57 protein-coding genes (1 of these 57 running past the window's edge) are annotated in these 56,048 nt (G+C 60.9%); 31 read left to right on the top strand and 26 right to left on the bottom strand.

Translation table 11 applies throughout. From position 1 onward, the window contains the following. Window positions 1–217, bottom strand: partial view of an NnrU family protein gene (locus QO231_RS18585; protein WP_316779863.1) — the 5' end (the start) only. It extends 338 nt beyond the left edge of the window; 217 of the gene's 555 nt are visible here — the first part of the coding sequence; its start codon is at window positions 215–217; its stop codon lies off the left edge, out of view. 6 nt (window positions 218–223) lie between these two features. Next, on the bottom strand, window positions 224–1,081 hold the full coding sequence (locus QO231_RS18580) for an HpcH/HpaI aldolase/citrate lyase family protein (RefSeq protein ID WP_316779860.1): 858 nt from the start codon (window positions 1,079–1,081) through the stop codon (window positions 224–226). Between the two features lie 237 nt (window positions 1,082–1,318). Between QO231_RS18580 and QO231_RS18575 the strand changes: the two genes are divergently transcribed. After that, a complete protein-coding gene (locus QO231_RS18575; protein ID WP_316780081.1) occupies window positions 1,319–1,633 on the top strand; it encodes a hypothetical protein in 315 nt (104 codons plus the stop codon). A 6-nt stretch (window positions 1,634–1,639) separates the two neighbouring features. On the opposite strand, the gene QO231_RS18570 is transcribed toward QO231_RS18575, so the two are convergent. Further along, window positions 1,640–2,395 (bottom strand): sulfite exporter TauE/SafE family protein, encoded by a 756-nt coding sequence (locus tag QO231_RS18570; RefSeq protein ID WP_316779858.1) that lies wholly within the window; start codon window positions 2,393–2,395, stop codon window positions 1,640–1,642. Between the two features lie 158 nt (window positions 2,396–2,553). Between QO231_RS18570 and mdh the strand changes: the two genes are divergently transcribed. The 10 genes from mdh to lpdA all read left to right on the top strand — a co-directional run bounded on the left by mdh (window position 2,554) and on the right by lpdA (window position 15,050). After that, entirely contained in the window at window positions 2,554–3,516 is a 963-nt protein-coding gene (gene mdh / locus QO231_RS18565) for a malate dehydrogenase (RefSeq protein ID WP_316779857.1), read from the top strand. A 265-nt stretch (window positions 3,517–3,781) separates the two neighbouring features. Continuing rightward, window positions 3,782–4,531 (top strand): PEP-CTERM sorting domain-containing protein, encoded by a 750-nt coding sequence (locus QO231_RS18560; protein ID WP_316779856.1) that lies wholly within the window; start codon window positions 3,782–3,784, stop codon window positions 4,529–4,531. Window positions 4,532–4,833: 302 nt separating this feature from the next. After that, window positions 4,834–6,027, top strand: a complete 1,194-nt coding sequence (gene sucC, locus QO231_RS18555) for an ADP-forming succinate--CoA ligase subunit beta (RefSeq protein WP_316779855.1) — start codon at window positions 4,834–4,836, stop codon at window positions 6,025–6,027. Window positions 6,028–6,029: 2 nt separating this feature from the next. Then, window positions 6,030–6,587, top strand: a complete 558-nt coding sequence (locus tag QO231_RS18550; RefSeq protein WP_316779853.1) for a hypothetical protein — start codon at window positions 6,030–6,032, stop codon at window positions 6,585–6,587. Window positions 6,588–6,598: 11 nt separating this feature from the next. Further along, a complete protein-coding gene (sucD, locus tag QO231_RS18545; RefSeq protein ID WP_316779850.1) occupies window positions 6,599–7,480 on the top strand; it encodes a succinate--CoA ligase subunit alpha in 882 nt (293 codons plus the stop codon). A 401-nt stretch (window positions 7,481–7,881) separates the two neighbouring features. After that, entirely contained in the window at window positions 7,882–8,424 is a 543-nt protein-coding gene (locus QO231_RS18540; RefSeq protein WP_316779848.1) for a DUF805 domain-containing protein, read from the top strand. Next, window positions 8,421–11,378 (top strand): 2-oxoglutarate dehydrogenase E1 component, encoded by a 2,958-nt coding sequence (locus tag QO231_RS18535; RefSeq protein WP_316779845.1) that lies wholly within the window; start codon window positions 8,421–8,423, stop codon window positions 11,376–11,378. Before QO231_RS18540 ends, QO231_RS18535 begins: the two co-directional genes overlap by 4 nt. A gap of 3 nt (window positions 11,379–11,381) precedes the next feature. Further along, the gene (gene odhB / locus QO231_RS18530) at window positions 11,382–12,887 is read left to right on the top strand and encodes a 2-oxoglutarate dehydrogenase complex dihydrolipoyllysine-residue succinyltransferase (protein ID WP_316779843.1); all 1,506 of its coding nucleotides are present in this window, start codon (window positions 11,382–11,384) and stop codon (window positions 12,885–12,887) included. Between the two features lie 294 nt (window positions 12,888–13,181). Continuing rightward, entirely contained in the window at window positions 13,182–13,571 is a 390-nt protein-coding gene (locus tag QO231_RS18525; RefSeq protein ID WP_316779840.1) for an MAPEG family protein, read from the top strand. Between the two features lie 90 nt (window positions 13,572–13,661). Then, complete coding sequence (gene lpdA / locus QO231_RS18520; protein WP_316779838.1) at window positions 13,662–15,050, top strand: dihydrolipoyl dehydrogenase; 1,389 nt, start codon at window positions 13,662–13,664, stop codon at window positions 15,048–15,050. 214 nt (window positions 15,051–15,264) lie between these two features. Here lpdA and QO231_RS18515 read toward each other — a convergent pair whose 3' ends face one another. From QO231_RS18515 to QO231_RS18500, 4 genes are read right to left on the bottom strand one after another with little or no spacing between them, the layout of a single operon-like run. Then, window positions 15,265–15,867 carry a pyridoxamine 5'-phosphate oxidase family protein gene (locus QO231_RS18515; RefSeq protein ID WP_316779835.1) on the bottom strand — a complete coding sequence of 201 codons (603 nt, stop codon included), beginning with the start codon at window positions 15,865–15,867 and terminating at the stop codon, window positions 15,265–15,267. Further along, complete coding sequence (locus tag QO231_RS18510; RefSeq protein WP_316779833.1) at window positions 15,854–16,594, bottom strand: lysophospholipid acyltransferase family protein; 741 nt, start codon at window positions 16,592–16,594, stop codon at window positions 15,854–15,856. The genes QO231_RS18515 and QO231_RS18510 overlap by 14 nt, the downstream gene beginning before the upstream one ends. Continuing rightward, a complete protein-coding gene (locus tag QO231_RS18505) occupies window positions 16,594–17,493 on the bottom strand; it encodes a cell division protein FtsX (protein WP_316779832.1) in 900 nt (299 codons plus the stop codon). Before QO231_RS18505 ends, QO231_RS18510 begins: the two co-directional genes overlap by 1 nt. Beyond that, window positions 17,490–18,167, bottom strand: coding sequence for a cell division ATP-binding protein FtsE (locus tag QO231_RS18500; protein WP_316779829.1), 678 nt, complete (start codon window positions 18,165–18,167; stop codon window positions 17,490–17,492). Before QO231_RS18500 ends, QO231_RS18505 begins: the two co-directional genes overlap by 4 nt. Before the next feature lie 186 nt (window positions 18,168–18,353). Here QO231_RS18500 and QO231_RS18495 point away from each other — a divergent pair, with 186 nt between their 5' ends. Further along, the gene (locus QO231_RS18495; protein ID WP_316779826.1) at window positions 18,354–19,094 is read left to right on the top strand and encodes a zinc-ribbon domain-containing protein; all 741 of its coding nucleotides are present in this window, start codon (window positions 18,354–18,356) and stop codon (window positions 19,092–19,094) included. On the opposite strand, the gene QO231_RS18490 is transcribed toward QO231_RS18495, so the two are convergent. From QO231_RS18490 to argH, 5 genes are all read right to left on the bottom strand, one after another. Next, on the bottom strand, window positions 19,077–21,626 hold the full coding sequence (locus QO231_RS18490; RefSeq protein ID WP_316779823.1) for a TIGR02302 family protein: 2,550 nt from the start codon (window positions 21,624–21,626) through the stop codon (window positions 19,077–19,079). The genes QO231_RS18495 and QO231_RS18490 overlap by 18 nt on opposite strands. A gap of 34 nt (window positions 21,627–21,660) precedes the next feature. Beyond that, the gene (gene lysA, locus QO231_RS18485) at window positions 21,661–22,926 is read right to left on the bottom strand and encodes a diaminopimelate decarboxylase (RefSeq protein ID WP_316779819.1); all 1,266 of its coding nucleotides are present in this window, start codon (window positions 22,924–22,926) and stop codon (window positions 21,661–21,663) included. 40 nt (window positions 22,927–22,966) lie between these two features. Beyond that, complete coding sequence (locus QO231_RS18480; RefSeq protein ID WP_316780078.1) at window positions 22,967–23,284, bottom strand: DUF2834 domain-containing protein; 318 nt, start codon at window positions 23,282–23,284, stop codon at window positions 22,967–22,969. A gap of 268 nt (window positions 23,285–23,552) precedes the next feature. Next, window positions 23,553–23,783, bottom strand: coding sequence for a hypothetical protein (locus QO231_RS18475; RefSeq protein ID WP_316779816.1), 231 nt, complete (start codon window positions 23,781–23,783; stop codon window positions 23,553–23,555). Window positions 23,784–23,998: 215 nt separating this feature from the next. Then, window positions 23,999–25,387 carry an argininosuccinate lyase gene (gene argH, locus QO231_RS18470; RefSeq protein WP_316779814.1) on the bottom strand — a complete coding sequence of 463 codons (1,389 nt, stop codon included), beginning with the start codon at window positions 25,385–25,387 and terminating at the stop codon, window positions 23,999–24,001. Window positions 25,388–25,412: 25 nt separating this feature from the next. On the opposite strand from argH, the gene QO231_RS18465 reads away from it, so the two are divergent. From QO231_RS18465 to QO231_RS18455, 3 genes are all read left to right on the top strand, one after another. Then, entirely contained in the window at window positions 25,413–25,982 is a 570-nt protein-coding gene (locus QO231_RS18465) for a TlpA family protein disulfide reductase (protein ID WP_316779812.1), read from the top strand. A 63-nt stretch (window positions 25,983–26,045) separates the two neighbouring features. Next, a complete protein-coding gene (locus tag QO231_RS18460; protein ID WP_316779809.1) occupies window positions 26,046–26,432 on the top strand; it encodes a hypothetical protein in 387 nt (128 codons plus the stop codon). Then, window positions 26,429–27,400, top strand: coding sequence for a sterol desaturase family protein (locus QO231_RS18455; protein WP_316779806.1), 972 nt, complete (start codon window positions 26,429–26,431; stop codon window positions 27,398–27,400). The genes QO231_RS18460 and QO231_RS18455 overlap by 4 nt, the downstream gene beginning before the upstream one ends. 10 nt (window positions 27,401–27,410) lie before the next feature. Here the strand turns inward: QO231_RS18455 and QO231_RS18450 are convergent, their stop codons facing one another. Continuing rightward, window positions 27,411–27,995 carry a DNA-3-methyladenine glycosylase I gene (locus QO231_RS18450; protein WP_316779804.1) on the bottom strand — a complete coding sequence of 195 codons (585 nt, stop codon included), beginning with the start codon at window positions 27,993–27,995 and terminating at the stop codon, window positions 27,411–27,413. Window positions 27,996–28,142: 147 nt separating this feature from the next. On the opposite strand from QO231_RS18450, the gene QO231_RS18445 reads away from it, so the two are divergent. The 4 genes from QO231_RS18445 (at window position 28,143) to QO231_RS18430 (ending at window position 32,406) form a co-directional block, all read left to right on the top strand. Continuing rightward, window positions 28,143–28,985 (top strand): EAL domain-containing protein, encoded by an 843-nt coding sequence (locus tag QO231_RS18445; RefSeq protein ID WP_316779801.1) that lies wholly within the window; start codon window positions 28,143–28,145, stop codon window positions 28,983–28,985. A gap of 171 nt (window positions 28,986–29,156) precedes the next feature. After that, complete coding sequence (locus tag QO231_RS18440) at window positions 29,157–30,332, top strand: acetyl-CoA C-acetyltransferase (protein WP_316779798.1); 1,176 nt, start codon at window positions 29,157–29,159, stop codon at window positions 30,330–30,332. A gap of 106 nt (window positions 30,333–30,438) precedes the next feature. Continuing rightward, window positions 30,439–31,161 (top strand): acetoacetyl-CoA reductase, encoded by a 723-nt coding sequence (gene phbB / locus QO231_RS18435; protein WP_316779796.1) that lies wholly within the window; start codon window positions 30,439–30,441, stop codon window positions 31,159–31,161. A gap of 297 nt (window positions 31,162–31,458) precedes the next feature. Next, entirely contained in the window at window positions 31,459–32,406 is a 948-nt protein-coding gene (locus QO231_RS18430) for a transcriptional regulator GcvA (RefSeq protein ID WP_316779795.1), read from the top strand. Between the two features lie 97 nt (window positions 32,407–32,503). On the opposite strand, the gene QO231_RS18425 is transcribed toward QO231_RS18430, so the two are convergent. The 3 genes from QO231_RS18425 to QO231_RS18415 all read right to left on the bottom strand — a co-directional run bounded on the left by QO231_RS18425 (window position 32,504) and on the right by QO231_RS18415 (window position 33,775). After that, on the bottom strand, window positions 32,504–32,668 hold the full coding sequence (locus QO231_RS18425) for a YdcH family protein (protein WP_316779793.1): 165 nt from the start codon (window positions 32,666–32,668) through the stop codon (window positions 32,504–32,506). A 121-nt stretch (window positions 32,669–32,789) separates the two neighbouring features. Beyond that, window positions 32,790–33,563, bottom strand: a complete 774-nt coding sequence (locus QO231_RS18420) for a tRNA1(Val) (adenine(37)-N6)-methyltransferase (RefSeq protein WP_316779791.1) — start codon at window positions 33,561–33,563, stop codon at window positions 32,790–32,792. Beyond that, window positions 33,560–33,775 (bottom strand): putative signal transducing protein, encoded by a 216-nt coding sequence (locus tag QO231_RS18415; RefSeq protein ID WP_316779789.1) that lies wholly within the window; start codon window positions 33,773–33,775, stop codon window positions 33,560–33,562. Before QO231_RS18415 ends, QO231_RS18420 begins: the two co-directional genes overlap by 4 nt. Window positions 33,776–33,831: 56 nt before the next feature. Between QO231_RS18415 and QO231_RS18410 the strand changes: the two genes are divergently transcribed. After that, window positions 33,832–34,830 (top strand): polyprenyl synthetase family protein, encoded by a 999-nt coding sequence (locus tag QO231_RS18410; protein ID WP_316779786.1) that lies wholly within the window; start codon window positions 33,832–33,834, stop codon window positions 34,828–34,830. Here the strand turns inward: QO231_RS18410 and QO231_RS18405 are convergent. The 6 genes from QO231_RS18405 to soxR form a co-directional block, all read right to left on the bottom strand. Further along, entirely contained in the window at window positions 34,806–35,675 is an 870-nt protein-coding gene (locus QO231_RS18405) for a 4-(cytidine 5'-diphospho)-2-C-methyl-D-erythritol kinase (RefSeq protein ID WP_316779784.1), read from the bottom strand. The genes QO231_RS18410 and QO231_RS18405 overlap by 25 nt on opposite strands. Beyond that, the gene (locus QO231_RS18400; RefSeq protein ID WP_316780077.1) at window positions 35,662–37,341 is read right to left on the bottom strand and encodes a tetratricopeptide repeat protein; all 1,680 of its coding nucleotides are present in this window, start codon (window positions 37,339–37,341) and stop codon (window positions 35,662–35,664) included. Before QO231_RS18400 ends, QO231_RS18405 begins: the two co-directional genes overlap by 14 nt. 196 nt (window positions 37,342–37,537) lie before the next feature. Beyond that, entirely contained in the window at window positions 37,538–39,187 is a 1,650-nt protein-coding gene (locus QO231_RS18395; RefSeq protein WP_316779782.1) for an electron transfer flavoprotein-ubiquinone oxidoreductase, read from the bottom strand. 182 nt (window positions 39,188–39,369) lie between these two features. Continuing rightward, the gene (locus tag QO231_RS18390) at window positions 39,370–41,667 is read right to left on the bottom strand and encodes a xanthine dehydrogenase family protein molybdopterin-binding subunit (RefSeq protein ID WP_316779780.1); all 2,298 of its coding nucleotides are present in this window, start codon (window positions 41,665–41,667) and stop codon (window positions 39,370–39,372) included. A gap of 3 nt (window positions 41,668–41,670) precedes the next feature. Then, a complete protein-coding gene (locus tag QO231_RS18385) occupies window positions 41,671–42,123 on the bottom strand; it encodes a (2Fe-2S)-binding protein (RefSeq protein ID WP_316779778.1) in 453 nt (150 codons plus the stop codon). A gap of 173 nt (window positions 42,124–42,296) precedes the next feature. After that, window positions 42,297–42,758: a redox-sensitive transcriptional activator SoxR gene (soxR, locus tag QO231_RS18380; protein WP_316779776.1), complete on the bottom strand. Its 462-nt coding sequence runs from the start codon at window positions 42,756–42,758 to the stop codon at window positions 42,297–42,299. An 83-nt stretch (window positions 42,759–42,841) separates the two neighbouring features. Between soxR and QO231_RS18375 the strand changes: the two genes are divergently transcribed. The 3 genes from QO231_RS18375 (at window position 42,842) to QO231_RS18365 (ending at window position 44,953) form a co-directional block, all read left to right on the top strand. After that, on the top strand, window positions 42,842–43,222 hold the full coding sequence (locus tag QO231_RS18375) for a VOC family protein (protein ID WP_316779774.1): 381 nt from the start codon (window positions 42,842–42,844) through the stop codon (window positions 43,220–43,222). A 223-nt stretch (window positions 43,223–43,445) separates the two neighbouring features. After that, window positions 43,446–43,916 (top strand): transcription elongation factor GreA, encoded by a 471-nt coding sequence (gene greA, locus QO231_RS18370; RefSeq protein WP_316779773.1) that lies wholly within the window; start codon window positions 43,446–43,448, stop codon window positions 43,914–43,916. Between the two features lie 11 nt (window positions 43,917–43,927). Further along, window positions 43,928–44,953, top strand: a complete 1,026-nt coding sequence (locus tag QO231_RS18365; RefSeq protein WP_316779771.1) for a hypothetical protein — start codon at window positions 43,928–43,930, stop codon at window positions 44,951–44,953. A gap of 48 nt (window positions 44,954–45,001) precedes the next feature. Here the strand turns inward: QO231_RS18365 and QO231_RS18360 are convergent, their stop codons facing one another. Then, window positions 45,002–45,352, bottom strand: a complete 351-nt coding sequence (locus tag QO231_RS18360; RefSeq protein ID WP_316779769.1) for a phage holin family protein — start codon at window positions 45,350–45,352, stop codon at window positions 45,002–45,004. Window position 45,353: 1 nt separating this feature from the next. Next, window positions 45,354–45,683, bottom strand: coding sequence for a DUF883 family protein (locus QO231_RS18355; protein WP_316779767.1), 330 nt, complete (start codon window positions 45,681–45,683; stop codon window positions 45,354–45,356). A gap of 307 nt (window positions 45,684–45,990) precedes the next feature. Between QO231_RS18355 and QO231_RS18350 the strand changes: the two genes are divergently transcribed. The 3 genes from QO231_RS18350 to QO231_RS18340 all read left to right on the top strand — a co-directional run bounded on the left by QO231_RS18350 (window position 45,991) and on the right by QO231_RS18340 (window position 48,944). After that, window positions 45,991–47,541, top strand: coding sequence for a phospholipase D family protein (locus QO231_RS18350; protein ID WP_316779765.1), 1,551 nt, complete (start codon window positions 45,991–45,993; stop codon window positions 47,539–47,541). Between the two features lie 90 nt (window positions 47,542–47,631). Then, window positions 47,632–48,192 carry a DUF4202 domain-containing protein gene (locus tag QO231_RS18345; RefSeq protein WP_316779762.1) on the top strand — a complete coding sequence of 187 codons (561 nt, stop codon included), beginning with the start codon at window positions 47,632–47,634 and terminating at the stop codon, window positions 48,190–48,192. Beyond that, window positions 48,189–48,944, top strand: coding sequence for a CbiX/SirB N-terminal domain-containing protein (locus QO231_RS18340; RefSeq protein WP_316779760.1), 756 nt, complete (start codon window positions 48,189–48,191; stop codon window positions 48,942–48,944). The genes QO231_RS18345 and QO231_RS18340 overlap by 4 nt, the downstream gene beginning before the upstream one ends. Window positions 48,945–49,133: 189 nt before the next feature. Here the strand turns inward: QO231_RS18340 and QO231_RS18335 are convergent, their stop codons facing one another. Both QO231_RS18335 and pheS read right to left on the bottom strand, forming a co-directional pair. Beyond that, the gene (locus QO231_RS18335; RefSeq protein ID WP_316779757.1) at window positions 49,134–49,514 is read right to left on the bottom strand and encodes a c-type cytochrome; all 381 of its coding nucleotides are present in this window, start codon (window positions 49,512–49,514) and stop codon (window positions 49,134–49,136) included. 189 nt (window positions 49,515–49,703) lie between these two features. Then, window positions 49,704–50,777, bottom strand: coding sequence for a phenylalanine--tRNA ligase subunit alpha (gene pheS, locus QO231_RS18330; protein WP_316779755.1), 1,074 nt, complete (start codon window positions 50,775–50,777; stop codon window positions 49,704–49,706). A 120-nt stretch (window positions 50,778–50,897) separates the two neighbouring features. Here pheS and QO231_RS18325 point away from each other — a divergent pair, with 120 nt between their 5' ends. The 5 genes from QO231_RS18325 (at window position 50,898) to QO231_RS18305 (ending at window position 55,929) form a co-directional block, all read left to right on the top strand. After that, window positions 50,898–52,037 (top strand): serine hydrolase domain-containing protein, encoded by a 1,140-nt coding sequence (locus QO231_RS18325; RefSeq protein ID WP_316779753.1) that lies wholly within the window; start codon window positions 50,898–50,900, stop codon window positions 52,035–52,037. Between the two features lie 21 nt (window positions 52,038–52,058). After that, a complete protein-coding gene (locus tag QO231_RS18320) occupies window positions 52,059–53,237 on the top strand; it encodes a YbfB/YjiJ family MFS transporter (protein ID WP_316779751.1) in 1,179 nt (392 codons plus the stop codon). Between the two features lie 118 nt (window positions 53,238–53,355). Continuing rightward, window positions 53,356–54,369 (top strand): ABC transporter substrate-binding protein, encoded by a 1,014-nt coding sequence (locus QO231_RS18315; RefSeq protein ID WP_316779749.1) that lies wholly within the window; start codon window positions 53,356–53,358, stop codon window positions 54,367–54,369. Between the two features lie 5 nt (window positions 54,370–54,374). After that, entirely contained in the window at window positions 54,375–55,142 is a 768-nt protein-coding gene (locus QO231_RS18310; RefSeq protein ID WP_316779747.1) for an ABC transporter ATP-binding protein, read from the top strand. After that, entirely contained in the window at window positions 55,135–55,929 is a 795-nt protein-coding gene (locus QO231_RS18305) for an ABC transporter permease (RefSeq protein ID WP_316779743.1), read from the top strand. Before QO231_RS18310 ends, QO231_RS18305 begins: the two co-directional genes overlap by 8 nt. Window positions 55,930–56,048: the final 119 nt, after the last annotated feature.

Below are 56,048 nucleotides of genomic sequence, written 5' to 3'. Positions count from 1 at the left end.
TATTGATGTGGATCATGAAGGTCGGCGGCGCCCAGACCGCGACATAAGGCGTCGCGCGAAAGCCCAGAACCATGAACACAATCGACGCCACGAGCACCAAAGCGACCGCACCTCGGCCGCCATTGCCCATGGCCGCCCGCTGTTCCGGCAGCACACGTTTGAACAGATGTGCGGCCCACCACAGTGCCACACCCAGAATTAGAAGTACCCAGCCCATATCGGACTACCCCGCTTGCAAAGCCACTATCATCTCTGCTTTTGCCAGCAATTCACGGGCGGTGGCAACGTGCAGATTTTCTACGATGCGGCCATCGACCACCGCAACCCCCTGTCCGCTGGCCTCGGTTTCCTCAAATGCTGCGATCTGCCGGCGGGCGAGCTCGATCTCGTCCGGTGAGGGCGCAAAGGCGCGATTGGTGATCTCGACCTGTGCTGGATGGATCAGGGATTTGCCGTCAAAGCCCATGTCGCGTCCCTGATTGCATTCAATTTCCAGCCCGGCATCATCCTTGAAGGCGTTGTAGACGCCGTCGATCACGATCACACCCTCGGCCTTGGCGGCCAGCAGGCACAGGCCCAAGCCCGTGATCAAGGGTTCACGGTCGGCGCGGAAGCGGGTGTTCAGGTCCTTGGCCAGATCATTGGTGCCGAGAACGAAGCCCTCTACAAGCGGATGAGCGGCAATCGCATGGGCGTTCAACATGCCCTGCGGTGTCTCCATCATCGCCCAGACGCGACTGTCGCCGGTGATCGCGGCAAGCGCATCAACATCGTCCGGACTGCCGACCTTGGGCAACAGGATGGCGTCGCATTCCATGTCGCGCGCGGCAATCGCATCGTCACGCCCCCATTCGGTGTCCAGCCCGTTGATCCTGACCAGACGGACCCGGTTTCCAAAACCCCCGACGGCGAGCGCATCCGCGAGAAGGGTCCGCGCATTCGCCTTTTCCGCAGGTGTCACCGCGTCCTCAAGATCGAAGATGATCGCGTCGACCGGAAGCGTCTTTGCCTTTTCCAGCGCCCGCGACTTGGATGCAGGGATGTACAAAACGGAACGGTAGGGGCGCGCGCTGGATGGCATGAGTCTCTCCACAGGTCACAATGTTGCGCGGAAAGGGGCATTTTTGGTTGGAAAATTCAAGCTGAAATCGCCGCGATGCAGCAATTTGTCTTTGTCCATGCGTACCAATCGGGCCCCGCACGCAGAGTTAACCACTTTTCAGCACTCAAGAAGGCAGGATTGGTCATGGCAGCAAGCCGCTGTCTGAACCGGCCCGGATCAGCCTCGGGTGCATCGAAACAGAAAGGTAGACCCATGATGAAGGCAGCGTTGAACATGACCATCGGGTTGGGCCTGATGGTATTGGCGGCACAGGATGTCGCCGCTCAGCAAGCCCGCAATTGCGCGCCGCGTGACGCCGTGGTCGAACGCCTGGCAAGCAATTATGGCGAAACGCGTCAGAGTATCGGCCTGGGATCGCAGGGGGCCGTGGTCGAGACATTTGCGTCTGACGATACCGGAAGCTGGACGATCACAGTGACGATGCCCAATGGCATGACCTGCCTCGTGGCATCCGGTCAGTCGTTCGAAGAACTCGCCGAAGTGTTGCCGCCCGAGGGCAACGACGCCTGAGTGCGATCAGGTCAGCGCATCCCAGATCAGCCTGCTGCCGGTAATCGCAAGCAGAACATAGGTTATCCCGAAGAACACGGTGTCGGAGACAATCCGATGCGCCCGCACCCCTAGCCAGGCGCCAAGTATGGCAAAGGGCGCAAGCAGAAGATCGGCGAACGCCGTCTGTGCGGTGAACATGCCAAGAAACGCATAGGGCACAAACTTGGCAATATTGATGACCCAGAAGAGCAGCACGTTGGTGGCCTGATACTGGTGCTTGGTCAGCCCTTGCGACAATAGATAGACGGCGGCGGGCGGACCGCCTGCATGGCTCACAAAGCTGGTAAATCCGGTGACCAAGCCGGCAAACAACCCCAAGGGCGTTGACGCCTTGCGGCTGGAGACGCGGATCAGACCGTTGCGCCGTGCAAATCGCCAAACCACAAAGCCGATTGAAATCGCGCCGATCAAGAACCGCAGTACGTCGGCATCCGCACTCCTGAACAGCAACGCGCCGAGCGCGACACCGGGCAATCCGCCGAGGATCAGAACCCGCGCATCGGACCAGTTCCACTTTCCCCAATACGACTTGAGTGCGGTCAGATCGATCAGCATCAGCAATGGCAACATGATGGCAAGTGCCTGGCCCGGTTCAAGGATCAGGGCGAGAATCGAAGCCGATGCAAAGGCCGCGCCCGAGCCGAACCCACCCTTGGAGATGCCCGCGAACAGAACCGCCGGTGCCGCAAGCGCAAAAAAACCGATGCTCAACTCCAGCAAGGCGCTGCCCCGTAACCCATTCCCCTAATTGGTCTTTACCGCAATGCTGGCACCTCTGCCAGCGGTGACGTGCCGCCACGCCGCACCGCAGAACACTTGCGCGACGCCGCCTAACGCACTACGCAACGCGCAAATTTCATCGGATCGGAGAGAAATCCATGGCCAGACCCAAGATCGCGCTCATCGGAGCAGGTCAGATCGGCGGCACGCTCGCCCACCTCGCAGCTCTGAAAGAACTCGGCGACGTCGTCCTGTTCGATATCGCTGAAGGCACACCAGAGGGCAAAGCACTCGACATCGCGGAATCCGGCCCGTCAGAAGGCTTTGATGCGTCGCTCTCGGGCACCCAGTCCTACGCCGATATCGCCGGTGCGGACGTCTGCATCGTCACTGCCGGTGTTCCTCGCAAGCCGGGGATGAGCCGCGACGATCTGCTGGGGATCAACCTCAAGGTCATGAAGTCGGTCGGCGAAGGCATCCGCGATCACGCACCCAATGCGTTCGTGATCTGCATCACCAATCCGCTTGACGCGATGGTCTGGGCGCTGCGTGAATTCTCGGGCCTGCCGCATGAAAAAGTATGTGGCATGGCGGGCGTTCTGGACAGTGCGCGTTTCCGTCATTTCCTTGCGACCGAGTTTGGCGTCTCGATGAAGGACGTCACTGCCTTCGTTCTGGGTGGCCACGGCGATACCATGGTGCCCCTGTCGCGCTATTCGACCGTTGCCGGCATTCCGCTGCCCGATCTGGTCGCGATGGGTTGGACCACGCAGGAAACGCTGGACGGTATCATTCAGCGCACCCGTGATGGCGGTGCCGAAATCGTCGGCTTGCTGAAAACCGGCAGCGCATTCTATGCACCGGCCACCTCCGCGATTGAAATGGCCGAAGCCTATCTGAAAGATCAGAAACGGGTTCTGCCCTGTGCCGCCTATGTGGATGGCGCCCTGGGTTTGAAAGGCATGTATGTCGGCGTGCCTACCGTCATCGGTGCCGGCGGGATCGAAAAGGTCATCGACATCAAGATGACCAAGGATGAGCAGGCGATGTTTGACAGTTCTGTCAAGGCGGTCAAAGGCTTGGTCGAAGCTTGCAAAGGCATCGACAGCTCACTCGCGTAACCTGATCATACAAAAGAAACGTTTTGACGCCGGGCAGCATCAATTGCTGTCCGGATTTTTGTGGATTGTTGATGGCGACGCCACAAGATTCAACTTGACGCATATTCAGCCAATATGTCGTTGACACCAAGACCATTGATTCTGGCTTCATTTCCTAATAAAGTATTAACAGAAGACGGAGTCTTCTCAGAATCCGCACAGCTTTCTTCCCGCCGAGTTGTGCGATCTTGTTGTACTAGTAAGCGTATTTAAAGAGAGTGGAATCATGATCAAGAAATTTGCAACCGTAGCAGTCGCTGCGACCCTGTTGGGAACCGGCGCGAGTGCCGCCACCTTGGATTGGAGAGCCTTTGATCAATCCCAAGTTGCCTCAGCTACTAGCTATCGCGACGCCCGCGATACCGACCATGTCGTCGCCTTTGAAGACTTCGAAAGCTATACACCTGTACCGGATGGCGGAGGCCCTGGCGATGTGACGCCGCTGACCAGCACAAGTGTCGGTGACTTCACCACAACCCCTGGCGGTCGATGCGGCCGTTCCTGTGATACGCCCGACGATCAGAGCCTGATCCGCAACACCTCGAATTATGGCCGCTACAATACCACTTTCGGTGGTTCGAACTGGCTTGACAGCAACGACAACAGCGCCATCAATCTGGCGGCTGCCGGTGGCTCGATGTTTGACAGCATCAGCTTTTTTCTGACCGATGTCGATGACGTCGGACGGGTCGCGTTTGAGATCAATGTCGCGGGCGAGATGTTTGACGTGGCCGAGGACATCCTGCGTTCCAGCCGGCAAGGCGATGGCGATCTGTTCCTGGTCAGGATCGGTCTTGATCGTCTCGTGAGTTCGGTGGATCTGTCCCTGTTCCTTGATTCCGGTGACGGCTTTGGTATCGATGATGTTCGTCTGGGCTCCAGCGTGGCGCCAATCCCGGTTCCGGCTTCGCTCCCCCTGCTCGCGGGTGGTTTGGGCCTGATGGGCTGGATCGCGCGCCGCCGCCGCAAGTCTTAGCGTCCCAAGCCTGACCGGTAGATCAACGCAGGTTGCGATTGCTCTGCCTCAAAGAACGAACAAAATCAAACGTCACCCCTTTCGGGTGGCGTTTCCTTTTTTGTCAGAACGAATCGCACGATCACACTTTCAGACGAACATCGGGCCGGTCTTCCTACTCGTTGTGATCACACTTTTTGAACGTGTGATCACAAATGTCGCTTTTTTCACGAAAACCCACGCCCTGCGTCAAAAAAGCGTTTAACTCCATAGGTGCAGGGTGGCAAACCCGTGGTAATCGCAGCAAGACGGGACAGTTTTCGATGAACATTCACGAATATCAGGCCAAGGCATTGCTACGCAGTTACGGAGCGCCGGTCTCTGACGGGCGTGTCGTCCTGCGCGCGGAAGAGGCAAAGACCGCTGCTGGCGAGATGGATGGCCCCCTGTGGGTGGTCAAGGCCCAGATTCACGCCGGCGGGCGCGGAAAGGGCAACTTCAAAGAGCTGGACGCCGGGGACAAGGGCGGTGTGCGCCTTACCAAATCGGTGGAAGAGGCCGCGTTGGAGGCCAAGAGAATGCTCGGTCGGACACTGGTCACCCATCAGACCGGCCCGGCAGGCAAACAGGTCAATCGCATCTACATCGAAGACGGCAGCGGCATCGAAACAGAGATGTATCTGGCATTGCTCGTCGATCGGCAGACAAGCCGGATCAGTTTTGTCTGCTCGACCGAGGGCGGCATGGATATCGAAGAGGTCGCCGCCAGCACACCCGAGAAAATCCTGTCATTCTCGGTCGACCCGGCTACCGGCTACCAGGCATTCCACGGGCGCCGGATTGCCTTCATGCTCGGCCTCACAGGCAAGCAGATAAAGCAATGCGTACGGCTGATGGGCACGCTTTATCGCATGTTCATCGAAAAAGACATGGAGATGCTCGAAATCAACCCGCTGATCGTAACCGATGGTGGTGATCTGAAATGCCTCGACGCCAAGATGGGCTTTGACGGCAACGCGGTCTACCGGCACGCCGACATCGCCGAACTGCGCGACACCTCCGAGGAAGACCCCAAGGAGTTGGAAGCCAGCAAGTTCGACCTGAACTACATCTCGCTGGATGGCGAGATCGGCTGCATGGTCAACGGGGCCGGTCTGGCAATGGCGACAATGGATATCATCAAGCTCTACGGCGCGGAACCCGCCAATTTCCTCGACGTGGGCGGCGGCGCGACCAAGGAAAAGGTCACCGAGGCGTTCAAGATCATTACCAGCGACCCACAAGTCAAAGGTATCCTGGTCAACATCTTTGGTGGCATCATGCGCTGCGACGTCATCGCCGAAGGCGTCGTTGCCGCGGTAAAGGAAGTCGGCCTCACCGTGCCGCTGGTGGTGCGGCTGGAAGGGACGAATGTCGAGAAGGGCAATGAGATCATCAACACCTCGGGGCTTGACGTGATCGCCGCCGACAACCTGAAGGACGGCGCGGAAAAGATCGTGAAAGCGGTGAAGGGGTAGATATGCGCAGACCTCGCTCAACGAGCAGTTGGTCCAAACTCAAGTATCGCTTGAGCTCAAGTTTCGGCGTCGCTTGCTGCGCGCTGCTACTGTCGGGACTTGGCCCCCAAGCACACGCTGCTGATGAGAGCGATCTGACCTTGGCAAAGAATCTGATGAATACGTGCCAAGCTCATTTTGGTGACCGCAGGGCTGCGGCCAGCGCGTTCCGTTCGATGGAAACGCGCACTGTAAATCACAATGCAAATTTTCGGACCGCCACCGGGCATGACGGTCGAGTCATGGTTTCGTCAGGTACCGTTCGCAACTGGATCGGCTGCATCGTCGTGGTGAACGGAATGAGCCGGTCGGAGGCAACACGCTTGGCCAACCCGTGGATCAAGAAAATTGCCGGAGAGCCCGGCAAGCCAAGAAATGGGGCACAGGTCTGGCTCGGTGCCTTCGGTGGCAAACTTGCACGAGTAGAGATCGGAAAAGTCCGAAATCCGGTGATTAAAGGGATGAGCATATCCTTTGAAGTCCACAAGCGGTCCAAGCCCGGCAGCATGGTACAGAAGTAAGGAATACAGCAATGGCAGTCCTCATCGACGAAAACACCAAAGTCATCTGTCAGGGTCTGACCGGCTCACAGGGGACGTTTCACACGGATCAGGCCATTGCATATGGCACCAGGATGGTCGGCGGGGTGACGCCGGGCAAGGGTGGGATGGAGCATATGGACCTGCCGGTCTTCAACTCGGTCCACGAAGCCAAGGCCGTGACCGGGGCCGATGCCACGGTGATCTACGTGCCGCCGCCCTTTGCTGCGGATTCGATCCTCGAAGCGATCGATGCCGAGATGGAGGTTATTGTCGCGATCACCGAAGGCATCCCGGTTCTGGACATGATGCGCGTGAAACGGGCGCTCGAAGGGTCGCAAAGCCGGCTGATCGGGCCGAACTGCCCCGGTGTCATCACGCCGGGAGCCTGCAAGATCGGGATCATGCCGGGTCATATCCACAAGCGCGGCTCCTGCGGCGTGGTCTCCCGCTCGGGCACGCTGACCTATGAGGCGGTGAAGCAGACCACCGATGTGGGGCTGGGCCAGTCGACCTGCGTCGGCATCGGCGGCGATCCGATCAAGGGCACCGAGCATATCGACGTGCTGGAATGGTTCCTTGCGGATGACGAGACGACCAGCATCATCATGATCGGCGAAATTGGTGGCTCTGCCGAGGAAGAGGCGGCGCAGTTCCTCGCCGACGAGAAGAAGAAAGGCCGCTGGAAACCGACCGCCGGTTTCATCGCAGGCCGCACCGCCCCTCCGGGCCGCCGCATGGGCCATGCCGGCGCTATCGTCGCTGGCGGCAAAGGCGGGGCCGAAGACAAGATCGAAGCGATGAAATCTGCTGGCATCGTCGTCGCCGAAAGCCCTGCGTCGCTGGGCGAGGCGGTTCTGGAAGCGATAGGCTGATCCGATGCGGTGCAGGTTTTTAGCAATTGGACTTCTCTGGGCAGCCGCGCTTCCCGGATGTGGCCCGACGGAACCGATCCCGACATTTTCAGCACCCGTTCCCGGGCCGGTGACACCCATACCGGGTTATATCGGCGATATCCTGCGGACGCAGGACGTGCTGATCTTCCATACCCCCAGTGAGGGCGGCAAGCCACTCTATGTGATCCGGAATGCAACCGACGCCCTGATCCGGCAGAACGCGGAAGCAATCTGCCGCTTGAATGGAGAGCCAACAGCTTCAATACGGATGGCAGAATCGGCTTTGAAGTCGGGCAAGGAAAAGCCGCGTATGGTCGGGGTGAAGTGCATATGAGGACCGCCTTGACGCGCGACACGGCGCAAGACCGGAGAAGGCATCGATGACCTTTACGACGGCGGTAAAGACATGCCTGGGAAAGTACGTGACCTTCTCGGGCCGCGCCCCGCGCGCGGAATACTGGTGGTTCTTTCTGTTCATCTTGCTCGTCAGCTTCATCGCGTCGCTGATCGACTGGACGTTTTTCACATCGGTGGTCAGCGTGAGCGGCGACGCAGGGAGTGCAACGATGGCGCATTCGTCTCAGCCAGCTCAATCGGTTGTTGGCCTCGCGGTCGTTCTGCCGCATCTTGCCGTGGCTTGGCGGCGTATGCACGATACCGGGCGCAGTGGGCTCTATGTACTGCTGCCGATGTTGATGATCGTGGGAACCGCCCTTGTTCTGTTGTTTGGTATCGGGCTTGCCGACCATTTCTCCGGCAGGCATTCAATTGACGTTCTGCTGACACGGGCGACATTGCTGGTGTTCATCCCTGCGATGTTCGTTCTGATCGTCTCTCCGCTTCTTGTGCTCTGGTGGCTCAGCCGCCCCAGCCAACCCGGCTCCAACACTTACGGTCCCAACCCATATGAGGTACATTCATGACCGAACATTCCCCTAACGACCAGTTCCACGCCTCGTCCTTCATGCAGGGGCACAACGCGGAGTACCTGGAACAGCTCTATGCCCAGTACGCCAATGATCCGAACGCGGTCGATGACGCATGGGCCGCATTCTTTTCGCAATTGGGCGATGCCGAAATCGACGTCAAGGCAGAGGCGAGCGGCCCGTCCTGGGCGCGTACCGACTGGCCACCGCAGCCTGCCGATGATCTGACCGCCGCGCTGACCGGGGCCTGGCCGGATCCCGAAGTCAAATCCGCTGGCAAGAAGATCGCCGAAAAGGCCGCATCCACCAATGTCGCCGTCAGCGATGAGCAGATCAAGCGGGCGGTGCTGGACAGTATCCGGGCACTGATGCTGATCCGGGCCTATCGCATTCGCGGACATCTGGTTGCCGATCTGGACCCGCTGGGAATGCGTGACGAGAACGTGCATCCCGAGTTGGACCCCAAGACCTACGGCTTTGCCGAGGCAGACATGGACCGACCGATTTTTATCGACAATGTTCTCGGCCTGCAGATCGCGTCGATGCGCCAGATCGTCGAGATCGTGAAGCGTACCTATTGCGGCACCTTCGCGCTGCAGTACATGCACATCTCGAACCCCGAGGAAGCCGCCTGGCTGAAGGAGCGGATCGAGGGGTTCGACAAGGAAATCCGCTTTACCCGCGAAGGACGCAAGGCGATCCTGAACAAGATGGTCGAGGCCGAGGGCTTTGAAAAGTTCCTGCATGTCAAGTACATGGGCACCAAGCGCTTTGGTCTGGATGGCGGTGAAAGCCTGATTCCAGCTATGGAGCAGATCATCAAGCGCGGCGGTGCACTGGGCGTCAGGGACATCATCATCGGCATGCCTCACCGCGGTCGTCTGTCGGTTCTGGCCAATGTGCTGAAAAAGCCCTATCGCGCCATTTTCAACGAATTCCAGGGCGGCAGCTTCAAGCCCGAGGATGTGGATGGGTCAGGCGACGTGAAATACCACCTCGGAGCATCCAGCGACCGGGAATTTGACAGCAACACCGTTCACCTTTCATTGACCGCGAACCCCAGCCACCTCGAGGCGGTGAACCCGGTGGTGCTGGGCAAGGCGCGCGCCAAGCAGGACCAGAACAACGATGACGACCGGACGACCGTCCTGCCGATCCTGCTGCATGGCGATGCAGCCTTTGCCGGTCAGGGCGTGGTTGCCGAGGGTTTTGGCCTGTCAGGTCTCAAGGGCCACAAGACCGGCGGCACCATGCATATCATCGTGAACAACCAGATCGGCTTTACCACGGCACCGCATTTCAGCCGCAGTTCGCCCTACCCCACTGACATCGCGTTGATGGTCGAAGCGCCGATCTTTCACGTCAACGGCGACGATCCCGAAGCCGTTGTGCATGCCGCCAAGGTGGCGACCGAATTCCGCCAGAAGTTCCGCAAGGACGTGGTGATCGACATCTTCTGCTACCGCCGGTTCGGACACAACGAGGGCGACGAGCCCATGTTCACCAACCCGATCATGTACAAGAAGATCAAGACCCATAAGACCACGCTCAGCCTCTATACCGAGCGGCTGGTCAAGGACGGGCTGATCCCCGAAGGCGAAATCGAAGATATGAAGGCTTCGTTTCAATCCCACCTGAACGAAGAATTCGAGGCCGGAAAGGATTTCAAACCCAACAAGGCAGACTGGCTCGACGGGCGCTGGTCACATATCGACAAGCACGGCGAAGAATACGTGCGTGGCGAAACCGCAATTTCAGCCGAAACGATGACCGAAGTCAGCAACGCTCTGACCCGCGTGCCCGACGGTTTTCCGATCCATCGCACGGTTTCCCGCCTTTTGGACTCCAAGAAAGAGATGTTCGCCTCGGGCGAGGGTATCGACTGGGCGACGGGCGAGGCGCTGGCCTTTGGCTCTTTGCTCACCGAAGGCTATCCGGTGCGACTTTCCGGTCAGGACGCGACGCGCGGGACCTTTAGCCAGCGCCATTCCGGCCTGATCAATCAGAACACCGAAGAGCGCTATTTTCCGTTGAACAACATACGGGCCGGCCAGTCACAGTACGAAGTGATCGACTCGATGCTGAGCGAATACGCGGTTCTGGGCTTTGAGTACGGCTTTTCGCTCGCCGAACCCAACGCGCTGGTCCTGTGGGAAGCGCAGTTTGGTGACTTTGCCAACGGGGCGCAGATCATGTTCGATCAGTTCATCAGCTCCGGCGAAAGCAAATGGCTGCGGATGTCCGGCCTCGTCTGCCTGCTGCCGCATGGCTACGAAGGACAGGGCCCGGAACACAGTTCCGCCCGGCTCGAGCGGTTTCTGCAGATGTGCGGACAGGACAACTGGATCGTCGCCAACTGCACGACGCCGGCCAACTACTTTCACATCCTGCGCCGCCAGATCCACCGCGGCTTCCGCAAACCCTTGATCCTGATGACGCCGAAATCGTTGTTGCGGCACAAGATGGCAGTCTCGAAAACAGAAGAGTTCACCACCGGGTCGAGCTTTCACCGGGTGCTGTGGGACGATGCCCAGCATGGCAACTCCGAAACCAGTCTGGCCGCCGACGGCAAGATCAAGCGCGTGGTGATGTGCTCGGGCAAGGTCTATTACGATCTGCTGGAAGAACGCGACGCGCGCGGAATCGACAATGTCTACCTCATGCGGATCGAACAGTTCTACCCGTTTCCCGCGATCTCTCTTGTCAAGGAACTGGAGCGGTTCAAAGGGGCCGAAATGGTCTGGTGCCAGGAAGAGCCCAAGAATCAGGGGGCCTGGAGCTTTATCGAACCCAACATCGAATGGGTGCTGAACCGGATCAAGGCCAAGCACAAACGCCCGCTCTATGTCGGTCGCGCAACATCGGCTTCGCCCGCGACCGGGTTGGCCAGCCAACACAAAGCCCAACAAAACGCGCTGGTGAACGAAGCGCTGACCATCGAAGGAAAGTAAGTCATGACAATCGAAGTACGCGTCCCGACGCTGGGCGAATCCGTCACCGAGGCCACCGTTGCAACCTGGTTCAAGAAGCCCGGCGATGCGGTCGCAGTGGATGAAATGCTGTGCGAGCTTGAAACCGACAAGGTGACCGTCGAGGTGCCAAGCCCCTCTGCCGGGACCATGGACGACATCGTCGCTGCCGAAGGCGAAACCGTTGGCGTCGATGCCTTGCTGGCAACCATCGTCGAAGGCGACGGCGCAGCCACCGCAGAGGCGAAGCCGGCGGCAAGTGCCGGCGCTGCGCCCACGGGCAATACCACTGACGTGATGGTGCCGACGCTGGGCGAATCCGTGACCGAGGCCACTGTCAGCACGTGGTTCAAGGCGGTCGGAGACAGCGTCGCACAGGACGAAATGCTGTGCGAGCTGGAAACCGACAAGGTCAGCGTCGAGGTGCCCTCGCCCGCCGCGGGCGTTCTCGCCGAAATCACCGCTCCGGAAGGCACGACCGTGGATGCATCCGCCAAGCTCGCCGTGATCAGCGGTGCTGCAGACGGTGCGGTTGAGCCCGCCCCGCGTGCAGCCGAGGCCGCGCCCGCCCCGACATCGGGTGGTGGCGATGTCGAGGATGCTCCAAGCGCCAAGAAAGCGATGGCCGAAGCTGGCATATCCCGCGATCAGGTGGCCGGCACAGGCCGCGATGGACGCGCCATGAAGGATGATGTGGCCCGCGCCGTGGCCGCAGCGGCTTCTGCCGCCTCAGCATCCGGGCCTGCGGCGACCGCATCCGCGCCACGTGCCCCGGTTCCGGCCGATGACGCCGCGCGCGAAGAGCGGGTCAAGATGACTCGCCTGCGCCAGACCATTGCCAAGCGTCTGAAAGACAGCCAGAACACCGCCGCCATGCTGACCACCTACAACGAGGTGGACATGGGCGAGGTCATGGACCTGCGCAACCAGTACAAGGACCAGTTCGAAAAGAAACACGGCGTGCGTCTCGGCTTCATGTCGTTCTTCACCAAGGCCTGCTGCCACGCGCTCAAGGAGGTGCCCGAGGTCAATGCCGAGATCGACGGCACCGAGATCGTCTACAAGAACTTCGTGCACATGGGCGTCGCCGCCGGCACCCCCACCGGCCTCGTCGTGCCGGTGATCCGCGATGCCGACAGCATGTCGTTTGCCGAGATCGAAAAGGCGATCGCCGAAAAGGGCCGCCGCGCACGGGACGGCAAACTGTCGATGGCGGAAATGCAGGGCGGCACCTTTACCCTGTCCAACGGCGGCGTCTACGGCTCGCTGATGTCCAGCCCGATACTGAACCCGCCGCAATCCGGCATCCTCGGCATGCACAAGATCCAGGACCGCCCGATGGCGATCAATGGCGAAGTCGTGATCCGCCCGATGATGTATCTGGCCCTGAGCTATGACCACCGCATCGTCGACGGCAAAGGCGCGGTGACCTTCCTCGTCCGTGTGAAAGAGGCGCTGGAAGATCCGCGTCGGTTGCTAATGGATCTGTGAGCGAATTGGTTGAGAGGTGAGGACGGAATGAGCTACCAACCGGGGCCGGAACACGACCCTAACCGCTTTCGACTTGGCAGACTGTACATCAGACTTGCAGCGTGGGCCAAACTCTATCCGGTAGCATTCTTGTTTCGTAGCTGGCTCTTCGTAGCAGGTTTCTCGGCCATCTTACTCTTTGCGACGGATCTCAATACGTTTGTCAAACCAAGTGGGAAGCTAATCCTCTTGCTAGCAGTTTTTGGTTGGGTAGTTCCCTTAATCATGTGGATACGAAAAAACAGGCGTTGATAGATGACCCCCGAACTCACCGCCCTCACTCTCGCCGCCCTGCTGCAGGTGCTCCAATTCGCGGCCTATTCCGTCGCGGGCAACCGGCAGGTCGGGCCGCAAACCGCGCTCGGGCCCCGTGACGAACCGGTTCACCTCACCGGTACGGCAGGCCGGCTGCAACGGGCGCTGACCAACCATTTCGAGGGGCTGATCCTCTTCACCATTGCCTGCGTGGTGATCGCTGTGTCCGACCAATCCACCCCCTACACCGCCGCCTGTGCCTGGACCTACCTCGCGGCCCGTATCCTCTATGTCCCCGCCTACGCACTGGGCTTGTCCCCGTGGCGCTCGCTGATCTGGCTGGTCGGCCTTGTCGCCACCCTCCTGATGCTGCTGGCGGCCCTGACATGATCTTCATCTTTGCAAAAACACTCCGGGGTGAGGCGCGGTACGCGCCGAGGGGCAGCGCCCCTTCCCCGCTCACAACAAAGGACCCATCCCATGGCTAACTACGACGTGATCATCATCGGTGCCGGACCCGGCGGCTATGTCTGCGCGATCCGCTGCGCGCAACTTGGCCTCAAGACTGCCGTTGTCGAGGGCCGCGACACACTGGGCGGCACCTGCCTGAACGTGGGCTGCATCCCCTCCAAGGCGCTGCTGCACGCGAGCCACCAGTTGCACGAGGCCGAGCACAACTTTGCCAAGATGGGTCTCAAGGGCAAATCCCCCTCCGTCGACTGGAAACAGATGCTCGCTTATAAGGACGAGGTGATCGACGGGAACACGAAGGGCATCGAATTCCTGTTCAAGAAGAACAAGATCGACTGGCTCAAGGGCTGGGGCAGCATTCCCGAGGCGGGCAAGGTCAAGGTCAGTGACGAGGTTTACGAGGCCAAGAACATTATCATCGCTTCCGGCTCCGAGCCATCTTCGCTGCCCGGCGTCGAGATCGACGAAAAAGTGGTCGTCACGTCGACCGGCGCGCTCGCATTGGGCAAGATCCCGAAAAAGATGGTGGTGATCGGGGCCGGCGTGATCGGTCTGGAACTGGGCAGCGTCTACGCGCGTCTCGGGGCAGACGTCACCGTAGTCGAATTTCTCGACGCGGTCACGCCGGGCATGGATGCCGAGGTCCAAAAGACGTTCCAGCGCATTCTCAAGAAGCAGGGCCTCACCTTTGTCATGGGGGCCGCGGTGCAGAAGACCGAGGCGACCAAGACCAAGGCCAAGGTGCACTACAAGCTGCGCAGGGATGACAGCGAGCACGTGCTGGACGCCGATGTGGTGCTGGTTGCGACCGGGCGCAAACCCTTTGTTGATGGGCTCGGACTCGATGCGCTTGGCGTCGAAATGACCGATCGCGGTCAGATCAGGACTGGCAAGGACTGGCAAACCAATGTCAAGGGCATCTATGCCATCGGCGACGCAATCGAAGGCCCGATGCTGGCCCACAAGGCCGAAGACGAAGGCATGGCCGCCGCCGAGCAGGTTGCCGGCAAACATGGACATGTGAACTACGGGGTGATTCCGGGCGTGATCTATACATGGCCCGAGGTCGCCAATGTCGGCGAAACCGAAGCAACGCTGAAAGAGTCCGGACGCGCCTACAAGGTCGGCAAGTTCATGTTCATGGGCAATGGCCGCGCCAAGGCGAACTTTGCGGCGGACGGGTTCGTGAAGATCCTCGCCGACAAGGGCACGGATCGGATCCTGGGCGCGCATATCATTGGCCCTGCTGCGGGTGATCTGATCCATGAAGTCTGTGTGGCGATGGAGTTTGGTGCCTCTGCCGAGGATCTGGCAATGACCTGCCATGCCCACCCCACCTACTCCGAGGCCGTCCGTGAAGCGGCGCTGGCCTGCGGAGACGGACCAATTCACAGCTGAGGTGGATCTTTCCGGCTTTGACAGTGCTGGTGCCGACCTTCGCCACTGGCGCTACGAAAGGCAGTAGAATTAGGACTGAACGGGCTGAATTCGCTTGTCTCCATGGAGGGTCTGCGCCGCCTTTGGCGGTGCGCCGGGCGAGGGGCTCTGCCCCTCGCGCTCCCCGGGATATTTTCAGCAAGAAAAAGAACAGGCGTTTTGAAACGCGGTGACGCTACCAGAGGGTTTCAGTGGCCCGCCCGGTCCAGGCACGGTCATACGCCTTGCCGTCGATCTCGCCGCTGGTCATTTCGTCGAGGATATCCCCGGCGCCTGGCACATCGGCACTGTCGTCGCGCGTCCACAAGCCAGCTCGCAACAGGGCGCGTGCGCATTGTGAGAAGATTTCATCGATCGCGATCACGATCACCGTCGCCGGCATACGGCCCTTGCGTTCGAAGCGGGTGCGCAGGTTCTGATCGGTGGTCAGCTTTGCGGTTCCGTTGACACGGATGACCGTGTTTGATCCGGGGACCATGAACATCAGCGACACCCGGCCATCCGTCACGATATTGCGCAGGGAATCCAGCCGGTTGTTACCGTGCCAATCCGGCATTGCCAGCGTGCCCGTGTCGAGTTCCTGAACCACGGGGCCGTCATCGCCACGCGGGCTGCCATCTGTGCCGTCCCTGCCGACGGTGGTCAGCACGCAGAGCCGCGACGTCATGATCCATTTCCGATAGGACGGCGTCATCCTCCGTGCGACCTTGCGCAAGGCAGGTTCACTGGGTGTGCCATAGAGCGCCTCAAGCGCCGTTATCGTGTCAATATGGTCCATCCGGATCAAACCCCGCTTCCCGCATCAAGTCTGCCGATCGTGTTTCCACGCGCTGCTCAAGCTGTTGCATAAAACTATTGCGGTCCATACCCGGAGCGATCGGGTCCAGAAACTCGACCACAGCCAACCCCGGCTTGCGCAGGATCCCCTTGCGCGGCCAGAACAGACCCACGTTGGTGGCGGCCGGCACGCAGGTTTGACCAAGCCCCTTGTAGAGAACCCCGGTTCCGACCTTGTAGGGTTTCATATCGGTGGGCGCGACGCGCGTGCCTTGCGGGTAAATGATCAGCTGGCCGGGGTCGTTGAATTCCTGGGCGACGTCCTGCACCATCTTGGCCACGGCTGCTCCGCGTTTCCCCCTGTCGACCGGGACACAACCCAATCGTTTGGCGTAGAGGCCGATAAACGGGGTCCATAGCAATTCGCGTTTCATGATGAACTTGGCATTGGGCACCGCGTCAAAGATCAACAGGATGTCGAGGAAAGACTGATGCTTGGCGGCAATCATCACCTCGCCAGTTGGAACCGGTCCGCGCACTTCGCTGCGAATGCCAACCATCCATCGTGCCATCTGAATGGTTGTGCGGGCATAAATCTTGCAGGCCCGCAGCGCGCCACGTTTGGACAGGATCGCGTAGGGCGTGAACAGGACGCCAAGCACGGCCATCCAGACATAGATAACGATGATGAAGAGGAAGGATCGCAGCCATTGGATTGCATGGGCCATCAGCTGAACTCCGTCAGTTTTTGTCGCGCCGCAAGCCAGGTTGCAACGAAGGCAATCGCTGCGGTCATGGCGGGGACAAGGAGTGGGACCAGCCACCCGATGCCATGAAACCCGATATCGGTCAGAAACCCGTCAGCTTCACCCCCGGACGGTAGCAGCAAAACAGCCAGGAGGCCAAGCACCATGCCGCTGGAGGCGCCAACCAGCGCCCTGAGTGTAAGACGGCGTACAAATGCACGTGTCACGAAACGATCCTGCGCTCCGACAAGCCGGAGAACCTCGATTACCTGGGCATTTGCGGCCAGCACTGCGCGTGCGGCGAGGGTGACCGTCGCAGCCAGGGTTCCAGCGATCAGCAGGAGCGAGATCAGCCCGAGCCGCCGCAACCCCTGCACCGCATCCACCACGGGCGCGCTCCAGCGGCTGTGATCATCCAAAACCGCGCCGGGCACCTCGTCGGTCAATCGCTGTTGCAGGGCATCCGTATCGTATCCGGTTTGATCTGCAATCACCTCGATCAGTTGCGGCAGCGGCAGATCTTGGAGTGGTAGATCGGTGCCAAGCCACGGCGCGAGAAGCATCGCCTGTTCCTGCACGCTGAGCGGACGGGAACTGGCGATCCCCGGTGTTTCCTGCAGTATCGTCAGCGCGGCCTCGGTCTGTGCGTCCCGTTGTTCTGCGGGCCCTGAAATGCGCAGGGTCGCGCTCTGGGACAAGTCATCGGACCAGCGGTCGGCGACACGCCCGGCCGCCAGCGCCAGCGCGAGCGCAAACACGGCCAGAAACGCCATCGCCGCTGCGGCAAAAAGGATCAGATGTGCGGTGATCCCGCTGGGCGGAACAATGCGATCACTCTGGGCGTCGCCGGCCAGAAGGCGGCGGATGGTTCGAATGCTCAAAGATCCGCCCCCGCCAGTTGCACCTGATTGTCGGAAATTCGCAGCACCCGCGCCTGAACCTCGGACTTGGCCGCGCGGATCAGTGACAGGTCATGGCTGGCGATCAGCACGGTCTTGCCCATTCCGTTCAGGTCGATCAGCAGGCGCAACAGGCGCTGTGACATCTCCCAATCGATATTGCCGGTCGGTTCGTCCGCGAGGATCACATCGGGTGACAGGATGACCGCGCGCGCCAGAGCCGCGCGTTGACGCTCGCCGCCTGACAACTCCGTGGGCAGCGCATCGGCGCGCTCTGTCAGTCCGACCCAGTCCAACAGATCACCCAGGTTATCCTGTTCCTTGACCAGATCACGGCCCGCCACGGTCAGCGGCAGCGCTACATTGTCCGCCACTGGAATATGGTCGAGAAACCGGCAGTCCTGATGCACCACACCGATCCGCCGACGCAGCTTGGCCATATCGTCGCGGTTCGCCGCGGCGATGTCATCGTCAAAGGCGCTGACCCGGCCGCTGGTGGGACGGAGCGCGCCGTAACAGAGCTTTAGCAGCGTCGTCTTGCCCGATCCGGACGGCCCGGTCAGAAAGTGGAAAGACCCGGCTGGCAACGACAGCGAAACGTCGCCGAACAGCGCGCCCCCGCCATAGTCATATCCCACCTGTTCCAGCTCGATCACGATCAATCTCCCGATAGCTGCCGCCTTTTGCCCTACCCGCCGGGCAGTTTCAATGCCATGGCGATTCGCCACGCTCGCGGGAACGCACGAGCGCCAAAATCGCCCTTTGCGAACCCTCACCGAAACGCATATGGTTGCGTCAGAAGAACAATCCATCAGGCAGTGACCAGGATCAGGAGGGGCAGCATGCGTCTTACATGCCCGAATTGCGGTGCTCAGTACGAAGTGCCTGACAAGGTGATCCCACCACAGGGCCGTGACGTTCAATGCTCAAACTGCGACAAGTCCTGGTTCTTCGAGCACCCCGACCCCTTGGTCCGGGAAGACCCCGACCTGCGGGTGGCGGCCGCCTCGTTTCTGGACGATGATCCTGCGGACGCCGGGCAAATGCCCCAGGCGGCGCCCAGACGCAAACTGGACCCGAATGTCAGCGAGATATTGAAACAGGAAGCTGAACGCGAAGCCCGTTTGCGCAGCCGCGAGATCGCCGAAGCGGAGGGCACCAAAACGGCCCCCGAAGCCGACGCAGCCGACAGCGCCCGCAAGGCGCGCGCGCGGATGGCCCATATGCGTGGTGAGGAACTGGCCGAACCCGCATCAGAGAGCGGGCCCGTGCGGCAACGGGGCGTCCTTCCCGATATCGAGGAAATCAACTCGACCCTGCGTACAACTGATGATGCGACCTATCAGGAATTCATGCAGGAAAAGCCGACGCGCAATGCCGGGTTTCTGCGCGGTATCGCCCTGACCGTTCTGCTGGCCGCGATCCTCGTCCTCGCCTATGTCAACGCCCGGACGATCACCGAAGCGGTGCCGCAGGCGGCGCCCTACGTTAAGGTCTATGTTGCCAAGATCGACGAGGGACGGGTCTGGCTGGCTGGGCTGATCAACGGCTACATGCCCAATGATTCAGAACCGCTCGAGTAGCCTCTGAAGATAGTTGCGTTCGACTTCGGGCCGGTCGCCTTCGCCGGACCGGCGGCGGATTTCGTCGAGCAATTCGCGCGCGCGGCGATACACGTCATCACCCTGCAACAGATTCTCCGGGGTGCCGAGCGAGCCGTTCGAGCCGCTGTTGCGCCCCAGCGGATCGCGATTCTGGGCTTCCATATCGCCTTGCTGCGTTCCCTGCCCCGGCTGGCTTTGCTGCTGGGCTATCGCCTCGCCCAGCGAGCGCATCCCCTCGCGCAAGGCCTCCATCGCTTCGGACTGCCGGTCGATGGCATCGGCATAATCATCCTGCCGCAGCGCCTGTTCCGCGCCGTCCATGGCCCGCCCGGCCCGGTCAAGCGCCTCGCGGGCGGCGTCGCCTTCGGGGGTTCCGCCCCCCGGCAGGTTGCCTTGCTGTCGGCGCAACTCGTCACGCAGGGCTTGCTGGCGGTCCGCCAGGGCGCCCTCGCTGCCGGGTTGTCCGTTCTGCTCGCCTTCGCCGCCCTGACCCCCTTGGCCCTCATGGCTCTGGCCCCGCCCCTGCCCGCCGCTGCGGCCTTCATTTTCTTGGCTTTCACCGGCTTGTGCGCCGGGATTGAACTGTTCCTGCAGGTCGCGAAACGCCTGATCGCTCAACCCTTGCTGTTCGCGCAGGGTTTCGGCCAGGCTTTCCATCGCCTGCTGTCCCTCGGATTTTCCGCCCTGCCCCTGGCCCTGCGTCACGCGCATGTTCTCCATCATCTGCTGGAGTTCCTGCAACGCCTGTTCGGCCTCTGCCATTCGGCCCTGTTCCATCAGCTCCTGAATGCGGTCCATCATGCGTTGCAGATCGTCCTGGGTCATCTGCATCGCGTTTTCCGAGGGTTGCGCCTGCTCGCCCTCCTGGCCCTCTTGCTGGGCCTGACGTGACAGTTGGCGCATGTATTCGTTTGTGGCCTCGCGCAATTCCTGCATCAATTCGGCGATTTCCTGATCGCTGGCGCCGTTCTTCATTGCTTCGCTCAGCCGTTCCTGCGCGCGGCGCAGGCGTTCCAGCGCGTCGCTGAGATCGCCTTCCTCCAGCAACACCGCAAGATCCCAAAGCGCCTCGGCCAGTTCCGCTTGTTGTTCCGCCTTCAAACCGTAGGCCGCAAAGGTCTCCATCCGGCGCAGGATCACGCGAAGCCGCAGATAGGCGGTCTCGGATCGAAAGACGTTGTCCGGTCGATGCGAAATTGCCCGCAGGATCTGTGATACCCGACCGGCATTGTCGCGCGTCCACAGCAGATCGCGGCGCAGTTCCACCACCGCTGCCGCCAACGGGTCAAAGAACCTGCGCGCCGGCAACAGCATCGCTGCGGGATCAGTCTCGGTCACGTGCCCCGCCGCATCCTCTGCGAACAGTCGGATTGTGACCGGCAGATTTGCCCAAGGGTGCTTTGAGAAATCCTCGATCAGGGTTTCCGTGAACATGCGTCGGTCGCCGGCAATGGGCATCGGCAGAGGCACGACAATCGTATCGCGCGCCTCTGGCTCGGCGGCCAACCCATGACGGCGCAGACCGGCATCCGGATCGAGCGTGATTGCCGCCCGGCCGGCGACAACACCATAGTCATCACTGGCGGTGAAAGACAGCGTCATCTCGCCGGTCGCTTCGGCCTCGGCAACTCCGGCGATGGTGATCTGCGGCGGCGTATCGTCGACAACGGCGACTTGCCAGCTTTGCCCGCCAGAGCCGGTGATCTCGATTGCACCGTTCTGAACAACCGTGAAATCCTGCACCGGGTCGGTCAAGGGCTGGTCCACCTCCAGGCGACCCGAAACTGTCTCGGCCAGGGTCAGCGCGCCGACCTCGCCATAAAAGCGCAAGGTGATCCGGCTTCCCTCAGGAACGCGCAGCGTCGGATTGGTCATGTCCTTGAGATAGAGCGTCGGTTTCCCGGTATAGCGCGGCGGCTCGACCCAGCCTTCCCAGGACGGGCCACCTGCCAAATCTGCGCCGCCCGGTGTCATCTCGACGACACTGCCCACCCGCCAGACCGATCCGAACAGCAGTGCGACCAGAAATGCCAACAGCGCCGCATAGCGCAGTGCAAACGGATCACGCCGGGCGATTTTGAGGTCAGGTGCAGGCGCTTTTGCCGCCGCTGCACGATCTGCCATCCGCGCCTGATGCGCCCGCCAGAGTGCAGCGGATTGCATATCGTTTGATCCGATGGCCTGCTCGTCGAGCATGGCCTGAATCGGTCGTCCCGGCAGGGTTTCATCCAGACGCGCCAAGGCCTCGGCCTGGGCGGGCCAGTGAAACCGCCGCAATCCGAAAACCAGGGCCGCGCCAGCGCCCAGCATGGCCAATAGTCCGCAGGCCCAGACGGCTTCGACCGGGATATGGTCCTGTACCCCGAGCATCAGCAGCGCAAGGACCAGCAAGACCACGCTGATCAGCGGCCAGAAACACCGCAGCAGCCGTTCCGCCAGCATCCCGCCGCGCGTCAGCAGCAGCGGCAGGCGCAGCGATTGCAGAACCGGGGGGACTGTAGGTCTGGCCATCAAGCTCTCCGAGCAGCCAAATCGCAGGATTGCGCTAGAGCCACTCGGGGATGGTATCGCGATTTATCATTTCGTCAAAGGTCGGACGCGGCCGGATGACCGCAAATTGATCGCCGTTCACCAAAACTTCGGGAATCAACGGGCGCGCGTTGTATTCGCTGGCCATGACCGCACCGTAGGCCCCGGCGCTGCGAAATGCGATCAGATCGCCCGCGGTCATCGGCGGCAGGTCGCGCTGCTTGGCGAATGTGTCGCCGCTTTCACAGACCGGTCCGACGATATCATAGGGGTGTTGATCGACGCCTGGTTCGGCCTCGATCACTGGCACGATATCATGATAAGCATCATACATCGCCGGGCGGATCAGGTCATTCATCGCGCCGTCGACAATCAGGAAATCCCGGCCTTCGCCGGATTTCAGATAGATCACCTTGCTGACCATGATCCCCGCATTTCCGGCGATCAGACGCCCCGGTTCAATCTCGATTTCACAACCGAGATGGCCCAGCGTCCGCTTGATCAGCGCGCCGTATTCCAGGGGCAAAGGTGGGGCCTCGTTGCTCCGCGCATAGGGAATGCCCAGCCCGCCGCCCAGATCCAGACGCCGGATGTTGTGGCCATCGGCGCGCAGGGTTTCGGTCAGCTCGGCCACCTTGCCATAGGCCTGCTCAAATGGCGCAAGCTCCGTGAGCTGGCTGCCGATATGTACGTCGATTCCGACGATCTCTATGCCCTTCATGGCAGCTGCCATCGCATAGACATCGCGCGCCCGGGCAATCGGGATGCCAAACTTGTTCTCGGATTTGCCCGTGGCGATCTTGGCATGGGTCTTGGCGTCCACGTCCGGGTTCACCCGGATGGTGATTGGCGCGACCTGGCCGAGCGACAGCGCGACGTCGTTCAGCGCCTCCAGCTCAGGCTCGGATTCCACGTTGAATTGGCGAATGCCTCCCTCAAGTGCCGTGCGCATTTCATCGGCTGTCTTGCCAACGCCGGAAAACACGATCCGGTCCCCCGGCACCCCGGCGGCGCGGGCCCGCAGGTATTCGCCGACCGACACCACGTCCATGCCCGCCCCCGCCTGCGCAAGGGTTCTCAGGATTGCCTGATTGCCCGCCGCCTTCATCGCGTAGCAGACCAGGTGGTCGGTCCCCTCCAGTGCGTCGTCAAACAGCGCATAGTGGCGCAGCAGCGTTGCAGTGGAATATGCATAGAACGGGGTTCCGACCGCGGCCGCGATCTCGCTGACCGGCACATCCTCGGCATGCAGAACGCCGTCTTTGTAGAGAAAATGATCCATACCGGCGTCATAGCAAAACCCGCGCCGGGATCAATGACGATCAGAGGCCCGGACGCGACCGCAGGAACAGGTAGAGGGGCAAACCACAGCTGACGCCGATGCAAAACGTCGCCGGAATGGCAACCAGCCCGGCCCAGTTTCGCCGCGCCACGCTTTCAGCGACGACGAACACGGTCAATGCAATTGCGGCGATGGTCAAATCCCAGACGAGCCCGCTGCTGGCGGCATTGGCGTGCCAGGCAACGACCATTCCGCCGAGATCAAAGCCGGTTTCGCCAAACCATTGCAGGAAATAGTACATGGGATGCACGGCACCCCAAATCGCAAGGATCAGATAGATCGGTCGCAGAGCAGGCATCATAAGGGTCTCTTTCATGGTCGGAAACTTGGCCATGGGTGGCAACCCGGCATCGATCAACGACATAGCGGTGTCGCGCCGGTCGGCAAATGCGTCCGCCGCAGCTTGGCGTCGGTCTATGCAGTGCGAATGGACCCGGGGCATGTCTTTCCAGCGTCGCGCGATCCTGTACCGCTGATGCCGGGTTTGATCGGGACCCAGGATTGCATGTGCACTCTCAAAGATATGGCTAGTGCATCGCGCCCTCGGACATGTTCAAGGAGAGTGTCTAGAATCCCAGAAACAACGCAAAAGGTCCCTGATAGAAGCCGACACCGCCATAGGCCCCTCCTCCGCCGGCCCCGACACCGATGCCGACATTGACCGCCGATTGGGCGGTTGCCGGAGGCGGCGGTTGAACGATCAACTCGCCCTCTGGACCGACAAGCGGAGGTGACGGCGAAGATTCACATCCCATCAGGATCAGAAGCACTAGCAAGAATGGTCCCAGTGCCTTCATCCGATGCGCTCCCTATTGCAGATTCAATTGAGACAGACCGGGTGACATGGCCCGGAATGGCGTCGCATTGCGGGTAATGGATACACCGGTGCGCACCTGCCCTGACACTCGAATGCCCGTTTCCGTCTTTTGTTTTGGCGGCGGCGGGGTCGGTTCACCGTCCACGCCACAGCCGGCAAGCAGCACGACACAAAGGCCAACAAGGCAGGGTTTCATCATAGCTTCGCTTTCCACCGTTCAATTTGCGCGCGGACCTGCGACGGGGCGGTCCCTCCGTAGGAGATGCGCGAGTTTACCGAATTTTCAACGCCGAGGACACCAAAGACATCCTTTGTGATATCCGGATGCACCGCCTGCATGTCAGAAAGACCGAGTTCCGGCAGATCACAGCCGCGCTGTTCAGCCACGGCAACCAGCGATCCGGTGATGTGATGCGCGTCCCGGAACGGCAGACCCAGCACCCGCACCAGCCAGTCGGCGAGATCGGTGGCGGTCGAGAAACCGGACCCGGCAGCTGCGGCCAGCGAGTCGCGGTTGGCGTTCATGTCCCTGACCATGCCTTCCATCGCTGCGAGCGCCAGCATCCAGTTGTCGGCTGCGTCAAAGACCTGTTCCTTGTCTTCCTGCATGTCCTTGGAATAGGCCAGCGGCAGCCCCTTCATCACCATCATCAGAGCGGTATTGGCTCCAAATATCCGGCCCACCTTGGCACGGATCAGTTCCGCCGCATCCGGGTTCTTCTTTTGCGGCATGATCGAGGACCCGGTGGAAAACCGGTCGCTCAGAGTGACAAAGCGGAACTGCGCCGAGGACCAGATCACCAGTTCTTCAGCCATCCGGCTGAGGTGCATCGCCGAAATCGACGCCGCCCCCAGAAACTCCAGTGCAAAATCGCGATCGCTGACCGCGTCCAGCGAGTTTGCCGCAGGACGATCAAAGGCAAGTGCCTCTGCGGTCATCTCGCGATCAATGGCAAAGCTGGTGCCTGCAAGGGCCGCGGCCCCCAACGGGCATTCGTTCATCCGCACCCGCGCATCCCGCACGCGCGACAGATCACGCCCGAACATCTCGACATAGGCCATCATGTGATGGCCCCAGGTGACCGGTTGTGCGGTCTGCAGATGGGTAAAGCCCGGCATCACCCAAGCGGCCCCGGCCTCGGCCTGGGCCAACAGCGCCCGAATCAAAGCCAAAAGGCCGGTTTCCGCCGCATCCAGTTGATCGCGCACCCAGAGTTTGAAATCGGTCGCCACCTGATCGTTGCGCGACCTTCCAGTATGCAGGCGGCCCGCTGGCGCGCCGATGATCTCTTTCAAGCGCGCCTCGACATTCATGTGAATGTCCTCAAGCGCATTCGAATAGGCAAACGTTCCTGCCTCGATCTCTGACAATACGGTGAGCAGGCCTTCCCGAATGACCGTGGCATCGCTATCGCTGATGACACCTGTTGCCGCCAGCATTGCGGCATGGGCACGCGACCCGGCAATATCCTGCGCCGCCATCCGCTTGTCGAACCCGATCGAGGCATTTATGGCCTCCATGATCGCGTCCGGTCCGGCGGCAAAGCGGCCACCCCACATCTGGTTCGAGGTCGTATCGGTCATTTTTTGGAAACCCTTCGGAGGGGACATGAGAAAACTGTTGTTCGCGTTCGTTTATACGGCCCTTGCGCTCTGTGCAAACATCGCCCAAGCCGATACCGCCGCGCTGGAAAGCCTGCGCGAAGGGGACATGAAAAAGCTGGTGTTTCATGCAGACCCAAAGCCGGTTTCCGAAAGCGCGTTTACGCTCGCCGACGGCGCGGGCACTGGCACGCTGGCCGACTATCAGGGGAAATACGTGCTCCTGAACTTCTGGGCGACCTGGTGCGCACCCTGCCGCAAGGAAATGCCGATGCTATCCGCGCTCCAGGATGAGTTCGGCGGCGATGATCTCGAGGTGGTGACGCTGGCCACCGGTCGCAATTCGCCGGTCGGTATCCAGAAGTTCTTTGACGAAATCGGCGTTACCAACCTTCCCCGCCATCAGGATCCCCGACAGGTGGTTGCACGCGACATGGCGGTGCTGGGCCTGCCGATCACCGTACTGATCGATCCCGAAGGCAACGAAATCGCGCGATTGCAGGGGGATGCGGACTGGAATTCCGACAGCGCAAAGGCGATACTTGCAGCACTCCTGAACGACGAACCACAAGGGTGACGCTGCGCCACGATTGACAAGTTGATCTCTCGCGGGTCTCTGAAAAACGAGGAGAGAGATCGGATGCCGCTGCAAATCCTGTTGACACTGGTGATCGGGGGGATCGCCGCAATCGCCATGCTGCTGCACATGCTGGGCAAGTCGGCGTTGCTGGCGCTGGACACGAACAGCGCCAAAGAGGCCTGGCTAAGGCATTTTCCCGACGACACGGTTCAGGACCTGCTTGTGGCAGGCGATGGTCACGCCGCGCTGGTCCTGACGGATCGTGGTCCGGGCCTGCTCTGGTCCTTTGGCGCGGACACCGTCGCACGCCATTTGCGCGACTTCACCTACCTTGATGGCGACACGCGACAAACAATCCGCTTTTCCGATTATGGCGCGCCGCGCGTCTGTCTGCGTCTGACCGCGACAGAACGGCAGCGCTGGCAAACGCTGATGAGAGGGACATGACCGAGATGCCCAACTATCCCGAGGTGCTGCAATGGGCCGTGCCGCTCTTTGTGGCGGCGATTCTCGCCGAGCTCCTTTGGATCGTGATCAAGCATCGCGGCGGGCGCTACGAGACCCGTGACGCGCTCACCTCACTGATCCTCGGTGCCGGCAGCGTCGCCGAAGGCATCGTGCTCGGCTTTGTCACCTGGGGGTTCCTCATGGCTCTGTGGGCGATCACGCCGCTGGATCTGGGCCATTCCATCTGGGCGATCCTGTTATTTTTTCTACTGGACGATTTGCGATACTACTGGGTGCACCGGTTCGGCCATCGCATCCGCTGGGTCTGGGCCAGCCATGTCAATCATCACTCCAGCCAGCACTATAACCTCACTACCGCGTTGCGCCAGACATGGACCGGAACATTCACGATGATGATGATCGTGCGCGCGCCCCTGATACTGCTGGGCTTTCACCCGGCACTGGTGCTGTTCGTGGGCGGGCTGAACCTGATCTACCAGTTCTGGATTCACACCGAGGCGATTGGCAAGATGCCCCGCTGGTTCGAGGCGGTGATGAACACGCCCAGCCACCACCGCGTGCACCATGGCCGCAACGCGCGCTATCTCGATGCCAACTATGCCGGCGTCTTCATCATCTGGGACAAGATGTTCGGCACTTTCGTACCGGAACTCGACAGCGAGAAACCGGACTACGGGCTGGTGCAGAACATCGGTACATTCAACCCGATCCGCGCGGTTTTTCACGAATGGGTCAGCCTGTTTCGCGATGTGTCGCAGCCCGGTCTGAGCCCGCGTCAGCGGTTGGGATATGCGTTTGGTCCGCCCGGCTACAGCCATGATGGCAGCCGTGATACTTCATTGGGCATCAAGGCCAAACACCTGGCCCGCAATCCGCAGGACCGGGGAACGCCGGGGTTTTCAGACGAATTGCCGCCCGCCAGTGACAGATTGCACGCGCAACCCTGAAGCACGAGTTTCAGGGCGCTTTCCGCTCCGTCACCAACCGCGCGACTTCGGCGTGTCTCGGGCAGGTCACCAGGTGATCGTTCACCAACCCGACTGCCTGCATGAAGGCATAGACGATCGTCGGGCCGCAAAAGCGGAATCCGGCCTTTTTCAGGTCTTTGGAAATCTGCGTCGAAAGCGGCGTCTGGGCGGGCACCTCGGCCAGGCTTGCCCATTGATTCTGTAGCGGCGTGCCTCCGACATAGTTCCAAAGAAACCGATCAAATCCCTGTTGCTGTTCAATTTTCTGCCAGGCGCGCGCATTTCCTATCGTCGCTTCGATCTTGCCCCGATGCCTGATGATACCGGCATCCCCCAGCAGGCGCGCAACCTCGTCTTCGCCCCAGCCGGCGATGATGTTGGGATCAAAGCCGTGAAACGCGGCTCGAAAATTCTCGCGTTTCTTGAGGATGGTGAGCCAACTCAGCCCGGCCTGAAAGCCGTCGAGAACCAATTTTTCCCACAACGCGCGACCGTCGTATTCCGGCACGCCCCAATCCGTATCGTGATACTCCTCGTAGATTTGTTCTGGCCCTGCCCATCCGCATCGGTCCATTGCGACGCCCTCCTTCATGCCTCTGACGGATTTGAACCAGTTTCATCGAAAAAGCGAGGTTTAAGGTGATCTTCACTCGCCGCAATCATCCTGCCCCTGCCGTGGGTGATCTGCGGTCGCAATCTGTTCCCGAACCGAGAGGATTCAATGTCGAGACGCCGCAAGATAAATGCCGACATTCCCGAAGGCGGACACAGCCCACTTGATGCTGTCGTCACCAGCCGCGACAAACAGACGTTGGACATGGTGAGACAGGCCGTTCAGTCAGGACAGACCATGCTGGCGTTTCAACCCGTTCTGCAGGCCAGGCCACCACAACAGGTTGCATTTTACGAGGGTCTCATCCGCGTGCTGGACCAAAGCGGTCGGGTCATCCCTGCCCGCACCTTCATGTCGGCAATCGAATCTACGGAACTCGGCCGCGAGATCGACTGCCTTGCCCTTGAAACCGGGCTGCGCACGCTTGCCGCAAATCCGTCGATCCGGCTCTCGCTCAACATGTCCGTCCGCTCGGTCGGGTACAAACGATGGATGCGCATTCTTGATCGCCACCTGAAAAATGATGCGACGGTCGGGGAGCGGCTGGTTCTTGAAATCTCGGAGCAATCCGCGATGATGATGCCGGATCTCACCGTTGACTTCATGGATGGCCTGCAGGACCGCAACATTGGCTTCGCGCTCGACAACTTTGGCAGCGGAGCCCTCGTCTTGCAGTATCTGAATGAATTCTACTTCGACGCGGTCAAGCTAAACGGGGCGTTCATGCATCGTCTTCAGGGAAATCCCGACAACCAAAGCATCGTACGGGCCTTGATCGCGGTGGCAAAGCAATTTGACATGTTGATCATCGCCGGATCGGTCGAGCGAAGGGCAGACGCCGAACTGCTCGTATCTGCCGGGGTGGATTGCCTGCAAGGCCATCTGTTCGGCGCGCCAACGGTCCGGCCCCCGTGGATTGCGCAAACAGGGAAACGCCGCGGTCGCGGCTAACCGGCTGCTGCGCCGACCTCTGATCGCTGCCCGGCACACACAACCTGTTGCTGCCCCGGCGCTAATCCACTATGTCCCGATGCGGGGGTGGGGAATTCGCGCGACGGTTGCGCCTGCTGACGTAACCGTCATCTTTCCCTGCACCAGCACGCTGGCAAAGGATTTGCGAAAATGACGAACGTAGTAATTGCATCGGCTGCTCGGACCGGGGTTGGCAGTTTTGCCGGCTCATTCGCTAACACACCTGCCCACGATCTGGGGTCTGCGGTGCTCGAGGCAGTGGTAGAGCGGGCCGGGATCGACAAGGCCGAAGTCTCTGAAACCATTCTCGGACAGGTCCTGACCGCGGCGCAGGGCCAGAACCCTGCCCGCCAGGCCCACATCAATGCCGGTCTTCCGCAGGAAAGCGCTGCCTGGGGCATCAATCAGGTTTGTGGTTCGGGCCTGCGTGCGGTCGCCCTTGGTGCACAGCACATCCAATTGGGCGATGCCGATATCGTCGCCGCCGGCGGTCAGGAAAACATGTCGCTTTCGGCCCACGCAGCCAACCTGCGCGCGGGCCAAAAGATGGGAGACATGAAATACATCGACACCATGATCCGCGACGGGCTTTGGGACGCTTTCAATGGCTACCACATGGGCCAGACCGCTGAAAACGTTGCCGAAAAATGGCAAATTTCGCGCGAACAGCAGGATGAGTTCGCCGTAGCCAGCCAGAACAAGGCAGAGGCGGCCCAAAAAGCCGGCAAGTTCGCAGACGAAATCACGCCCTTCACGATCAAGACCCGCAAGGGCGACATCGTGATGGACAAGGACGAGTACATCCGCCACGGAGCCACCATGGACGCGATGGCGAAACTGCGTCCGGCTTTTGCCAAGGACGGGTCGGTCACCGCCGCCAATGCATCGGGCCTGAATGATGGTGCCGCCGCAACTCTGCTGATGACCGCCCAGAACGCTGAAAAGCGCGGCATCGAACCGCTCGCGCGCATCGTGTCTTATGCCACTGCGGGTCTGGACCCGTCGATCATGGGCGTCGGCCCGATCTATGCCTCGCGCAAGGCGTTGGAAAAGGCAGGCTGGAAGCCCGAAGACCTCGATCTTGTCGAAGCAAACGAAGCCTTTGCCGCGCAGGCCTGTGCCGTGAACAAGGACATGGGCTGGGATCCGGCCATCGTCAACGTCAACGGTGGCGCGATTGCCATCGGTCACCCGATCGGCGCCTCCGGCGCGCGCGTTCTGAACACGCTGCTCTTCGAAATGAAGCGCCGCGATGCCAAGAAGGGTCTTGCGACCCTGTGCATCGGTGGCGGCATGGGCGTCGCGCTCTGCGTCGAACGCGACTAATGCGATAGGGGGTTGCAGTGCGGCACCTTGCCGGATTGCAACCCTTTCCACGAGCAAGCAAATCAACAATAAATCAAATCACAACCTGATTTTGGAGGAGACATAAATGTCCAGAACCGCCCTTGTCACCGGTGGCAGCCGTGGAATCGGTGCCGCCATTTCCAAGGCCCTCAAGGCCGAAGGCTATGACGTCGCCGCAACCTATGCCGGCAACGACGAAGCCGCTGCGAGCTTTACCGAGGAAACCGGCATCAAGACCTACAAATGGGATGTGGCCAACTACGACTCCTCCAAGGAAGGTATCGCGCAGGTCGAGGGTGATCTTGGCCCGATCGACGTCGTGGTCGCCAACGCCGGCATCACCCGTGATGCGCCGTTCCACAAGATGACACCCGAACAGTGGCAGCAGGTCATCGACACCAACCTGACCGGCGTGTTCAACACCGTTCACCCGATCTGGCCCGGCATGCGCGAGCGCAAGTTCGGCCGCGTGATCGTGATCAGTTCGGTCAATGGACAAAAGGGCCAGTTCGCCCAGACCAATTATGCCGCGACCAAGGCCGGCGATATCGGCATCGTCCGGTCGCTGGCGCAGGAAGGGGCACGTGCGGGCATCACCGCCAACGCCATCTGCCCGGGCTACATCGCCACCGACATGGTCATGGCGGTTCCGGAGAAAGTACGCGAGAGCATCATCGCCCAGATCCCCGCAGGTCGCCTCGGCGAGCCGGAAGAGATCGCGCGCTGCGTGGTGTTCCTGGCCTCGGACGACGCCGGTTTCGTCAACGGCTCGACGATTAGCGCAAATGGCGCGCAGTTCTTCGGCTGATCCGTCACAGACCATCGTCTGAAATTGAACAGGGCCGGTCTCACCAGACCGGCCCTTTTTCGGGTCTAACCCTTGCCGCGTCCCGGCACCAACCAGTGCCATGCGCCTCGGAACGCGTGGGCACGGTCCTCATGCGCGATTTGAAATATGCGGCGGGTTGCGGGATCGGTCGTGCTTTCCAACATGGCGAAACTCTCTTGCATCAGTTTTTCTAGCTCTATACGCACTATGTTCCTTGCCAGAAGTCTTTACAAACGAGGGTTTTCAATCAGTCGGGCAAGTATTATTTAACTGACAATGCCTGATCGCCTGCCACCCCTGACTGCCCTGCGGGCCTTTGATGCCGCTGCACGGCATATGTCTTTCGCCCGCGCGGCCGGTGAATTGAACGTCACCCCTGCCGCCCTCTCGTTTCAAATCAAATCACTCGAGGATCATCTGGGCCAACCCCTGTTCCGGCGCCTCAACCGTGCTGTGGAACTGACTGCGGCCGGTCGTATCCTCGCGCCCGGTGCCGCCGAAGGGTTCCAGACCCTGAGCGCCGCATGGCTCCAGACCCGTAGACTGCGGGACAACCGAACCCTGACGGTTACTGCGGGGCCGGCCTTTACTGCGAAATGGCTGGCCCCCCGTTTCTACGATTTTGCCCGCGCCCATCCTGACATCGATCTGCGGTTCTCTGCGGGTCTGCGGATCATGGATTTCGAGCGTGACGAAATCGACGTGGCGATTCGCTTTGGGCTTGGTCCGGATCCGGGCCTGTTTGCCGAACCGCTGGCGGTTGAATGGCTGACACCGGTCATGACGCCAGAACTCGCCAAAAGATACCCCACACCCGACGATCTGAGCAGCGCGCCTCTGCTGTTCGACGACTCGCTTGATTTTCTGGACACGAAATGTGATTGGGCCGCCTGGTTCAGGGCGGCGGGCATGGATTTCGTTCCCCACCATGGTGTGCAGTTTTCGCAGGCCGATCACGCCATAGATGCAGCGCTCGCCGGTGCTGGAGTGGTTCTGGGGCGACGGGCGCTGGTGGTGAAAGACCTGGATGAGTGCCGGCTGGTGGCACCTTATCGGCTGGCACTCACGCTTGATGCTCAATTTCGCTTCCTGTGCCCCGAGGGTTTGCAGGAACGGCCTCACATCAAGGCGTTTCGCAAATGGATATGGTCTGAAATCGAAAAAACCGCAAACATCTCTGAAGGCCTTCAACTTGTCGCAGCCAAGGATGTTCCGCCGGCATAGGACAGCCGCAACGCCGCAACGAAAAAGGGCGCGGCCAAAGTGCCACGCCCAGAATCAGATTCGAATGCACTGTGCATTCGGCTGATGAGAAGAGTGTCTAGGTCGACAGACGCTCGATCTCTTCTTTCAGTCTTAATTTTTGTTTCTTCAGTTCCGCCACGTGAAGCCCATCAACACCGGGTGCACGCTGCGCTTCTTCGACTTCGCTACTCAGGTGCTGGTGCTTCTTTTTCAGTTCGATCAGGTGCGAGCTCAAGCTCATGGCGGTCCTCCTCTGAGTAAGTTGCACGATGATTTGAGCATATTCTTTGCGATCTGTCACGCCGCATGCGCAACGAACTGTATTAGTTTGTCATAACCGGCAGCCGCTGTGCGGTTCATGCTCAGCCGTCCGGCCACTCCAACGCCTGCCCATCGCGCAGGATCGCGGAGACCGCAGCGGAATAGCTGTCTGCGTCGCGCTCGTGGCGCGTGCCAACGTGCATCAGGCAGGGCGCATGAAGGCGAAATGGCGCGCGCCCGTCCTTGCGGGCGCGCAGGATGACCATGCCGGGTGCCCTACCCTCACGAGCGCTCAGGGGCAGCACCTCGACCGAGCCGAGCCTGCCCACGCACCCGGCCAGCATGTCGGGCAGACGATCCGCGCGCTGGATCATGTGCAGATAGCCCCGCGGGGCCAGCCGGCGCGCCGCAACCGCGAGCCAATCCTCCAGCGGTGTATCTGATTCGCTCAGCGCCACGCCACGCCCTGCATTCTGCGCCACGCTGTGCGCACCGGGACTGTAATAGGGAGGGTTCGCGATGACATGGTCAAAGCGTGCGCTGCGCACCGGTTCGGGCAGCGCGTTCAGGTCGGACGCCACAACATTGAACGCAACACCGTTTTCAAGTCCGTTTCCCTGCGCAAGGTCGGCGTAGAGCGGCTGCAATTCCACACCCCACAGTTCGAGCCCCGGCACGCGCGTCGCCAGACACAGCGCCGCAGCCCCTGCCCCGCAGCCCAGATCGAGCACAGCCTGTCCAGGTCGCGCATTGACCGTGGCCGCCAGCAGAACGGGATCCACGCCCGCACGATAGCCATTGCGCGGCTGAAACAGATGCAGGCGACCGCCCAGAAACGCATCCCGCGTCAGGTCATCAATCGCCTCAGCGCTCATTTGTCCATCGGGATTTCGTTGTCGCGCATGACCCGTGCCGCTCGGTCATAATCCTCGCTGCGCACCATCATCCTGCGGGGAAAGATACCGATGCCGCCTTCGAGGATGCTCATGTTTACGTCCATCTGAAAGCAGTCTATATCCTCGCCCTGAAGAAGGGCGGACGCAAAGGCCATGACGGTCGGGTCGGTGCTGCGCAAAAGTTCCTTCATGACGCAGGATGTAAGGCCAGGGAGCGATGAATGTCGAGCCTTGAAGCAGGAGTGTGATGAACATCAACACCGCGACCAAACCGCATGAACGTCTGGCGGCAACCCTTACGGAGGATCTTGCCGCCGCAAATACGTTGATCCGCGCCCGTATGGCGTCGGAACACGCACCTCGTATCCCCGAGGTTACCGCGCATCTGGTCGAGGCCGGAGGCAAGCGGTTGCGGCCCATGCTGACCCTCGCTGCGGCTCGGATGTGCGGCTATGACGGCCCGTATCATATCCACCTCGCCGCCACGGTCGAATTCATCCACACCGCCACGTTGCTGCACGATGACGTGGTCGACGAAAGCGGTCAGCGGCGCGGACGGCCAACGGCCAACCTGCTCTGGGACAACAAGTCCAGCGTGCTGGTCGGGGACTACCTGTTTGCCCGCAGCTTTCAATTGATGGTCGAGACCGGCTCCCTTCGGGTGCTCGATATTCTGGCCAATGCCGCGGCCACCATTGCCGAAGGCGAGGTTCTGCAACTGACGGCCGCGCAAAACCTTGCAACCGACGAAGAGATCTACCTCAAGATCGTGCGCGGCAAGACCGCGGCGCTGTTCTCGGCGGCAACCGAGGTGGGCGGCGTCATCGCCGGCGCACCGGCAGAGCAGATCCAGGCGTTGTACGACTATGGCGATGCCCTGGGGATCGCGTTTCAGATTGCCGATGACCTGTTGGACTACCAGGGCGACAGCGCGGCGACCGGCAAGAATGTCGGAGACGATTTTCGCGAGCGCAAACTGACCCTGCCGGTGATCAAGTCGGTGGCCCGCGCCACGCCGGAAGAGCGTGCCTTTTGGGTTCGCACGATCGAAAAGGGCCAGCAGTCAGAGGGCGATCTGGACACGGCCCTGTCTCTGATGGCCAAGTACGACACGCTGGAAGAGACCCGCGCTGACGCTGTCGCATGGACAGACAAGGCGCGCGCCGCGCTGACACGGCTTCCCGATCATCCAATCCGCCGAATGCTTGACGATCTCTCTGACTACGTGGTGTCGCGTCTGCTCTGACCCTCTGGGGCCTCGCCGCCCAATATGACTGCCTGTACCCACCACTCAGGGTGCGCGCGGCGCAATGCGTGGCATTCGGCCCTGGCTGCGCCAGGTGTCTTGAACAGGCCAAAGCAAGTTGCCCCCGACCCGCTCATCCGGGCAAAAACCGCATTCTGGTCGCGCAACGCCGCAAGACAGTCCCCAATCGACGGACAGAGCTGCATCGCGGGGCCTTCCAGATCATTGCGCTGTTGTGCCAGCCATTTGGCGCAGTCTGCGACGCTGGAAAATGCAGGAACATCCGGCATCGGCGTGCCATTCCTGAACGTCAGGGCGCGAAACACATCCGGTGTATGCACCGCCAGGCCAGGGTTGACCAGGATGGCAGGCAGCGGCGGAATTGCCGGGACCGGATCAATGCGCTCCCCGATACCGCCCATGCGCAGGCTTTTGCCCGCGAGGCAGATCGGCACATCCGCGCCCAGTTCCAGTATCTGTTCCGGTGTCGGGATCGCCGCACCGTGACTGATGCAAAGAGCCCGCAAGGTCGCGGCGGCATCTGCCGACCCACCACCGATTCCCGCTGCGGCCGGCAAGTGTTTATCGAGCGTGATCAAGGCATCGGACACCCCGGCCAACCGCGCCGCGCACAGCACCAGATTATCTTCGCCACCCGGCAGCCCCGCCGCCTTCGGGCCCGAGATACGCAGGGTCAAACCTTCTGCTTCGTGTACCGAAACCGTGTCACCATAGTCTGCGAACACCACCAGCGAATCCAGCAGGTGATAACCGTCTTGCCGCTGTCCGGTGACGTGGAGAGTGAGGTTGATCTTGGCCCGGGCAAGCGCCTTAGCCTTCGTCATTGACGACCTTCAGCGGGTCCGATCCTTCCTCGACAAGAACCTGATCCAACCCGATTTCGAGCTTGCGGCGAATGCGATCCGGATCGGCCTCGCTGTCCGTGTCTTCGGGATCGATAAAGGACATGGCGCGTTTCCACTGGAATTCCGCCTCCCGGAACCTTCCAACCGCCCAATACACATCACCCAGATGATCGTTGACCACCGCGTCCACAGGCATCAGTTCCACGGCGGTTTCCATATGCCCGACCGCCTCTTCGTAGCGACCCAGACGGAACAGAACCCAGCCGAGGCTATCTACGATATAGCCGCTGTCCGGACGCGCCGCGACGGCCCGTTCGATCATGCCAAGCGCCTCGTCCAGGTTGGATTTGCGCTCGACCAGCGAATAGCCGAGATAGTTCAGGACCTGTGGTTGATCCGGGTTGATTTTCAGGGCGCTGCGGAAATCAGCCTCGGCATTTTCCCATTGCTTCAACCGTTCGTGGCTGATGCCCCGTGCATAAAAAAGGAACCACCGTGCCGGAGAGCCTTCGTCGGAGTATTCAAGCGCGCTGTCATAGGCCTTGATGGCCTCGGCGTATTGTTCTTGTTGCCGCTGCAAATCGCCCAATGCGGAATAGACCGGTGCCAGCGTTGGATGATCCGTTGCCAGACGCTCCAGAACCTCGATTGCCGCATCCGGTTTTGCCGCGCGCCGCAACGCTTCGGCGCGGCCCATTTCGGCGGCGTGATAGTCCGGGCTATCCGACGGGATCTGTTTGTAGGTGGCGACCGCCAGATCATATTGGCCGAGCGCATCCAGCAACTGAGCGCTGAGCAACAGCGAGTCGACATGCTCCGGGCGCAGGTAGGATGCGGTTCTAACATAGACCAGCACATAGTCGTCGGAGGCTTCGCCGTGCAGGGCCTGCCCGATCGAGAAAAACACTTCGGCCATTCCGTCGCGAACCGATGTGACCTGCGTGAAGGGCAACTGCTCGCCCGCCGCGAGCCTGTCGGCCACATCCTGCAACCCCGGATCGAGCGTCGTGCCAAAGGCGTTCTCAAGAAATGCGCTCGCGTCCTCGTTGCGTTCAAGCTGCGACAGGATTTGCGCCCGCGCGATTGCGGCCCCGCGCGACAGGATCGAAAGACCGGTGCTCTCATCCGCAAAAATCGCCTCGGCACCTTCGAAATCGCCCACGGATGCGAGCGCCAGTGCCTTGTGATAGAGGGCAAAGCTGCGCAGACCCTTTTCTTCAGAGACAACGTCGAACTGTTCCAGCGCCTTGGCGACCGATCCGGCCCCCATATGCGCCCAGCCCGTGACCAGCCCGTCCACCAACGGACCGCTGCCGAGGGTTTCCGGATCGCGTGCCAGAAGTGCGTCATAGCGGGCGTTCGCGATCAGGTCGGTGATGACAACCAGATGTGCCACCTGGCTTCGCAAGCCCAACTTTTCCATATGTTTGGCAACCGGCAGCGCCTTGTCGATCCGACCGAGCGCCAGTTGTGACAGAACCACCTGTTCCATCAGGTTGGGGTTCTGGCGATCCCGCGTCAGGGCGCGCGTGTAATAGGCGGCGGCCTGATCAAAGTCGCTGGAGATCAGCGCATGGCGACCAGCAAGATAGGCTCCTGCAGACGAGTCTGCCTGCGCAGCAATAGGTGCGCCGATTGCAAGCATGGCCGCTGCGAGCGCCACGCCGCGTAGAAAAGAATGTGTCAAGGGACCTGCCTCGTCGGTTCAACTGAGCGACAAATTAGGCCTCCTGCGGGGCCGAAGCAATGGCGCAACAGGATCTATCCCGCCATTCTCCCTCAAATTGGGCAATTCCGCGACGAAACATGCGGTCTACCGCCGACTGTTGCCAGGAACCCGGCTACATATTGGGGTAATTCGGTCCGTCCCCGCCCTGCGGTGTCACCCAGGTGATGTTCTGGCTGGGGTCCTTGATGTCGCAGGTCTTGCAATGCACACAGTTCTGGAAGTTGATCACAAACCGCGTGTCCTTGCCCTCTTCACTGACAAACTCGTAGACACCGGCCGGGCAATACCGTGCCGCAGGGCCCGCGTAGTCGGGCAGGTTGACCTTGACCGGCACGTCCGGGTCAGTCAGCCGCAAATGGGCGGGCTGGCTTTCCTCGTGATTGGTAAAGGAAAACGCCACATTGGTCAGACGATCGAACGACAGCGTTCCGTCCGGCTTGGGATAGTCGATCGGCTTGTGCTTGCTGGCCGGCTCGGTCGCGGCGGCATCGGTCTTGCCATGCTTCTGCGTGCCGAACAGCGAAAAGCCCAACGTGTTCGTCCACATGTCAAAACCGCCAACAACCAGAGATGGGATAAGCCCCCATTTTGACCAGAACGGTTTGACGTTGCGCACCTTCTTGAGATCCTTGCCGATGGCTCCGCCGCGCACATCGGTCTCATAGTCGGTCAGCTCATCCCCCGAGCGGCCCGCCGCAATCGCCGCATGCGCCGCTTCGGCCGCCGCCTTGCCCGACAGCATGGCGTTATGATTGCCCTTGATGCGCGGGACGTTGACCATGCCAACCGAACATCCGAGCAGCGCCACGCCCGGCGCAATCATCTTGGGCATCGACTGATAGCCCCCTTCGGAAATCGCCCGTGCGCCATAGGCCACGCGCTTGCCGCCTTTCAGCAGGTCGGCCACCATCGGATGATGCTTGAATCGCTGGAATTCCATGTAGGGGAATACATGCGGGTTCTTGTAGTTCAGATGCACCACAAAGCCGACGTAGACCTGATTGTTTTCGAGATGATAGATGAACGACCCACCACCGGCGTTGCCCCCCAGAGGCCAGCCCATCGTGTGGGTCACGGTGCCTTCCTTGTGCTTGGCCGGGTCGATTTCCCAGATTTCCTTCATGCCAAGGCCGAATTTCTGCGGCTCGTGGCCCTGGCTGAGGTCGTATTTGGCGATCACTTCCTTGGACAGCGATCCGCGTACGCCTTCGGACAGGAATACGTATTTGCCGTGCAGTTCCATGCCGGGCTCATAATTCGGTCCGTGGCTGCCATCTGCCTCTTTGCCGAATTCGCCTGCGACCACGCCCTTGACGCCGCCCTTGTCGTCAAACACCAGTTCCGAACAGGCCATGCCGGGGAAAATCTCGACGCCCAGTTCCTCGGCCTGCTCGGCCATCCAGCGGCAGACATTGCCCATGCTGACAATGTAGTTGCCATGATTGCTCATCAGGGGCGGCATCGGCCAGTTCGGCACCCGCAGTTGGCCGGCTTCGCCCAGCATATAGAAATTGTCGTGGCGCACCGGCACGTTGAGCGGCGCGCCCTTTTCCTTCCAATCCGGGATCAGCGCATCCAGACCGCAGGGATCAAGCACCGCACCTGACAGAATGTGCGCGCCGACTTCGCTGCCCTTTTCGAGCACAACGACGTTGATATCCGCATCCAGCTGTTTCAGCCTGATCGCCGCGGACAACCCGGCAGGTCCGGCTCCGACGATCACAACATCGTATTCCATCGCTTCGCGTTCAATCTCGGCCATTTGAGGGCGCTCCTTGGCTTGCGGTGAGTGTGGCCCGTTCAGGGCGCAACATAATTTCGGGGCTGATACCTTTTGGCAGGGCCTTGCGTCAATCGCAACACCACGTCAAATCACGGCAGGCTATTGTGAAGAGTGTCAAGGCGCGTGCGGGCGGTCGCGAGAACCGCCCGCACTATGCTGTGTCAGACGTTTGCGCCCATTGGCAGGGCGCGCTTGCGCTGACCGGTTGCCAGAAACAGACCGTTCGCGATGGCAGGGGCGACCGGCGGCACGCCTGGTTCTCCGACACCCGTCGCATGCACGCTGAACGGATGGTCGATGATGTGGGTCACCACCGATCCGGGGAAGTTGTCAGAGCGAACAACATCATAGTCGTTATAGTTGCTTTGCTCGACAGCACCGTTTTCGAACGTGATCGATGAATTCAACGCCACGGTCATCCCCATGACCGATGCCCCTTCCATCTGGCTCCGGATCCGTTCGGGGTTTGCCGCATACCCGCAGTCGATGGCCAGATGCATCTCTGGAATGCTGATTTTGCCGTCCTGCACCTTCACATGCGCGGCACAGGCCACGTAGGATACGAAACTGCGATGCACGGCCAGTCCGATCGCCTCGCCATCCGGCAGGTCCTTTCCGTAGCCAATTCCATCCGCCGCGACATTCAGAACGTTTGCCAAGCGACCGGTTTCGATGGGAAATTCGGCCAAAGGCTCTCCGTAGTTCCAGAAGTTCTCGGGATAGCCTTCGGCGGCAAGATCGACCGTGCGCGGCGCTCCGATCAGTTCCAGCCACATCTCGCGCTGGTCCTTGCCCAGTTCGGCGGCCAGATCGCCAACAAAGGAACCAATCGCCCAGGCCCGCGGGATGTTGGAGACCGACCGGAACCAGCCGATGCGGGTATGCGCAAAGGCCTCGCCGTTTTCGATGCTGACGTTGGCAATATCAAACGGCATGTCCAGATGCCCCATCCCGCTCTCGATGTGGAACTGGTGGCCGCCATCCGGCGCAAAGGTCGACAGAATCGAAGGTGCGACCGAGTTATGTCGCCACCCGGTCACCGTACCTGCGTCATCCAGTGCGACCTCGATCCGCTCTGCCGAAGTGGTGTGGTAGTAACAATGGCGGATGTCGTCCTCACGCGTCCATTGCATTCTGACCGGTGCGCCGGCCTCCCGGCTCAGCAGCGCCGCTTCGGTCACGAAATCCGCCTTGGATTTTCGCCCGAACCCTCCGCCGAGTAAGGTGACGTTTACCCGTACGTTGGCCGGGTCCACCTCCAGTGCCTTCGCGACGTCAGTGCGCGTGGTGTAGGGGCTTTGCACCGGCGCCCAGATTTCGACGCCATTCTCGGTGACCGAGGCCAAGGCCACGGGCGGCTCCATCGGGATATGCGCCATGTGGTCCTGAGTATAGGTCTGTCCGAACGTCCTCGACGCATTGGAAAACGCCCCGGCAGGCTCTCCCCGCGTGCGCAGCACGTTGCCCTTATCCTGCGCCGTGGCCTTCATCGCCTCCATGAAGGGACCGGAACTATAGCCGCCATGCGGGCCATCCTCCCAATCAATCTTTAGTCTGTCTCGCGCCTGCAAGGCCGCCCAGGTGTTTTCGGCCACCACCGCAACACCACCAAGCGGCGCGAAACCCGCAGGTGGAATCGAATGAGGCAATTCGTACACGCCGATCACGCCGGGCACCGCCATTGCCTCGGTCGCGTCAAATGTGAGCACCTTGCCCCCAACCACGGGCGGTCTGGCCGCCACGGCATAGAGCATCCCATCCACCGTGACATCGGCCCCGTAAACCGCCTTGCCGGTGGTGATATCATGCAGGTCGGTGATCTGGACTTCGCCCTTGCCGACATACCGGAACTGATCCTCGGATTTATAGGCAATCTGGTCGTGCTGCGGCACCGGCAGCGCCATCGCGACCTCGGCCAGTTCTCCAAAGCCGAGCGTCTTGTCGCCATGCCGCGCTGCGTGGTTTTCGACCACGACTTCCTCTGCCGGTACGCCCCATTCCTGCCCGGCTGCGGCCTGCATCATGTGGCGTACAGATCCGCCGATCTTGCGCGCGGCCTGAATGTGGTGCCGCATGCTGCGCGATCCGTCGGTGTCCTGGTTGCCGTATTTCGGTTCGTCCCCTTCTGCCTGAACGATGCGCACGCGGGACCAGTCGGCCTCCATCTCATCGGCCATCACCATCGGCAGCGATGTTCGGCTGCCCGTGCCCATCTCTGACCGGTGCGCCACCAGCGTCACGGTGCCATCGGGATCAATACTGACAAAGATCAACGGATCGTCGCGCAACCCGTTCGGCATCTGTTCGCCACCGGTAGGCCATTTGGGAAACGCTTCGCCACGAGTGGCAAAGACGCCCAATGCAAAGGTGGCACCCGTGCCCAGAAATGCACGACGCGACAGTTTGCTCACAGCGAGCCCGACCGGCTGCAGATCAAGTTCTTCCAGATATTTCAACATGGTTCAGCTCCCCGTGCTGGCAAGGCGCACGGCCTGCACGATGCGTTGATAACAGCCACAGCGGCAGACGTTTCCGGCCATCGCCGTAAGAATTTCATCATCGCTGGGTTTCGGGTTTTCCTCGAGCAGGGCGGCCGCCTGCATGATCTGCCCGGTCTGGCAGAATCCGCATTGCGGCACGTTCAACTCGCGCCAGGCCTGCTGCACGCGATGCTCTCCCTCCGGGTCAAGCCCTTCGATCGTGGTGACGGATTTGCCGTCGACATCACTGACGCTGGCCTGGCACGCCCGTACCGCCTTGCCATCCACATGCACGGTACAGGCCCCGCATAGGCCCGCCCCGCATCCGTATTTGGTGCCTGGCAGTTCCAGCGAGTCTCGCAATGCCCACAACAAGGGCATGCTGTCGTCGCCGTCAAACTCCCGCGCCACTCCATTCACCATCAGTTTCGTCATGATATCCTCCCGATCATCAAATCAATATGTGGGGACAGGGGCCGGTTCTGGCTGCCGATCTTCCAGTCGCCTGAAGATGACAATATCATATCAGCCTAGGATTGCGGGAAGTTTCCCCACTCTCCTCATGAGGAGCAATCCGTTCTCCGGGTGAATGAATGCGCGATTCGGCCTCAACCCGACTGATCCGGCACATCGCCCATGAGATAGCGTGGCCCACTGCCCCGCTGGCGCGCCCGGTCGTCGGGATTATAGAGTTTGCATTTTGGCAACGAGAGACATCCGCAGCCGATGCAGCCATCCAGATTGTCGCGAAGTTTCTGCAAGGTATCAATGCGCACATCCAGACGGTTGCGGAAGGTCTCGCTGATACGGGTCCAGTCCGCCGGTGTCGGCGTGCGCTTGCCCGGTAGCCCCGCCAACAACTCGCGAATTTCCGGCAACGCGAACCCGAATTGCTGGGCGATCATGACAAAGCTCAGCCGGCGGATGTCTGCGCGATGAAATCGCCGCTGTCCGCCGCTGTTGCGCCAGGGCGCAATCAGGCCCTGCGATTCGTAATATCGGATGGCCGACACGGCCAACCCCGTCCGATCCGCAAGCGCGCCGATGGAAAGCCCCTGAGAAACAGCCATTTCACGCCTTCAAGAAATATATTGACCTAAAGTTAGGTTTAGGAATTACGATGAAGGAAATCAACACATGAAAAGGACAAGACATGCCTGCAATGCTCGAACACACGAACCTCACCGTCAGCGACCCCGACGCAACCGCCGCCTGGATGTGCGATCTGTTCTGCTGGCATGTGCGTTGGTCCGGCGCGGCCATGCAGAGCGGGCGCACGGTGCATGTAGGAACAAATACGCATTATCTCGCGCTCTACACGCCGGGATCCCCTGCGAAACCCTCAGATGACAACTATCAGACCGTCGGCGGACTCAATCATATCGCTGTGGTCGTGGATGACATCGCCGCGATGGAGCGCGATGTCGCCAAGGCGGGCTTCACACCGATGAACCATGCCGACTATGAGCCGGGGCATCGGTTCTATTTCCTCGATCACGACAATATCGAATTCGAGATCGTTCAATACGGCTAGGCGATCCCGATCCGTGCAGACCTGGTGCCGCGTTCGCGCCGGAAGACATTCTGCGGCACATCGTAGAAAGCAAATTTTGCCCGCTCTGAGCCGAAACCCGCGTGCCGGGCGACATCCTGCCTCTTGCAATCTGCTGCGTGATTGGGTCAGGTAAGGGCTGACCTAATCTACCGTCCCGGCGTTTCATACGGCGGGGCGTCTCATTTTGAGCGGATCGACACCTATGGAAAAAATTCCGATGACCCCGGCAGGTCACTCTGCGCTGGAAACCGAGTTGAAGCAGCTTAAATCCGTCGAGCGGCCCGCCATCATCAAGGCCATCGCCGAGGCGCGGGAGCACGGCGATCTTTCGGAGAATGCCGAATATCACTCCGCGCGTGAAAAGCAGTCCTTTATCGAAGGCCGGGTCAAGGAGCTCGAAGGCGTGCTCAGCCTTGCCGACGTGATCAATCCTGCCAAGTTGTCCGGCGCGATCAAGTTCGGTGCCAGGGTGACGCTTGTCGACGAAGATACCGACGAAGAGAAAACCTGGCAGATCGTTGGCGAGTACGAAGCCAATGTCGAAAAGGGCCTTCTGAACGTCAAATCTCCGATTGCACGCGCTCTGATCGGCAAGGAAGAGGGTGACAGCGTCGAGGTCCGCACACCCGGCGGCGAACGCTCCTATGAAGTGGTGAGCATCGACTATTCCTGACGGAGCGCACCATGTCCGAGACCCCTCGCGATTCCGATTCGGCCCCGACCCGGTCGCTCGGGACGTTCAACAGACCCGGCAGCGAGAGCATGACCGGCACCGATATTGCGGCCATCGCGTTTTCGGTGCTCTGGCTGGCCGCGTCGCTGGGGTTCTTTCTCGTGATCCCTGCCGAAGAGCGCGCCGGCTCTGCAAGGTTGGGGATTCTCTCGACGCTGATGACCGTCTTCCTGCCAGTCGGCATGATCTGGGCTGCCGCCGCAGTTGCGCGGTCGAATCGGGCCCTGCGCGAGGAAAGCCAGCGGCTTCATGCAACTTTGGACGGGCTGAGGCAGGCCTACGTCACGCAGGCGCAGAAAGGTCAATCTTCCAAGGATACGGCCTTGTCCAAACGCCTCGACGACGTCGCCGCCGCCACCAAAAGAACCGAAGCAATGCTGGCAGCGCTGTCCACACAGCGCACCCAACCCGCCGCAGAACCAAGCGCCGCACCCGCCAGCGCAGCGCCGCCCCCGACGGACCAGGGTGCGCTCGCACTGGGAACCCCCGCCGAGGCCCTGTCGCCGCCGCTCGCCGCCGAGTACTTCATCCGCGCTCTGAATTTTCCCGAGAACGCCGAAGACAAGGCCGGATTTGACGCAATGCGCCGTGCCCTGCGAGACCGGCAGGCGGCACAATTGATCCAGGCCAGCCAGGATGTACTGACGCTGCTGAGTCAGGAAGGCATCTATATGGATGACCTGAGCCCGGACATGGCGCGCCCGGATGTCTGGCGAAAATTCGCACAAGGAACGCGTGGGCGCGAAGTGGCCGCTCTGGGCGGCGTGCATGACAGAACTTCGCTCGCCCTGACCGCAGGCCGGATGAAACAGGACCCGATCTTTCGCGATGCGGCGCACCACTTCCTGCGCCTGTTCGACCGCATGTTCGCCGCGTTCGAGGGCGACGCAAGTGATGCCGACATATCCACACTCAGCGAGACCCGCACCGCCCGCGCCTTCATGCTGTTGGGCCGCGTTGCCGGAACGTTTGATTGACCCGTTTGGGTGCAAATCGGCAGACCAAGGGCCTCACCCTCGGTGAAATCAGGATCTGCGCGCCTTCATCCCCGCCTGCATGCCATAGAGAAAGGCCTGAACCAACGGCGGGGCATCGCTTGTGTCCATGGGTGCCTCATCGGGCCGGGGTTTGGCGTTTGCGGCGGGCTCATGCGTTGGCTTCGCGACGCTGAATCCCATGACGATCAACCCCACGCCGAGGTAAGCCATGCCAACGATCAGCGATGCGAGGATCGCACCATAAAGCACCGTCAGATACATCCACAGCGCCATTGTCAGGAACCCGATGCCGACAAGAACACAGACGGCGCCACCACTGAGCATCGCCGTTTTCAGGGCTGCACGCGCCGCCGCCTTTTTCAGTTGTTCCGCCAGCATTTTAGCGGCGCGTCATCAGAAGACCGAACAGGAATCCAAGCCCTGCGGCAATGCCCAGAGCCGTTGCCGGCTGTGTTCGGATAAATTCGTTCGCTTGCGCTTGCAGATCTTCCATCTGCTCTTGCGCGGCGGTTGCGGCGCCCTCGCCTTTGTCGCGGAGCTTCTGCGCCTTTGCCTCGGCCTCGTCACTCAACCGTGCTGCCTGCGCCTTGCCCATCTCTGCCATCAGACCGGTAAGCTCTCCGATGTCTTTCTGGAGTGTTTCGATCTGCTTTGCCAGATCACCGACCGTAGGGGCTTTGCGGGATCCACTGGATGTCGTTGTTGCCATGAAACATCTCCTTTTCAGGTCTCATTCAAAACATGAACCCGCGACCACGGCAATTGTTCCGTTCACCGCGCAACAAACTTGCCGTCTCGCGTCAACCTGCAGCGGCGCTCATATGAATGCGCTTCGTTCCGGTCTCCTCAAAGAGCGGAATCCCGCTCAACCCGCTTGCGCGGGCCTTTCAATTCGTACGATTTGTAGCGTGGCTTGGAAAACCACCAAATTCGACCTGCCGCACGGGAAAGCCGAGGTTAGGATCGAGACGATATGCAAAGGTGCGGAGCGAGCGTCGAAACAGGGCAATCAGTCAATGTCAGTCAAGAGTGATACGAACAGTTCGCAAGATTTCAAGATCCTGGTCACAGCGCAGGAAGCCTATCCCGAGTTTGAAAGACTCTGTCTTGCGGCACAGTCCGAAATCATGATGAGTTTCCGTGTCTTCGATCCCTGGACGCGGTTGCGCAGCCCCGAGGCGCGCGCGATCGGTGAGACCTGGGTTGATCTGATCGAACACCTGTTGCGGCGGGGTATTCGGATCCGTCTGACCATCAGCGATTTTGACCCTGTTGCGCTTCCGGATGCGCATCGGGGCACATGGTCGGCGATCCGGGCTCTGCATGCCGCCGGTGATCTTTCGGGGCGGCCGGATCTTCTGAAGGCGCGCGCTGTCATGCATCCCGCGCAACTTGGATGGTTGCCCCGGCTGCTCCTGTGGCCTCGTGCGTGTCTTGAACAGAACCGAATCGCCGCGCGGCTGAGCGACCTGCCCCTGCCTCATCAGGACAACTACCTGCGCGAAGCGCCTCGCCTGCGAACCCGGATCAAGGCCAAGGCGGCGCGACTCGTCGCGCGGGTCTGGCCAATCCCGCAGCTGCACCCCGCAACGCATCACCAGAAACTGGCGGTGTTCGACCGCGAGACGCTCTATATCGGCGGGCTTGATCTTAACGAGCGCCGGTATGACGGCCCCGACCATGATCGCCCGGCGGATGACACCTGGCATGATGTGCAGATCCGCATGCGAGGCCCGGCGGCCGAGGCGGCGCTGCGCCACCTGCAGTCCTTTGAGGCCGTCACCCATGGTGCAGCGCCGCCAGACCTGACCGGCATTCTGAGGACGATTTCGCGCAAGCGCCGCTGGTCGTTTGCCCGGATGTCGCCAAAGACGGTCCTGCGCGAGATTGCAGAGACCCATGCCAAGAGAACTGCGACTGCAAAGCGGCTGATCTATCTGGAAACTCAATACTTCCGTGATACGGGTCTGGCCCGGCAGCTTGCCCGGCGCGCTCGCAACAACCCGGAATTGGGATTGATCCTGATCTTGCCCGCTGCCCCCGAAGAAGTCGCCTTCGACCACAATCCGAGCAGCGTGGCGAAATACGGAGAGTACATCCAAGCCAAGTCTGTCCGGCTGATCACCGAGGCCTTCGGCGACCGGGTATTCATCGGGTCGCCCGCACAGACCCGCAAGGACGCGTCGGGCGGGCGCGCGTCGCTATACGGGGCGCCGATCATCTATGTGCACTCCAAGGTGTCGATTTTCGACGACGACATTGCGGTGGTGTCATCGGCCAACCTTAACGGACGCAGCTTAAAATGGGACACCGAGGCGGGAATTTGCCTGACAGATCAGGAACGTATCCGCGAACTCTGGGTGCGATGCGCCAGCCAGTGGTTGGGGCCTGATGCAGGCGAAGACTGCCTTGATCCCGTGAATGCGGTTGCCGCGTGGCGGCTCAGGGCACAGGCCAATGCCAGAGTCGAGCCGGAAGAGCGAACCGGATTTATCCTGCCATATGCGTCGCGCCCGGCCCGGCGATTTGGCCATACGCTCCCCGGCATTCCCGAGGAAATGGTATAGCGCGTCGCCTTGAACCCGAACGCCTCTTGAATGCCCGCGCGATGCGCTGCACCCTTGCGGTCAGCGATCCACAATCCCACGGAAGAGCCAATGACCGATCTTGCTGCCGCCCTTGCCGCCATTGATGCCGCCAATGCAGACGACCCGGACACCAGCGAAGGGGCGCCTGCCGCGCAACTGTATGGCCAGCGCATGACCGAAGAACTGATGCGGTTGTTTCCGGATGCGTCGGAGACGCTTCAGATCGCGGCACGCGGACAGCATATCGAGCGCTGGACGCTGAAACGCGCGGACTACCCGCATGGGCGTGAAGGATATCTGACCTGGCGTCGCGACCTGGCACGCCATCATGCCGAACGCGTGGGCGAGATCATGCGCCAGTCGGGCTATTCTGAGGATGATGCCGATGCGGCCGGTCGCATGATCCGCAAAGAAGGCATCAAGCGCAACGAAGATGTCCAAATGCTAGAGGATGTCATCTGTTTCGTGTTCCTGAAATGGTACTTTGCGCCGTTCTCTGAGACCCAGGATCCCGAAAAGATGCAGCGCATCGTCACCAAGACCGCACGTAAGATGTCGCAACAAGGTCGGGAACGCGTTTTGCTCGAATTTGACCTGCCCGACGACCTCGCCGCCGCCTTCAAACCATGACGCGCGTCAAGACATCAGAGGCCGTCATAGGCGGCAATCACGCGTCACCCGGCGCGATCATCGTCAGCCATGGTCAGCCGTCGGATCCGGATCCGGCCGAGACCATCCTTGCCGGGCTGGCGGCGCGGATCGCGGCACTGATGCCCGGCTGGACCATTGCCAGCGCGACACTCGCCAAACCCGGTGCGCTGGAGACGGCGGCAGGACAGGCGGGCGCGGATGCCCTGGTTTATCCCTTGTTCATGACCGATGGCTGGTTCACCCGCACGACATTGCCAAAGCGGTTGGGGCGTGCCAATGCGCAAATTCTGCCGCCATTGGGCACCGATCCCGCGTTGCGCGATGTTGCGATCAGATATCTGGATGCGGAACTGGCGCAACAGGGCTGGCTTGCCAAAGACACCAGTCTGATCGTCGCCTCACACGGCTCGGGCAAGAGCCGGAACTCTGCGCGCGACACCGAACGATTTGCACAAGCGCTGGCAGCGCGAATGCAATTTGCCGACATCCGGGCCGGATATATCGAGGAACCCCCATTTCTGAAGGATGCGGCGCAGCTTGGTACGTCCCAGGCAATCTGCCTGCCGTTCTTCGCTGCCGAAGGCGGCCATGTCATCGAAGACATCCCCGAAGCGCTGGACAAGGCCGGGTTCAGCGGCTTGCGCCTGCCCCCCATTGGCACGCATTCCCGCATCCCCGCGATGATCGCATCTGCCCTGCACAACGCGGCAAGACAATTGACCGGGGCATGAGTATCTGCCCCATGACGGCAAGGATCACGTCTCTTTTCAAAGCCTTGGGATAGCCCTGCCTAGACGTGCTCTCCCAAAAAAGCCCCTGCCATCTTCATGACAGGGCGCTTCCAATTCAGTGCATAGTCCTTTCGTTTTCCTTCGCGGATGATCCGGATGAAAAACGAAGAGGGCTGTGTCAGAGCAAAATCAGTTGAAGGTGCTCAGGTAGGCGATGACGTTTTCGGTATCCGCCTCTTTGCGCAACCCGGCAAAAGACATCTTGGTGCCTTTCATGAAATCCTTCGGCTTGGTCAGAAACGCCGTGAGTGATTCTTCGTCCCAGACCAGACCCTCGGCCGCCATCTCCGTCATCGCGTCGGAATACTTGAAGTCAGGGTTCGCACCTGCGGGTGAACCGACGATACCGTTCAGCACCGGGCCAACCTTGTTCTTGGCATCTTCGCCGACAGCGTGGCATGCTTTGCATTTCTTGAACACTTTCTCGCCCTTGTCGGCGTCGCCTTCGGCAAAGGCCGGCACCGTCAAGGCCATAAGCATCGCAGCCGTGCTGAGTATTGGTCTGATCATATGAAGCTCTCCTGTTCTTTCTTTGACCGTATCTAGCGCAGTTGTTCGGGGATTTCCAATGTGGCGTTTCCGTCCCTCCGACCAAAGTCTGCATCAATTGCGCAAACTTCCAAACGCGACCCCACCGACCGGTGCCGGCGTCGTCGAAACGAATCAACATCAAGGTGGGACAAGCGCTCCGGAAATTGCTCAGCGGCTGAGACCGCCATGCAGCGTCGGGGTATCCAGCGACGCGAATCCGTAGTGACGCAACCAGCGCAGATCGGAATCAAAAAACGCGCGCAGATCAGGGATGCCGTATTTCAGCATGGCGATGCGATCGATCCCCATTCCAAAGGCAAACCCCTGCCAGACATCCGGATCGACCCCGCCCGAGCGCAGGACGTGCGGATGCACCATGCCGCTGCCAAGCACTTCCATCCAGTCATCGCCTTCACCGATACGCAACTGTCCGTCGACCCAGGAACATTGGATGTCGACCTCGGCCGAGGGTTCGGTAAACGGGAAATGCGAAGCGCGAAAGCGGGTCTTGATACCGTCGATTTCGAAAAAGGCCGAAAAGAACTCTTCCAGCACCCATTTCAGATTTGCCATGCTGATGTCCTTGTCGATGGCGAGGCCCTCGACCTGGTGGAACATCGGCGTGTGCGTCTGGTCGTAGTCGGCACGATAGACACCGCCGGGGCAGATGATACGCAGCGGCGCGCCGCGCTTTTCCATCGTACGGATCTGCACCGGGCTGGTATGGGTGCGCAACACATGCGGCGGGCGATTGTCGCCCTCTTCGCGGTGCATGTAGAACGTGTCCATCTCTGCCCGCGCGGGGTGATGGCCCGGAATGTTCAGCGCGTCGAAATTATACCAGTCGGTATCGATACGCGGTCCTTCGGCGACAGAAAATCCCATCTCTGCAAAGATCGCGGTCAGCTCTTCGGTCACCTGGCTGATCGGATGGATGGTGCCCTGACGACGTGGACGCGACGGCAGCGTCACGTCGAGCCATTCCGTGCGCAGACGGTCATCCAGCGCGGCATCGGCAAGTCCGGCTTTCTTGGCGGCAATCGCCGAGTTGATCTCGTCCTTGAGCGCATTGAGCGCAGGGCCGGCACTCTGGCGCTCTTCCGGCGTCATCTTGCCCAATTCGCGCATCTTCAGCGCCACTTCGCCCTTTTTGCCGACGGCAGCAACGCGGATGGTTTCAAGCGCGGATTCGTCAGGCGCGTCTGCGATTTGACCCAGATACTTGGCTTTCAGATCATCCATTGCGGCCCCCGGTTTATGCTCCCGCCCTGCTAGCCGCCCCGCCCCGCAAATGCAAGGCGGCGATGGACATCTGGCGATGTGTGACGTTAGCGTGGCCGCAAGATGATCTGGGAGGATATCATGAGCATTCTGCAAAACGTTCTGGACGAAGCCACGTCTGCACAGGACGTCCCCTTTGCCGTCGCAATGACGGCGAATTCCGCCGGCGTGACCTTCAGCGGCGCGGCGGGAGAGGCTCGGGAAGGTCTGAAGGCGGCCGAAGACACGGCGTTTCGCATCTTCTCCATGACCAAGGCGATCGGGTCGCTGGCGGCGATGATCCTGATCGATCGCGGCAAGTTAGGCTTGGACACACCCGTGGCCGATATCTTGCCCGTCTGGAACGATCTCAGGGTGCTGGAAGGGTTCGACGGCGACACACCGATCCTGCGGGTTCCGAAAACCCAGGCCACCCTGCGGCATCTGGCGACGCATACCAGCGGCATGGAGTACGAATTCTGGAACCCGGACGTGCCGAAATACATGGAAATGACCGGGCATCCGACGGTGTTGTCCGGATTGAAGACATCGTTGATGTATCCGCTGACAACCGATCCCGGCACCCGCTGGGGCTATGGGCCATCCATCGACTGGCTGGGACAGGTGGTCGAAGCCGTTGACGGACGTCGGATTGATGCGTTCTGTCAGGACGAAATCCTTGATCCACTGGGCATGAAGGACACGGCGTTCGAGCCTGATGCGCTGCTCGACCGGCTGAGTGCAGTCTCCATGCGCGGCGAAGATGGCCAGTTCGGGCCGGTTGACCTCGCACCACCGGCAAATCCCGAATTCTATGGCATGGGCCACGCGCTCTATTCGACTGCGCCCGACTATCTGCGGATTCTGCGCATGGTGCTGAACCGGGGAAAACTTGATGGCACCCGCATCCTGTCGGACGCCGCGTTCGATGCGATGATCGCCGACCAGATGAACGGCCTGACTTTCCAGAGCATGCACAGCGTGGCCCCAACGGTCAGCGCGGATGTGGAGATGCCCGCAGGCACCACGCACAGCTTTGCCTTCGTGCGCAATGAAACCGACATCCCCGGCATGCGCAGCGCCGGGGCGCTGAGCTGGGCGGGCGTGTGCAACACTCACTATTGGATTGATCCGTCCAAGGATTTGGCAGCCGTGATCATGACGCAGTCGTTGCCTTTCCTGGAGCCACGGTTTCAGAAAACCTACCAGGCCTATGAACAGGCGGTCTATGCCGGACTCTGACACTGCCGCGGCGCGCTCGGGATGAGCGAGGGCCCCGCCCGTCCGTGGCTTGTGCTGCTGGGGCTTGCGCTTGGCATGTGCGTCACCAACAGCTTTGCGCGCTTTGCCTATGGGCTGATGCTGCCGGCGATGCAGGCCGAGATGGGCTGGAGCTATGCGCAGGCGGGATGGCTGAATACCGCAAACGCATTCGGCTACATCATCGGGTCGGTGCTGACCATGGTGCTGATCGGGCGGTTGAGCGCATCGCGCCTGTTTGCATTCGGCATGGTCACCACCGCCGTGGCGCTGCTGGCGACCGGCCTGCACGAAGCGATGTGGTGGCAGACGGTGTGGCGTCTGGCCGCCGGGTTGTTCGGCGCGATGTCGTTCTCGTCTTCCGGTGCGCTGGCGGCACAGTTGTTTCAGAACGATACCCGGCGCAACGCGCTGGCGATCGCCTTGCTGTTCGGTTTTGGCGGCGGGCTGGGAATTGTGCTGTCGGGAGCGGTTCTGCCCTTGCTGCTGGACGCCTATGGCCCGACAGCATGGCCGCGCGGATGGCTTCTGATCGGATTGACGAGCGTTGCCTTTCTGCCGCTTGGCCTATGGGCCGCGCGGCAGTTGCGCCCCCCCAACCAGGCAGCGCAGATCCCGACCCGCCTGCCGGTGCGCAGGATGCTGTCGCTCTTTGCCGGATACGGCGGGTTTGGCCTCGGCTATTTTGTTTACCTGACCTTCTTGTCCGCCTGGATGACAGAACAGCAGGCCAGTGCGGGGCTGATCGCAACCGTCTGGGTGATGCTGGGATTGTGCCTTTGCATTTCGCCCTTTGTCTGGCGGCCGGTATTTGCGCGCTTTACCTCGGGCGTACCACTGGCGCTGATCCTCACCTGTATCGCAATCGGCTCGGCCCTGCCGGTGCTGATTCCGGGGCCGGTGGGGTTGCTGGTATCGGCAACCGTCTTTGGCTCGTCGGTCTTCATGTCGCCAGGTGCCGTGACCAACTTCATTCGTCACAATCTGCCGATGCAGAGTTGGGGCGCGGCAATCAGCCTGTTCACCGTGGTCTTTGCCGTTGCCCAGACCATCGGACCCTATGCGGCGGGCTGGCTTGGCGACCAGACCGCCAGCATCGGAACCAGCCTGCTCGTTGCAGCGGGCGTGCTGCTGACCGGAGCAGCAATCGCGGCGATGCAAAAACCCCTGACGCGCGACTGATCGCGGGTTTGTCGCCGGAAATCGCGCCAACGGATTGCCCTCGGCCCGACATGGCGCGATAACATTGGCAGTGTTCGACAGGCCGGAACAGGCCGCGACCAACAGGGAGAAAACAAAGATGACGGATTTTTCACGCAGAAGCGCGCTTGGCCTGATCGGCGGAGCCGCGACGCTACCGATGCTGGGCGGCCCGGCCTTCGCCAATGCCAAGATCAACGTGGGCGCATTGCGCTTTACCAGCCACGCTCCCAGCTTTGTGGCGTTCGAGCGGGGGTATTTCGCCGAGGAAGGGCTGGACGTCGAGTTCAAGTTTTTCCAGGCGGCACAGCCGATGGCCGTGGCGATTGCCTCGGGTGATGCGGACTATGCCGTGACGGCAATTTCCGGCGGGCTGGTCTCACTCGCCGAAAAGGGCGCAACCAAGGTGATCGGCGGCGCGCTGAGCGAAGAGCCCGGTATCGACGGGCAGCTGATCCTGGCCAGCAATGCCGCTTACGACGCGGGGCTGACCAGCCCTGCGATGTTGGATGGCAAGAGTTTTGCAGTGACGCAGGCGGGATCGTCCTTTCACTACATGGGTTCCAAGATTGCCGGCGCCGAGGGCGCAACCGTCAGCTTCAAACCGCTGCAAAAGGTCGGCGCGATCATCGGTGCAATGAAATCCGGGCAGGTCGATGCCTGGACGATCGTGCCGCATATCGGCAAGGCACTGGCCGGAGGCGACGCGGTCAAGGTGATCGGCAGTGTTGCGGACTACATCCCGGACTACCAGGTCACGACCGTATTCACATCGGCGGACAATGCCGCCAATGAACGCGCGCGCACCGAGGCGTTCCTGCGGGCATTTTCGCGTGGGGCCGACGATTTCAACGCCGCCCTCGTGGACAACACCGCCGGGGACGAGGCCGCCGAAGAGATGGTCACGCTGATCCACAAATATGTCTATACGGATCGTCCCTACGAAAAGGCAGCGCCCTCCATTCGCAATGGGGCAATGCGGATCAACAAGAACGCCGCGCTGAACATGGGGTCCGTCGAGGATCAGTTGGGGTGGTTCAAATCCGAAGGGTTGATCAAGGACAGCATCACCATCGAAACGCTGGTTGATCCATCCTATGTCGAGATCATGTAGCCCGCGTGGACCTGACGGTTGAAAACCTGACGCACCGGTATGGCGACGTGCCGGTGCTGCAGGACATATCCTTGCGCATTCCGGCCGGCGAGATCCTCTGCGTGATCGGCCCGTCGGGCTGTGGCAAGTCGACGTTGCTGCGGATGATCGGCGGGCTTGAGCGGCCGGATGCCGGTCAGGTGATCCAGTTGGGCACGCCGCCGGACGGATGCCTCAACCCGCTGACCTATGTGTTTCAGGATTTCGCCCTGCTGCCCTGGCGAACGGTTGGGGGAAATATCTCGTTGGTGCTCGAAGATCACGGCATTCGCAGTCAAGCGGCGGATAGGATCATCAGCGATGTTCTGGCCCGCACCAAGCTGAGCGATTTTCGTGACGCGCTGCCCCGGCAGCTCTCCGGCGGCATGAAGCAGCGGGTGGCGATTGCGCGGGCACTGGCCGTGAACCCGGCGGTAATGCTGCTGGATGAACCACTGTCGGCACTTGATGCGCAGACCCGCGAATTGCTGATGGAAGACCTTGTTACGCTCTGGGAACGCCAGCCCTTTACCGGAGTCTATGTCACCCACAACCTCGCCGAGGCTGTGCGGCTGGGTCATCGGATCGCGGTGCTGTCCCGTCGCCCCGGACAGGTGCGCGAGGTGATCGAGGTCGATGTACCGCTGGCGGAGCGGACACCCGGCGATGCACGGCTCGACGCGCTGCAAGTCCAATTGTGGCAGATGATGAAGGACGAGGCGGTGGCCGCCGATCAGGAGCTGCTGGATGCCTGAAACCGCGCGCCCGGTTCCCTTTCGCGGCGGTGGCTTCCGCCCGGTGACCAAACGGGGCGCCGGCGTGGTGGTGTTCGCGCTGCTGCTGGCGTTTGTCGAATGGGGCACCCGCGCAGGGTGGATCACATCGCTGACCCTGCCCCGCCCCAGCGATGTGGCGGCAACGTTGATCGACCTGGCGCGTTCCGGGTTGCTGTGGACGCATCTCGCCCCGTCGCTCAGCCGTTTGCTTGTAGGATCGGCGCTCGGCATCTCAATGGGCATCGGCGTGGGCGTCCTGATCGGGCTATTCAGCTATGTCAGGGCGGGGCTGATCCCGCTGGTCGCAGCCCTGTTCCCGATCCCGAAGATCGCGCTCCTGCCGCTGTTTGTGATCTGGTTCGGCATCGACGAGGGCAGCAAATACGCCCTGATTGCGCTTGGCACGTTCACACCGACGGTGGTGGCAACCTACGGCGCGGTCGACAACGTGGACCGCACGCTGGTGCGGATGGGGCAGAGTTTCGGGCTGAGTTGGCTGTCGATCGTGCGCAAGATCGTCCTGCCCGGGGCGCTGCCCGGTATCCTGTCCGGTCTGCGCGTCTCCATCGCCATCGGGATCATCCTGCTGGTCGCCGCAGAGATGCTGGGCGCGGAATACGGCATCGGCGCGTATATCCTGCAGGCCGGATCGCTCTATGATCTGGAGCGATTGTTTGCCGGTGTGGTGATCCTGTCCACACTCGGCGTGCTGACCAGTTGGGCGATTGGACGTCTTGAGGCACGGCTTTTGCGCTGGCGGGTTTGATGCAGGTTTCTCGGACGCCATGAGCGACGTTTGGGTAGCGCGTGGCGTTGCCTGGCGTCGGAGAAGCGCTCAGGCGGGAAATCGCGGGGTTGGTCTTGGTGGGCCGTTTGTTGCTATGG

It is taken from the genome of Sedimentitalea todarodis (genome assembly GCF_032595355.1).
In the GTDB taxonomy this organism is placed as follows: domain Bacteria; phylum Pseudomonadota; class Alphaproteobacteria; order Rhodobacterales; family Rhodobacteraceae; genus Sedimentitalea; species Sedimentitalea todarodis.
Note: the sequence above shows the minus strand (reverse complement) of the source record. Positions and strands in the feature narration are given on the sequence as shown.

Bases quoted from the DNA above. Each gene is read 5' to 3' on its own strand.
- QO231_RS18400 (WP_316780077.1), bottom strand. From the start codon at position 37,341: ATGCTTGCAATCGGCGCACCTATTGCTGCGCAGGCAGACTCGTCTGCA.
- sucD (WP_316779850.1), top strand. From the start codon at position 6,599: ATGGCAGTCCTCATCGACGAAAACACCAAAGTCATCTGTCAGGGTCTG.
- QO231_RS18535 (WP_316779845.1), top strand. From the start codon at position 8,421: ATGACCGAACATTCCCCTAACGACCAGTTCCACGCCTCGTCCTTCATG.
- QO231_RS18455 (WP_316779806.1), top strand. From the start codon at position 26,429: ATGACCGAGATGCCCAACTATCCCGAGGTGCTGCAATGGGCCGTGCCG.
- QO231_RS18395 (WP_316779782.1), bottom strand. From the start codon at position 39,187: ATGGCCGAGATTGAACGCGAAGCGATGGAATACGATGTTGTGATCGTC.
- QO231_RS18405 (WP_316779784.1), bottom strand. From the start codon at position 35,675: ATGACGAAGGCTAAGGCGCTTGCCCGGGCCAAGATCAACCTCACTCTC.
- QO231_RS18445 (WP_316779801.1), top strand. From the start codon at position 28,143: ATGTCGAGACGCCGCAAGATAAATGCCGACATTCCCGAAGGCGGACAC.
- QO231_RS18560 (WP_316779856.1), top strand. From the start codon at position 3,782: ATGATCAAGAAATTTGCAACCGTAGCAGTCGCTGCGACCCTGTTGGGA.
- soxR (WP_316779776.1), bottom strand. From the start codon at position 42,758: ATGGCTGTTTCTCAGGGGCTTTCCATCGGCGCGCTTGCGGATCGGACG.
- QO231_RS18320 (WP_316779751.1), top strand. From the start codon at position 52,059: ATGAGCGAGGGCCCCGCCCGTCCGTGGCTTGTGCTGCTGGGGCTTGCG.
- lpdA (WP_316779838.1), top strand. From the start codon at position 13,662: ATGGCTAACTACGACGTGATCATCATCGGTGCCGGACCCGGCGGCTAT.
- QO231_RS18385 (WP_316779778.1), bottom strand. From the start codon at position 42,123: ATGACGAAACTGATGGTGAATGGAGTGGCGCGGGAGTTTGACGGCGAC.
- QO231_RS18510 (WP_316779833.1), bottom strand. From the start codon at position 16,594: ATGGCCCATGCAATCCAATGGCTGCGATCCTTCCTCTTCATCATCGTT.
- QO231_RS18475 (WP_316779816.1), bottom strand. From the start codon at position 23,783: ATGAAGGCACTGGGACCATTCTTGCTAGTGCTTCTGATCCTGATGGGA.
- QO231_RS18550 (WP_316779853.1), top strand. From the start codon at position 6,030: ATGCGCAGACCTCGCTCAACGAGCAGTTGGTCCAAACTCAAGTATCGC.
- QO231_RS18465 (WP_316779812.1), top strand. From the start codon at position 25,413: ATGAGAAAACTGTTGTTCGCGTTCGTTTATACGGCCCTTGCGCTCTGT.
- lysA (WP_316779819.1), bottom strand. From the start codon at position 22,926: ATGGATCATTTTCTCTACAAAGACGGCGTTCTGCATGCCGAGGATGTG.
- QO231_RS18425 (WP_316779793.1), bottom strand. From the start codon at position 32,668: ATGAGCTTGAGCTCGCACCTGATCGAACTGAAAAAGAAGCACCAGCAC.
- argH (WP_316779814.1), bottom strand. From the start codon at position 25,387: ATGACCGATACGACCTCGAACCAGATGTGGGGTGGCCGCTTTGCCGCC.
- pheS (WP_316779755.1), bottom strand. From the start codon at position 50,777: ATGGATGATCTGAAAGCCAAGTATCTGGGTCAAATCGCAGACGCGCCT.
- QO231_RS18390 (WP_316779780.1), bottom strand. From the start codon at position 41,667: ATGTTGAAATATCTGGAAGAACTTGATCTGCAGCCGGTCGGGCTCGCT.
- QO231_RS18495 (WP_316779826.1), top strand. From the start codon at position 18,354: ATGCGTCTTACATGCCCGAATTGCGGTGCTCAGTACGAAGTGCCTGAC.
- QO231_RS18345 (WP_316779762.1), top strand. From the start codon at position 47,632: ATGACCGATCTTGCTGCCGCCCTTGCCGCCATTGATGCCGCCAATGCA.
- QO231_RS18460 (WP_316779809.1), top strand. From the start codon at position 26,046: ATGCCGCTGCAAATCCTGTTGACACTGGTGATCGGGGGGATCGCCGCA.
- QO231_RS18450 (WP_316779804.1), bottom strand. From the start codon at position 27,995: ATGGACCGATGCGGATGGGCAGGGCCAGAACAAATCTACGAGGAGTAT.
- QO231_RS18515 (WP_316779835.1), bottom strand. From the start codon at position 15,867: ATGGACCATATTGACACGATAACGGCGCTTGAGGCGCTCTATGGCACA.
- QO231_RS18325 (WP_316779753.1), top strand. From the start codon at position 50,898: ATGAGCATTCTGCAAAACGTTCTGGACGAAGCCACGTCTGCACAGGAC.
- QO231_RS18365 (WP_316779771.1), top strand. From the start codon at position 43,928: ATGTCCGAGACCCCTCGCGATTCCGATTCGGCCCCGACCCGGTCGCTC.
- QO231_RS18360 (WP_316779769.1), bottom strand. From the start codon at position 45,352: ATGCTGGCGGAACAACTGAAAAAGGCGGCGGCGCGTGCAGCCCTGAAA.
- QO231_RS18415 (WP_316779789.1), bottom strand. From the start codon at position 33,775: ATGAAGGAACTTTTGCGCAGCACCGACCCGACCGTCATGGCCTTTGCG.
- QO231_RS18490 (WP_316779823.1), bottom strand. From the start codon at position 21,626: ATGGCCAGACCTACAGTCCCCCCGGTTCTGCAATCGCTGCGCCTGCCG.
- QO231_RS18410 (WP_316779786.1), top strand. From the start codon at position 33,832: ATGAACATCAACACCGCGACCAAACCGCATGAACGTCTGGCGGCAACC.
- QO231_RS18340 (WP_316779760.1), top strand. From the start codon at position 48,189: ATGACGCGCGTCAAGACATCAGAGGCCGTCATAGGCGGCAATCACGCG.
- QO231_RS18355 (WP_316779767.1), bottom strand. From the start codon at position 45,683: ATGGCAACAACGACATCCAGTGGATCCCGCAAAGCCCCTACGGTCGGT.
- greA (WP_316779773.1), top strand. From the start codon at position 43,446: ATGGAAAAAATTCCGATGACCCCGGCAGGTCACTCTGCGCTGGAAACC.
- QO231_RS18335 (WP_316779757.1), bottom strand. From the start codon at position 49,514: ATGATCAGACCAATACTCAGCACGGCTGCGATGCTTATGGCCTTGACG.
- QO231_RS18375 (WP_316779774.1), top strand. From the start codon at position 42,842: ATGCCTGCAATGCTCGAACACACGAACCTCACCGTCAGCGACCCCGAC.
- QO231_RS18480 (WP_316780078.1), bottom strand. From the start codon at position 23,284: ATGCCTGCTCTGCGACCGATCTATCTGATCCTTGCGATTTGGGGTGCC.
- QO231_RS18430 (WP_316779795.1), top strand. From the start codon at position 31,459: ATGCCTGATCGCCTGCCACCCCTGACTGCCCTGCGGGCCTTTGATGCC.
- QO231_RS18420 (WP_316779791.1), bottom strand. From the start codon at position 33,563: ATGAGCGCTGAGGCGATTGATGACCTGACGCGGGATGCGTTTCTGGGC.
- QO231_RS18525 (WP_316779840.1), top strand. From the start codon at position 13,182: ATGACCCCCGAACTCACCGCCCTCACTCTCGCCGCCCTGCTGCAGGTG.
- phbB (WP_316779796.1), top strand. From the start codon at position 30,439: ATGTCCAGAACCGCCCTTGTCACCGGTGGCAGCCGTGGAATCGGTGCC.
- QO231_RS18540 (WP_316779848.1), top strand. From the start codon at position 7,882: ATGACCTTTACGACGGCGGTAAAGACATGCCTGGGAAAGTACGTGACC.
- QO231_RS18305 (WP_316779743.1), top strand. From the start codon at position 55,135: ATGCCTGAAACCGCGCGCCCGGTTCCCTTTCGCGGCGGTGGCTTCCGC.
- QO231_RS18315 (WP_316779749.1), top strand. From the start codon at position 53,356: ATGACGGATTTTTCACGCAGAAGCGCGCTTGGCCTGATCGGCGGAGCC.
- QO231_RS18350 (WP_316779765.1), top strand. From the start codon at position 45,991: ATGTCAGTCAAGAGTGATACGAACAGTTCGCAAGATTTCAAGATCCTG.
- mdh (WP_316779857.1), top strand. From the start codon at position 2,554: ATGGCCAGACCCAAGATCGCGCTCATCGGAGCAGGTCAGATCGGCGGC.
- sucC (WP_316779855.1), top strand. From the start codon at position 4,834: ATGAACATTCACGAATATCAGGCCAAGGCATTGCTACGCAGTTACGGA.
- odhB (WP_316779843.1), top strand. From the start codon at position 11,382: ATGACAATCGAAGTACGCGTCCCGACGCTGGGCGAATCCGTCACCGAG.
- QO231_RS18580 (WP_316779860.1), bottom strand. From the start codon at position 1,081: ATGCCATCCAGCGCGCGCCCCTACCGTTCCGTTTTGTACATCCCTGCA.
- QO231_RS18575 (WP_316780081.1), top strand. From the start codon at position 1,319: ATGAAGGCAGCGTTGAACATGACCATCGGGTTGGGCCTGATGGTATTG.
- QO231_RS18440 (WP_316779798.1), top strand. From the start codon at position 29,157: ATGACGAACGTAGTAATTGCATCGGCTGCTCGGACCGGGGTTGGCAGT.